Below are 56,505 nucleotides of genomic sequence, written 5' to 3'. Positions count from 1 at the left end.
GTCCCGAAGGCAAGGCGCGCGTTCCCTATGCCGACATCCTGGAGGTATGACATGGCATCAAACCGTCGTTTGGACGGCAGAGTCGCGATGGTGGTCGGCGGCGGGTCCGGCATGGGCCAGGCCGTCGCGCGCCGACTGTCGCAAGATGGGGCGGGTCGCCGTAGTCGATCGCGACCTCGACGCAGCGAAGGCTACCGTAGCAATATTGGACGACGAAGGGCTGGCTCTCGCCGCTGATGTTGTCAGCGAGGCCGCCGTCGCGAATGCGACAGATGCAATCGCGAAGTCGTTCGGGCGTCTGGATATCGGCATCAATGCTGCGGGAGTCGGGGTCAGCGTGGCGTTGACCGACCAGACGCTTGAGCAGTGGCAGCGCGTGCAAGACGTCAATCTCACTGGACTATTCCTGTGCTGCAAATATCAGGCGCTGCAAATGAAAGCGCGTGGTGGCGTCATCGTGAACTTCGTCTCCACCAATGCCGAGCAGCCCGGTGAAGGCCTGTCCGCCTACTGTGCTTCCAAAGCCGGCGCGGCCATGCTGACGCGAGTTGCAGCCATGGAATTGGCTGCGCACAAGATCCGCGTCGTCGGCGTCGGTCCCGGCCTCACCGAAACGCCCATGGTCAGCCGGTTGCTTTCGCTGCCGCAAGCCCGGGCCGAGTTCGTAGACAACATCTTGCTTGGCCGTCCCGGTCAGCCGGACGAGGTAGCGGCAGTCGCGGCGTTTCTGGCGTCCGATGAAGCAAGCTATATCACAGGCGACACCATCTACGTCGACGGCGGCGCGCTCAACCGTCGCTATCCTAGCCTAGCTTCCAGGTCGGCTCCTTCGAGGACCGCTTCATGAAGGCGCTATCCTACGCAGGCGAACACTCGGTCCGCTTCGCCGACGTTGCTGCGCCGCAACCGGCAGCAGGTGAGGAGATCGTCGACGTGCTGGTCGCCGGTATCTGCGGCACCGATCTCGGTGCGGTCAGAAGCGGTCGGCCACCGCTCCCGGTAGGCCTGACCATCGGACATGAATTCGTCGGCCGCAGGCAGCGGGACGGTGCGCTCGTCGTCGCCAATCCGATCTTCTCGTGCGGCGAATGTCGCGCCTGTCGCGAGCGGCGCCGCCATCTCTGCGAGAAACGCCAAGTACTGGGCGTTCATCGCAACGGGGCATTTGCCGAAAGCGTCTTGGTGCCGGCCAGCAACCTCGTCGAGGTCGGCACGCTCGACCCGACGCGTGCCGCGATGGTCGAACCGATCGCGACGGCGCTACACGCCTGGCGACTGTCGCCGATGCCGCAACGCGACGTCGCTGTCTTGGGAGCCGGACCCATCGGCATGTCGCTGCTTCACGTACTTAAGGAGAACCGGGTCACCAATATCACGGTCACTGACATCGCCCCTGAACGACGGGCAATGGCCTTGCGCTGCGGCGCAGATATCGCGACCGAGATGGCGGAGAGCGTTTACGAGGCGGTCATTGACACCGTCGGCGCCGTTACGACGCGTCGGAATGCCGTGGAAAACGTCCGTCCGGGAGGCACAGCGGTCCTGGTCGGCTTGCATGCTCCCGAGTTCGCCGTCGCCGGCGGCCCGGTCGTCGCCGGCGAGCGCACGATAAGAGGATCATTCGCCTATTCGCACGACGAATTCGTCGAGGCGGTAGATTTGGCAAAAAGCCTCGATACGCGCTGGATCGCTTCGGTGCCGTTCGACCGCAGTGCGGACGCGTTCGCCGCCCTTTTGACGGGGACCGCCGATCCGGCCTGCATCAAGGTGCATTTCAGTATCACTAATCCGACGGAAGAGCGGATCCAACCGGGGAGGGAAAAATGAAGGCAGTGTTGAAGAAAATCGTTGCGGCGATGGCCGTGATTGCTGCGTCCCAGGCGGCGAACGCGGCGGACGATCCCATCAAGATCGGCGTTCTGTTGTCCACGACGGGCGTCGTCGGCTTCATCGGTGATCCGGAACAGAAGGCCGTGGAGCTCTACGTCAAGAAGATCAATGACGGGGGTGGTCTTCTGGGACGCAGGGTCGAACTCGTTTCGTATGACGATGCATCCGAACCTGCGCGGGCGAGCTCGCTCACCAAGCGGCTGATCGAAGCGGATCACGTCGATCTCGTGATCGGCGGAACCATTACCCCTAACGCGATGGCAATGATCCCGTTGGTCGAACGTGCCGAAATTCCCTACATTTCGGTCGGTGGTGGCCTCCCGATCGTCGATCCCGTGAAGAAGTGGGTGTTCAAGACACCACATACCGATCGTCAGGTCGCGCTGCGCATCCTTCAGGACATGAAGGCAAAGGGCCACACGAAGATCGGTCTTCTATCGGAAACCGCCGGATTCGGCCAATCCGGCCGCAAGGAAATTCTGGAGAATGCCGCCGGTTACGGAATCACCATAATAGCCGATGAAAAGTACGGCCCGAAAGACACCGACGTTACACCGCAGCTCACGACCATCAAGAATGCGCCAGGCGTCGAGGCTCTCTTGATCTTCTGCGGCGCCGGCACCAGCCCGGCGATGGCGGTCAAGAACAAGGCAAGGTTGGATATCAAGCTGCCGCTGTACCTCCCGCACGCTGTCGTCAATCAGGAATTCCTGAACCTGACGGGCAGCTCCTCCGAGGGGGCGCGCATGCCCACGGCCGGTTTCATCATTCCGGAAGGCGTCGCGGCCAACGACCCGCAAAAGCCCGTGATCGACGGCTTCTATGCCGGCTACAAGGAGATGTACAAGGAAGCTCCGTCGCCGTTCGCGGGCAATGCCTACGATGCCATCATCATCGCGATCGATGCGATCCGCCGTGCAGGGTCGACCGATAAGGCAAAGGTACGCCAAGCGATCGAGGAAACGCGCAAACTTCCCGGCCTCAATGGCGTGTTCACTATGTCCGAGACGGACCATCTCGGTCTTGCACTGGAGTCCTTGCGGATGCACGTCGTCAAAGACGGGAAGTTCGTACCGGTAAGCTAATCCCGCGCGCGGGTCAGCTCGCCGATGTGCCTCAAGCCGGATGCCGGCGGGCCGACGTAGCGACCCGGTGCGTGCGCGCCGAAGAGCTCCCCTTCGGCCCCTATGGAGCAACCAATGCTATCGCAATTCCTTCAGTTCCTGCTTGCAGGCCTGACCGTGGGGGCGACCTACGCACTCGCGGCGCTCGGCTACACCCTTGTCTATAATGCGAGCGGAATGATCAATTTCGCCCAGGGCGAATTCATCATGCTCGGCGCGATGACGGCTTCGGCCTTGGTCGCCGCCGGATTTCCATTATTGAGTTCGCTTGCGATCGCCATCGCGTTCACCACGCTCGTCGGTTTTGCCATGGCCAAGTTCGCGGTTGAGCCGGCGCGTACGACTTCGATGACTTCGCTGATCATCATCACGCTCGGAGCGGGCCAGGTAATCCGCGGGGCCGTCGAGATCGGACTAGGCAAAGGAAACCATGCCTTGCCTGGGCTTTCCGACGACCGCCCTCTGAATGTCCTCGGTGCAGCCCTGGCTCCACAGGCGCTTTGGATCATGGGGATCTCACTCGTCATCGTGATCACCCTGTTCTGGTATTTCAACTCGACTATGCACGGGAAGGCTCTGGTGGCCACTTCGCACAATCGGCTGGCCGCTCAGCTCGTCGGTATCAACACGATGGGAGTCTTGACGTTTTCGTTCGCCTTATCGGCGGCGCTGGGTGCGATCGGAGGCGTGCTGCTCGCCCCTATCACCTTCACGAGCTATAGCGCCGGCACGATGCTGGGCCTCAAGGGCTTCGTCGCTGCCGCCTTTGGCGGCCTGGGTAGCTCGGTCGGCGCGGTCGTTGGCGGCTTGGCCCTCGGCGTCATCGAGTCGATGACGGCTGCGTACATTTCCGCCGCCTACAAGGACGCGGTCGCCTTCGTCCTGATTATCCTGCTGTTCCTGCTCGCACCGCACGGTCTCCTCGGTGCCAAGACATCGGACCGGGTATGACCATCTCATCACGCTTCGCCGGAATTGGACTCCTGGCCGCGGGACTGGCGATCTTCCCCTTGTTGGGACCGAACGCCTTCGTCTACGACCTGGCGATTAGAACGATCATCAACGCCGTCGTCGTGATCGGGTTGAACCTGCTGTTCGGCTACACCGGACAGATCAGCCTCGGCCATGCGGGCTTTCTGGGCCTCGGCACATACGCCTCCGCGGTCCTCGCGACGCATGCCGGTTGGGCGCCGCTCGTCGCGCTTGGGATCGGTGCTGCCGGTACCGGGCTTCTGGCGTTCCTGATCGCACGCCCGATATTGAGCCTGAAGGGCCACCACCTGGCGATGGCGACGCTCGGCTTGGGCATCATCATCTCGATCGTGCTCAACAACGAGACGCAATACACGGGCGGGTCGGACGGCATGTCCGTTCCGGCGTTCGCGATTGGCCAATGGCAACTGAGAGGTGACCGCAACTGGTATCTTCTCGTGTCCGCTCTTCTGCTGATCGCCGTGTGGGCAGCAACAAACCTCGTGCATTCGCCCGCCGGCCGGGCATTGCAGGCAATCCATGGATCGGAGGTGGCGGCCCGAGTTGCCGGCATCGACGTCACCAGCGTGAAAGTGAAGGTATTCGTACTCTCCGCGGTGGTTGCGAGCGTCATGGGCAGTCTTGAGGGCCACTACCTGGAGTTCGCGACGCCCGATAGTGCCGGCTTCGTTCGCTCAATACTCCTAATGGCGATGGTAATCGTAGGAGGCATGGCTTCCATTGTCGGATCGTTGATCGGCGCGGTCATGCTGACCGTGCTTCCGCAGGCGCTTTCGGCCTTCCAGGGCGGCGAGACGATCGTGTTCGGCATCATCCTGGTTGCTACGATGATCTTCATGCCCAACGGGCTCGTACCGACCGTACGCGATCGAATGGCGAGGCTACAGTCATGAACGCGCTAGAGGTCAGGAGCCTGTCAAAGCGATTCGGTGGCGTCACGGCGGTCGATGATCTTTCGTTCACCGTGGAACCCGAATCCATCTACTCTATCATCGGGCCAAACGGGGCAGGGAAGACGACCGTCGTCAACCTGCTGTCGGGCATCTATGTACCTACCGCCGGCACCATTACCATGATCGGCGAGCCTACATCCGGCCAATCGCCTGACAGGCTTGCAGAACTCGGGCTTAGCCGCACATTTCAGAATCTCCAGATTTGCATGAACATGGACGCCATTTCGAACGTGATGATTGGCGGTCATATTCGTCTGGATCCGGGCTTCGTGAGCGCGTTGCTGCACCTCCCGCATATACGCAGGCAAGATGCCGGGCTACGCGAAGAAGCGGATGCATTGATGGGGTTCGTCGGGCTGTCCCAATATCGCAAGGCGCAGGCATCGCAAATGCCCTATGGAGCGTTGAAGCGCCTGGAACTAGCGCGGGCTCTGGCCGCGAAGCCAAAGATACTGCTCCTCGATGAGCCGGCGGCCGGTCTCAATCACGTCGAGACCGAAGAAATCTCCGTCCTGATCGAACGCATCGCTGCGACGGGCGTGACTATCGTCTTGGTCGAACACGACATGAAGCTGGTGATGCGGGTATCGACACGGATTCTTGTGCTCGACTACGGCAGAAAGCTTGCCGAAGGACGACCGGAAGAAGTGCGGGCGGACCCGCAGGTCGTGGCGGCCTATCTCGGAGCCGCAGCATGAGCGCCATGCACGTACTGGAATCGAAAGCGGCTTCCATAGGCCACAAGCCGCTGCTCGAAGTCAGAGGTCTTAAAGCGAGATATGGGCCGATCGAAGCGCTGCATGGTCTCGATTTCTCGGTGGGAAGAGGGCAACTGGTCGCCCTCGTCGGTGCGAACGGCGCGGGCAAGACGACGCTCCTGCGCGTGCTCTCCGGAGTTCATCGTGCAGCCACCGGGACGATCCGCTTCGATGGCGTCGATATCTCGCGACTTGCGTCTCACAAGCGCGTGGCACTCGGCATCTGCCAGGCGCCGGAAGGGCGCCAGGTATTCGGCCCGATGTCCGTCGAGGACAACATCCTTCTCGGTGCCTATCGCCGACAAAACGCTCAACTCGACCAACGCATGGAGCAGGCGTATTCGCTTTTCCCTGTCCTGAAGGTGAAGCGCAAGCTACCAGCTGGAACGCTTTCCGGCGGTCAGCAACAGATGCTTGCGATCGCACGCGCGTTGATGGGTGAGCCGAAGCTATTGTTGCTCGACGAACCTTCGCTTGGACTTGCTCCGCTTCTCGCCGCGGAGATCTTGCGAGTGGTGGATCGGTTGCGGCAGGAAGGCATCACCATTCTCCTGGTCGAGCAGAATGCGCGCGCAGCCCTGGCGATTGCCGATGTCGGTTATGTCGTAGAGACCGGCCGGATCCTCAAGTCGGGGTCCGGATCTGACTTGCTGCAAAGCGATGACGTGAAGCGTGCATATCTCGGGATGTAGGATAGAGGCTCAGGTGATAAGCATCGATCATCGGACAATCAAAGCGAACGGAACGTGGCCGAGGCCGGCCGCGGCCCCGCGGTCATTCTCTGTCACGGGTTTCCCGAGACCTGGTACTCCTGGCGACATCAGATCCCTGCGCTTGTTGAAGCCGGCTACCGGGTCATCGCGATGGACATGCGCGGTTTCGGTGAAACGTCGGCCCCCGAGCGCATCGATGACTACACAATGTTGCATCTGGTCGGCGACGTGGTCGGCGTGTTGGACGGGCTAGAACTCCCGAACGCTGTCGTGATTGGTCACGATTGGGGGGCGCCGGTCGCTTGGAATACTGCCTTGATGCGGCCGGATCGCGTTCGCGGTGTCGCCGGATTGAGTGTCCCGTACACGCCGCGCTCTTCAACGAGCCTTCTTCAGGTCATGCGAGCCCGAGGCAATGACGGGTTCTATATGTTGTATTTCCAACAGCCGGACGTTCCCGCAGAACTGGCAAAAGACACCAAGCTGACGCTAAGGCGGATGTTCTACACGCTTTCCGGCGATCCGCCGGAGCCCGAGCGCTGGAATACGTTAGTGCCCCAAGGATGCACCTTCGTGGAAAGCCTTGCCGAACCGCACGAGCTTCCGGCCTGGCTGTCCGAGGAGGACCTGGAGATCTATTCGAAATCCTATCGTCGAAGCGGCTTTCGGGGCGGTCTGAGCTGGTATCGGAACGTCGACCGAAACGTGGAGCTTCTCGCTCCGTTCGACGCAGCCAAGATTTCGGTGCCGGCCCTGTTCATCGGCGGGAAGCGCGATGCGGTCGTGCAATGGAGCGATCAAAGCACCCAACGATTGCCGTCCAATCTCATTGATTGGCGGGGAACGGTACTCATAGAAAGTGCAGGTCATTGGGTGCAGCAGGAAGCTCCCGTGGAAGTAAACGAAGCTCTGCTGCGCTTTCTCGATTCGCTGTCATAGGAGAACAATCTTTATCTTTTCGATAGGCAAAGACGATCCAAACCGGGCGACCGAAGGTCCGATGACCTCTAATCGTCCTCCAGGCACCAATGATGACGACTAAGGAGGAAGCATAGCGTGACCAAATTGGACAAACAGACACTGGAGAATATCGGCCGGTCTTGGGTCGACGGATGGAACAAGTCGAATGCCGATGAGTTCGCGCACCTGTTCAGAGAAGATGGTGAATACCTGGACGCGGCCTTCGGCGCGTTGCGTCGCGGCCGCGATTTCATGAGACTTCATCATCAGCTTTGGCACCGGGCCATTTCCGGCTTTCGAGTGGCTCCAGAGAGATTCATCGCCGGCGATTCCGTCGTGGTGGTTCAAGCGATCGGAGAGGGGACCTTCGACGGGGAAAGCCTCGGCGGAGGCAAGGTGATTGCCACAGGCAAGGCCTATCGTGCTCGTCTGTGCGCGGTATTAGCCGTAGCAGAGGACGGCAAAATAACCCGGTGTTCGGAATATTACGACCGAAGCCTGATGCCAGAGGGAGAGCAGGCTCCATTCCGCGATCTCGACCACATTTAGGAACCGAAGGAGCGACAACATGCCGGTTTCAGAGCTAGGAAAAATCAATCGGAAGGCGCCCGACGTTTCGCGATTTCCTCTCCTCGATCCGCTGCAACTCGGCCATCTGCGCCATATCCAGAATCTTGCCGATCAGCCCGATGGCGAATGGTCGAAGATGGGTATACCGGATCCAGGACAGGAATGGCTCGATTCCTACCGCTATCAGCTTGCGCAGATGGCCTATGCGATCGGCTTGGCTCATTATCATCGACTGCCCGCGGCGCCGGCGGTATTTCGCGGCACTTTCGACAAACTGATCCGCAAGATGTTGCGCCGCGAGGTGTGGGGATATTGGAAGGATACGAGCCAGTCTGGGCCCTACGTTAATCCCGACATCAAAGAACTGCGAAAGGGCTGGGTCGATCCGGTGGTCCGCGAGAACATCATGTATAGCGGGCATCTATCGGCCATGGTGGGCATGTACAGCATGCTGTTCAACGACGATGGCTATGACCGGCCTGATGCGTTGACGTTTGTGCACAACCCGATCTTCTGGGGGATGGGGCCTGAAAAGTTCGAATACAGCCGCAGTACACTCAACGAGGTGATCTATTGGCAGATGGTCAAGAATGGTTGGCTCGGCGTCGCCTGCGAGCCGAATTGCGTCTTCATCGTCTGCAATCAGTTTCCGATGTTGGGCTTTCGCTTCGCGGATTTGCGCAAGGGGACCTCTATCGCCGACGAAACGACGCGCAGTTATCGTCTGGCTTGGGAGAAGAAGGGTATCTTCTCGGAGGAAGGCTGGTTTCACGGTTGGTGGCGCGTCGAGCAGGATGATTTCGTGCCGCCAAAAAGCGTCGGTTGGACCGCATGGGGTGGTGCGGTGATGAATACGTGGAACCGCGATTTCGTGCATGGGATCTATCGAGATCAATTGCGGGGAGTCCTGAAGTACGGCCGTGACGGCCTCGTATCGCTTTACCCGAGCTCCGTGGTGCCGCAGGTGCGCGAGACCCTTGCCAGCGGTCGTCCGGTCGACGGTATCGAGGATCGCGCCTATCCCTGGCCGATGCCGGATTTCGGTTATGTCGCGATGCTGCTCTCCGAGATGGGCGACGCAGACCTCAATGGCATGCTGGCGCATGCCGATCGACACATGTCGCCGACCTGGAGCGATGGCGGCCTTTACTATCCGCGCAGCGATCAAGCCTACGACGAGGACGGCAATCTCATCCGGATGGACAGGCTGACCGGCAACGCGATGTTGGCCTATGCTCGTCTCAACGTGCCAGACGGGCTTTGGGCTCTCTACAACAAGCCTTGGGCCGGCGAGCATTTTGCCCGTCCTGCCCTGCAACGGATCACGTCCAGTGTCGACGTAACGCGCGCTGCGTATGATCAAAACGAGAGATGCTTGGTCGCGACGCTCCAACCGCGAGACGCACACTTGCTACATGTTGAGCTCGACATCGGACCCGTGGCGCCGACCGCAAGTTGGACTCTTTTTGTCGATGACGTAGCGGTCTCCGCCAGTCGAGACGGAGCGCTCGCGAGTGCCGATGCCGTGCACGTCACAGCGCACGACCAAGTCCTCACCGTAGCTCTGCGGCTGGAGAAGCCGACCACGCTCATCCTTGGGTTTGGCGATGTCTGACTGTTGTGGGGGAAAGTCGCACAGCCAGCAGACCGTCCAGGTCGGAGGTATCTTCGATCTGATCGATCATCACGGCATTCCCGTAACCGATCGCAGCTATCGCGGCAAATTCATGTTGCTGTTCTTCGGTTTCACGCACTGCCGGGCCGTGTGCCCGGCAGCTCTCTCACGTCTCTCTCGGGTGATCGACCGGCTCGGGCCGTTGGCCGCGAAGCTCCGGCCGCTCTACGTCACAGTCGATCCGGAGCGCGATACTCCGGCGGTCATGAGGGCCTTCTTGGAAGACAAATTTCCGCACTTCACTGGGCTGACCGGCTCCCGCGACAACATCGAGCATGTCACGGGACTCTATAGGGTGTTCGCGAGGCGCGCGGCGGATCCGGATGATGTGGCCGGATATCAAATGCCCCACACCGCTTTCACCTATTTGGTCGGACCTGACGGCAAGTATATCGCGCATTTCACGGATGCGAACGACGAGGACGAACTCGTCGATCGGATCGGCAGGCACATCCGGGTGCATCCTCCATTGGCGAAATGAATTAGCGTTCGTTGCGGATCCACGTGGAAAGGAGGGCATCGAGGGCCTCTTCCGCCATCCTGATCGGGCTAGACCATTCGAGAGTGTGGGTGTGCAAGGTGAAAGCGATAATGCCGTGAGTCGCCGCGATTAGGGTATCGGTCGCTACCCGAGGTGGGCACGGCGGCGTGGCGTAAGGAGCGAACAGGTCGTCCACCAACTGCCGATAAAGCGAATAGGATCTGAGCACGACAGGCGACCGTCCGAACGGCTGGCGGCCGGCCTTGCTGGATTGTTCGGGACGAATTGAAAACAGGACTCTGAACTCCTCGGGGCGTTTCAACCAGTGCCGGATAGCTGCAAGAAAGACCGACCGCAACCGCTCTTTGGGGTCCGCAATGCGCTTCGCTATCTTTTCCAGATTATCCACGACGCGAGACATGTCCTGCTCGCGAATCGCGATAAACAGCTCGTGTTGATCTCTGAAATACTTATAAACCGTGCCTGGCGAGTACCCGGTCTTTGCTGCAATCTTTCGCAATGAAACGGTCGACGGATCTTCGACAGCGAATAAGTGCCGTCCTACCGCGATTAGATTATCTCTGACATCCGTCTTTTGTTCGTCAGTCCGCGCTCGTGCGCCAGGCGCAGGTCTTCTCGTGAAGACAGGCTTCTTTGGGTTGTTCGATCGTTCGTGTTTCATGCCGAATCTCTACCAGCGGGGCTTCATCTCGCAATCAGGACGTCCCTGACTTACCCACAGAAACCGTCTTGATGGTCCCGACCAGCGCTGCGTTTTTCGACTACCGGACCTGTGCATCGTCGTCATGGTCGGCGGGGCGAATGCGGACTGTGGCGATCCTCGACGGCTACGAACGGGCTTTCTTCCGGAATTTCCAGTGTCGCTTCGCTCTTCGCGCAGCAGACTGGACGTTCCCAACCTAACATGCGGCAGCTTGCGGAAAACCACGCTGGGTTGCCTTTCGGGTCAGCCACCTGCCGAACACCCACCGCAGAGGGCGTGCCCTCAGGGACGAGAGATTTGCGACCAATCACTGCGAGCGGGGTTGGCGCTCCGGCGGTAGCGTTCGAGTGCTCGCGGCAGACGAAGCCGATATCCCCTGTTTGGTAGATGACAGGCAGGGAGTTCCTGTCGATCCTCCGTCCCAGCAAGACGCCTCCCATATTGACCTGGACAGAGGATACGCTCATGTCAAAAACCGAGACAAAGGCTTCCACACTGCTTCCGCAGTACTTCCATCCCGCGACGCAGCTGCTCACTTCGCTCCGCGAGCGCCGCATCGGCGCGGTGGAATTGCTGAACCTGCACCTTGAGCAGGTCGATAGGCACAATCCCGCACTGAACTTAGTCGTTGCGCGTGACGTCGAGGGCGCATTGGCAGCCGCCCGTCGGGCGGACAACGCGGCGCCGTCGGAGCGGGGTGTGCTGCATGGGCTTCCGATGACCATCAAGGACACCTATGAAGTCACGGGTATGCCCGCGACCTGCGGTTTTCCGTTCCTCGCGGACCATTGGCCACAGCAGGATGCGGACGCAGTGGCGCGACTCAAGGCGGCAGGCGCCATCATCTTCGGCAAGACCAATCTGCCCGCGGGCGCCTTCGATTGGCAATCTTACAATCCGCTCTACGGAACCTCGAACAATCCCTGGGATGTAGGGCGAACGCCCGGCGGCTCGTCAGGCGGTTCGGCAGGGGCCATAGCTGCGGGTTTTGCGCCGCTGGAGCTGGGCAGCGACATTGGGGGATCGATCCGCACCCCGGCGCACTTCTGTGGCATCTACGGTCACAAGCCCAGCTACGGCGTGGTGCCTGGACGAGGGCACATTCCGCCGATGCCGGGCCAGTACACGACCTACGAGTTGGGCGTGTGCGGCCCATTGGCTCGGAGCGCTGAGGATCTGGAACTCGCAATGGATGTGCTCGCCGCACCTGCGGAACTGAGCCGACCGGCGTGGAGCGTGAAGATTCCGCCGAGCCGTCATGAGCGACTGAAGGACTTCCGCGTCGCGCTGTGGGCCGACGCCAGCACTTATGCCGTCGATTCGCGTTGCCTGGAAGTCATGCACGTCTACGCGGACGACCTGCGTCGTCTTGGCGTAACTGTGGACGAGAAGGCGCGCCCGAACATCGATTGGCAGGCAGCCTACGAAACCTACATCGCGACGCTGTTCTCGGTAATGGCCAGCGGCCTGCCTCCTGAGGTGGCGCAGCAGCTCGTCGAGTCGGCCGCAAAGCGACCGCCCACCAGTTATCCCGCTCGGGCGGCGCGCGCGGTGACAAGGCGCCATGTAGAATACTTCGAAGTAGTCGAGCAGCGCGAGCGGCTCTTTCGCATCTGGCGGGATTTCTTCACGCGCTATGACCTCTTGATCTGTCCAGTGATGCCGACAGTCGCATACGCACACGATCATCGCGGCGACGGCAGCGCGGCCGATCCAGTCACAATGTGCGAAGCTCGCAGCATGATCGTTGACGGTCAGCCGCGCCCGTATTTCGACGGTCTCCAGTGGCCGTCGCTTGCGGTCTGCGCCAACCTGCCGGCGACAGCGGTACCCACCGGGCGGTTCGTAGACAAGATGCCGATGGGCGTGCAGTTGATTGGGCCGTTCCTCGAGGACCGCACGCCGCTCCGATTTGCTCAGCTTGTCGAACGCGAGCTGGGTGGCTTCGTGCCACCACCAGCCTGCCTGTGAGTTATCGCGCCGCGAGCAAATAGTCGAGACCGTCAACGCCTGGCGCCGCGGGCAGCCACGACGGACGATGCTGCGCGTTTGAAGTGTGAGATCCAGACCTAGGAGACAATGGCATGACCATGCCAGCTTTGCGTACGCTTATACACGGCGGCCCTGTGCTGAGTCAGAATGAGCGGCGGGAAACTCACGAGGCGATCGTCCTTGAAGGAGACATGATACTTGCGACGGGTGCGCTAGACGACATGCGTTCCCTTGCAGGATCCTCGGCCCGGCAAATCGACATAGAAGGCGCCTGCGTGCTTCCGGGGCTGATCGACAATCATCCGCACTTCCTTCATTTCGGCAGTTTCGACGTGCCCTGCATCAAACTCTATGATGCGCGAAACCACGCCGACATCTTCGCCCGCATACGCGAGGGAGCGGCGGTGATACCGCGGGGCGAGTGGATCCTGACAACTCCGGTCGGCGAACCGCATTATTTCATTCGCAGGTCATGGCGCGATCTTCCCGAGGGGCGGCTGCCGAACCGCTGGGAGCTGGATGCGGTCGCCCCAGACCATCCGGTCTGGATACAGGCCTATGCACCGGTAACGCCAAACGTCTGTGCGATGAACTCCAGGGCGCTGCAACTACTCGGCATTGGGCGCGATCTGCCCGACCAAGTCGATAACGTGACGATCGAGAAGAATGCAGATGGTGAGCTTACCGGCATTTTCACCGGGGGCGTGACGAACTACTATAACAGCAGTCCTTTTTGGCTAGGGCACGTGGCGGCGCAGGTGTTTCGTCCAACCGACGACCTCTGGTACCGAGGCGCTCTTGCGGGGCAACTGACGGCCGCCGGCCGAGGCGTGACGGCGGCTTACGAGGGGCACGCGATGGATGCAGCCCACATCGCTGCGTATCAACGTGTTCGCGACGCGAACAACCTGCGCATGCGCGTACTGGCCACCTTGGAAGGTGCCCAACACGCCTTCGACTTCGGTATGGGAATCACCGAAGCGAGCGTTCGCGCGAATTGCGGGCTCGCGGCAAGCCTCATTCAAACCAGCGATCCGCTATATCGTGTCAACGGACTTTCATTGTGTCCATCCGGGCCTGGCTGGCCTGGTATCCTGCGAACCGACGGCGAGTACAAAGACCCTTGTGGTCGCCCCACGAAGGGGCACGCGTTCCTTACGCAAGCGATGATACGCGATACCATTGAATACTGCCTCAAGAACAATGTTCGCTTGAACATGCTGAATTGTAGCCGACCGGAGCATCGAGAGTTCCTCGCTCTTCTCGAGCCATTCCTTGATCAATGGGACGTGCGGACGCGGGAGTGGGTGATCCAGCACAGCATCTTCATTGAGGACGAGCCCATCAAACGATACGCCGAGCTGAAATTTCACCTCACCAGCACGGTCAGCTTTTGTTGGGGCAAGGGCGCCATGTATCAGGAACGTCTGGGTGAGGAAGCCCTCAAGTACCTCGTCCCAATCGGCAAAATGTTCGACTCGGGTGCCAACGTTGGACTTGGCTCGGATTGGGGGCCTGCCAGTTCGTTCGAGCATATGGCGCTTGCCGAGACACGCGAGTTTGCCGGTGCCGGACGCCGACATGACGGTCCCGGATACTCCATCAACCGGCAGCAGGCCCTGGATGGTTGGACGGTCAACAATGCCAAATTAATGCAATGGGAGGGGATCGGGGCGTTGAAGCCGGGCTACAAGGCGGATTTGGCTATCGTCGATCGCAATCCCCAGACTTGCAACGTCGGCGACCTTCCGAAGACCCTAGTCTTGCGGACGGTGCTCGGTGGCAAGGACATATTCGACACCAATACACTGTAAGCGCTCCTTTCTACGCACCTATGCAGTTGAGCGCGGGGATGGGATGAGGTGTCCACCATGAGCGAGGTGGACACGATCGATGATCACTCCAGAAGAACCTTTGAGACTTGAGACGGTCGGCGTGTTGCGCAATGGCCGGCGTCGCTATGATCCGGCCAGCAAACAGCGGCTGGTCGAGGCCTGTCTGCAGTCTGGCGTGTCGCTGGCGGGGCTTGCGCTGCAACACGGCGTGAACGCGAACCTGCTGCGCAAGTGGGTGGCCAAGCGACAACTTCAGAACGGGGATGGCCAGCCGGAGGCGCGGGCGCCGATTGCGCCAGCCTTTATTCCGGTTCGCGCGCCGTCGCCGTCGCCAACTCGATCTGCTGGCGCGATTGCGGTTTGCGCGACGGAGCGATCCTGTGCAGGGCGGCTGACGGCATCGATGCCCAACGGCGTGACGCTTTCGCTGGAAGGCGGCGACGCGCAGTTGCTGTCGGCGGTGATTGAAGCGCTGGGGCGTTGCGATGTTCCGACTGGCGTCTGATCTTCGGGTCTACCTTCACCGCGAACCGATTGACTTCCGGGCGGGCATCAACAGCCTGGCGATCGTGGTCGAGCAGTCGATGGGGCTGGATCCGTTCCAGCGCGCGGTGTTCGCGTTCTGCAATCGTCGCCGCGACCGGATCAAGCTGCTGATTTATGATCGGTCAGGATTTTGGATGCTGCTGAAGCGGCTGGAGGCCGACAGATTCCACTGGCCCCGAAGTCAGGAGGCGGTGCTGACGCTGACGACGGAGGAGCTGCACTGGCTGCTTGACGGCATCAACATCGCGGCGGTGCGTCGTCATCCGGTGCGGCAATATCAGAGCGTGGGCTGAGCGTGTTCGATGCGGGCGGCGTCATCGGGCTTCGGCATGGCCGTTCTCAGATGACGCGGCCGAAGACATGACGAAGACATGGGAGCCCGGTTGACGCGGCGGCATGACTTCGATTCAAGACTCCGATGAGTCGCAAGCCCACGACGCACGAACTGGAAGCCTTGATCGCGGCGCACGCGGCCGAGATCGCGGCGCTGAAGGCCGAAAACGAGAAACTCGCACAACGCGTGCTGCATCTAGAGGAGCAGTTGCGCCTGGAGCGCCTGCACCGGTATGCGCCGAAGAGCGAAAAGCTCAAGGAGCGCATCTTCAACGAAGCCGAGCAGGCCGCCGCTGAAAGCCGGGACGACGACGATGTCGAGGCGGTCGCCGTGCCGGACACGGGATTGCCGGAGGCTCCAAAGCCGGCGCCGAAGGCACGCGGCCGCAAGCCGCTGCCTGACGATCTGCCGCGCCAACGCGTCGAACACGATCTGGGTGAGGATCAAAAGGACTGTCCGTGCTGCCATAATCGGATGCATCGGATGGGCGAGACCGTCACCGAGCAGTTGCACGTCGAGGTCAAGGCGTCGGTGCTGCAACATGTGCGGTTCAAATATGCCTGCCGTCACTGCGAGCGCACCGCGCTGAACACCCCGATTGTGACCGCGCCGATGCCGGCGCAGCCGCTGCCGGGTAGCGTCGCCACGCCATCGACGCTGGCGCTGGTGCTCGCCAACAAATACGTCGACGGCACGCCGCTGTACCGTGTGGCGGACGCGCTGGGGCGCGCCGACGTCAGCATCAGCCGCGGGACGCTGGGCAACTGGGTGATCCGGGCGAGCGAGTTGCATCTGCATCGGGTCTATGACGCGCTACAGCAAAAGCTCATGTCGCAGCCCCTGGTCCACGGCGACGAAACCTGGGTCCAGGTTCTTAAAGAGGACGGCCGTGATGCGCAGGCCAAATCCTTCATGTGGGCCTATCGCAGCGGCCAGGACTGCGCGCAGCCGGTCGTGCTGTTCGATTACCAGCCCGGTCGCGGCCAGCAACATCCTCAGGCCTTCCTGGCCGGCTATCGCGGCTTGTTGATGAGCGACGGCTATGACGCCTGGCGCACGCTGACAGGCGCGACCCATCTCGGCTGTATGGCGCATGCGCGCAGGAAATTTACCGATGCGCTCAAGGCCAGGACAAAGCCTGGCGGTCCGCCATTGCAGGCGCTCAAGTTCTTCGAGGCGTTGTACGAGGTCGAGAGGGTGGCGCGCCAGACGCCGCCCGACGGCGAAACGCGCGCCGCATACACCTTGCGGCTGCGCCAGCAGCATAGCCTGCCGGTATTGGCCGCCTTCCGGACCTGGCTCGACGACCAGGCGCCGAAGGTGCTACCCGAAAGCTTGACCGGCAAGGCGATCGCCTATGCACGCAACCAATGGGATTATCTGACCCGTTACACCAGTGACGGTCTCGCCCCGATCGATAACAATGTTCTGGAGCGCGACATCAGGCCGTTTTGCACCGGACGAAAAAGTTGGCTGTTCAGCGACACCGTTGCCGGCGCCAAGGCAAGCGCCGTGATCTACAGTTTGGTGCTGACATGCCGGGCATGCGGCGTCGATCCCTATGCATGGCTACGTCACGCGCTCACCGAATTGCCCCAACGCGCGCCAGACGCCGATATCGAAGATCTGTTGCCGTTCAATTGCACCGCTCAAAAAAACCTGCCAGCTGACAACGACAGCGGCTGACCGTCAAACGCTCAGGATCAATCAAGCCGTTCCGATGATCCCGCTGGGCCCCGGCGCCACGCGACGCCGCGGCCAGCCGCGCGCGCAGCCTGTGCAGTAAAATGCGCGCTTACAATACACTTCCACGCCTGGACGAGGCGGATTTGCGGCCAGAACGGGTGCAACACGTGGAGAAAGGATCTCCTCACGGCGGCAGGGGACATGTCTGCGGTCCGCAATGTAGCCACGCGGCACATTGAGGCAGCGATGCTGCCCTGTGCAGCCAAGGAAAGAGGTTCGATACCCTCCGTTCAGATCGAACGGAGGCTGGTCTTTCGACCAGATCGCTTGAGGCAACCCGTTCCTCAATTGAAAAGGTACTAGCGACCTGCCTTCACCGAGAGCATCGCACGGACTGTCATCCGGAGCGCGGTCAGAAGCACCTCTTGCTGACTAGGATCTCGCGCTACCGCGATGGCCGCCTCACGCCCGGCCCCCACGATCAGTGTGGCGCAGGCGGTTGGCGAGACGCTGCCAGCGAGCTTCCGCTCCAAATCATCCACGATCATTCTGCGAAAGTGAGCGGATGTTTCTCCGACGACGGGTTCGAGAAGCGGGCTGAGCGCCGGCGTGAGCATCATGTAGAACCGCCCGACCTTGGGTTCCGCACAAATCTCGAGCAGGGCCGCCATCAGGGCGGTTATCCGGTCCTCAACCGTGGTGCTGGCATTGCGTGCCTGCTCGCCGCGTACACGGACGCGCTCGCCGATGATGCGGTATTGATCGCGGAGCATCTCGTCGATGCCGCCTGGAAAGTAGGTGTAGGCCGTTGTTTTGGATGTGCCGGCTTGTTTTGCAACCGCGTCAACGGAGCAGGCCGCAAGACCTCCGGCCTCGAACAGATCAAGTGCTGTGTCCAGGAGTTCCTGCCGGGTTCTCAGGCGATTGCGATCGCGGAGTCGGACAGGCGCTTTCTGCTTCATCCCTGCAGTATAGCCCACAAATTGGGCAGAGAAAAGACTAAATGTCCGGCTTGACATAAATCTGAACTAATTGTTCAATTTACGCAAAGGCGCCCGGTAACGTTCCGACGATGGAATGTCCCAAAGGATCGGCGAAATCGCCTAATTGAGGGAGGTAAAGGCCATGGGCTTAAATCGCTTGCGCGGGAAGACCGCTATTGTCACTGGTTCCGGCCAAGGGATTGGCGCTGCAATTGCTAGGGTCTTTGCGGACGAGGGTGCCAAGGTTGTTATTGCAACTCGAACAGAGAGCCATGGCCAGGCGACGCTGTCCGACATCATTGCCGCGAAAGGCGAGGCTGCCCTCCGCGTCGTAGACGTCGGAGTCGCGGCCGAGATCGAGCAGGCCGTTTCCTTCGCGGTCTCCAGGTACGGCAAGCTTGATATCGTCGTGCACAACGCCGCCTCCTTTGCCGCTGGTATGGTCGAGGAGTTGGATGATGCCCTGTTGGAAGAGTCGTTGAGCGTTAATCTCAAGGCAGCGTTCCGACTCTCAAAAGCCGCGATCCCGCATCTTCGCCGCCGAGGCGGCGGCCGATTGCTATTTACTTCCTCGGTCACAGGGCCTCGCGTGGCTATGCCGGGAGCCTCCTACTATGCAGCAAGCAAGAGTGGCCTGAACGGCTTCATCCGCACGGCGGCGATCGAGCTGGCAAGGGACCGGATTACAGTCAATGGCGTTGAGCCGGGTTTCATTAAGACGCCAGCCATGAACTTGCTTGCGGATGAAGAAGGGCAAAGGGTCATGGCGAAGTATGTACCGATCGGCGCCCTTGGCCGACCGGAAGATATCGCCTACGCAATGCTGTACCTTGCGAGCGACGAGGCCTCTTACGTGACCGGTCAAACCATCGTGGTCGACGGCGGTAGCACTCTGCCTGAGAGCCCGACCTTCGCGGACGAAGCTGCAGGGGTGAAGAGCCTTGATCAGATCTAGTCCGCGAGCGATCTCAACCGCCGCCTTCCGGAAGGACTCAAAATGGATTTCGCGTCCCGGAAGCGTCTACCGGGCAAAGCGCAGCTATGGAAAACAGTCTGATGTCCACTGAGATGGCTCTGCTAGCACGCCGTCATCGCGCTCTTGGGCAGCATTCGCCGTTGATGTACGACACGCCTCTGCACATTGTTCGGGGCGAGGGAGTGTGGGTCGAGGATGTCCACGGCCGCCGATACCTCGACGTCTACAATAACGTTCCCCATGTCGGCCACTGCCACCCTCATGTTGTGGAGGCGATCTGCCGCCAGGCAGGCACACTCAATGTCCACACCCGCTATCTGCATGAAAACGTCGTCAAGTACGCTGAGAGATTGACGGCCACCTTCGATCCTTCCCTGTCCGTGGCAATGTTCACCTGTACCGGTACGGAGGCCAACGAACTTGCGCTACGCATCGCGCGCTTCGTCAGCGGCGGTACAGGTGTGATTGTCAGCTCGTTCAGTTATCACGGCAATTCCGCCGCGCTTGCTGCCGTGACGACAGGCCTTTCCGCGCCCGAGGCGTTGGCGCCCCATGCGCGTGCGGTATCCATCCCCGATTTGAACCATTTTGAGGGCGATCCAGCACAACTCGCACAGGATTACGCAGACCGCGTCGGTGAAGCCGTTCAATCATTGAATGCCGTGGGCATCAAGCCCGCAGCAATCTTGTTCGACGCGCTTTTTTCGACCGAAGGATTGCCTCGCGTTCCGAAGGGCTTTCTGGAACAGGCGGTCGCGCATGTGCGCAAGGCAGGCGGCCTCTTTATTGCGGATGAGGTGCAAGGTGGTCTTGGCCGAACAGGCCAACACATGTGGTCGCACCAAGCTTACGGCGTCGTGCCCGATCTGGTCACTCTCGGAAAGCCGCTTGGCAATGGGCATCCTTTGGCTGGGGTCATTACACGGCCTGATTTGTTGGAGGCGTTCGCGTCATCCGCTCTGTACTTCAACACCTTCGCGGGAAATCCAGTGTCAGCCGCCGCGGGTTTGGCTGTTCTCGATGTGATGGAGCGCGAAAACCTGGTGGAAAATGCCAAGTCAATTGGAAGCTATCTCCAGCAAGACCTGTCCAGACTTGCCATGAAACATGATCTCATCGGGAGCGTGCGCGGGAATGGCCTGTTCTTCGGACTGGAACTTCTCCGCGGGCGCGGTATCCCGGCTACTCAGGAGACGAAGCGCCTGGTCAACGTGATGCGGGACAGGGGCGTCCTCATCAATCGAATCGGGCCCCACGATAACGTGCTTAAGATGCGACCGCCGATGCCGTTCTCGAAGGCCAACGCGGAGCGATTGTTGTCCACCCTTGACGATGCGCTGGCTTCGCTATGAGGCAAGAGATGAACGAGTTTCTGGCACTCGATCTGGAAGAGCAAGTCGCGGCAATGACTGAGGTGGCGCGAGCAGCCCTGCGCCGTTGGGCTGGAAACTTTGAGGAGATAACTCTTGTCAAGTACAGGGAGAACGCCGTCTTTCGACTACGCGACGGCAATGGTGACCGATTTGCACTACGGGTTCACAGGAGCGGCTATCACAACGATGTAGAGCTCAAATCGGAATTGCTATGGATGTCGGAGCTTGCTGCGGCATCGTTCGATGTGCCGGCCGTCATCCCGGCCAAAAGCGGCTCGCTGTTCGTGAAAGCGACTGGTCCCAAGATTTCCGGGTCACTTCAGGTGGACATGCTTGCCTGGCTCGAGGGGGACCCGCTCGGCTCGATCGAGACCGGCTTTTCCTGCGGGTTCGACGAACTCAGAGGTTTCTATCATCAGGTCGGCCAGCTTGCTGCGCGCTTGCACGATCAAGCAGCGGCGTGGCAGCTACCTCTAGGTTTTGCGCGCCACGCGTGGGACGCTCAAGGCCTTCTTGGGCCGAATCCCTTTTGGGGAGATTTTCGCAATCTGCCCGACTTGTCGGCACATCTTCCACTCATCGACGAGGCATGTGCAAAGGCTCAACACGATCTTCGCCTGATGGGACGGTCCCGCGAGAATTATGGGCTCATTCATGCCGACCTGGTCCCGGAAAATGTTCTGCGTAACGGTGGCCGGCTCATGCTTATCGACTTCGACGATGCCGGATTTGGGTGGCACATGTTCGAACTAGCTACCGCGCTTTTTTGGCACACCGATCGTCCGTACTATCGCACGATCCACGACGCGCTGGTGGCGGGATATCGTTCAGTGCGTCAACTTTCGCCGGCGCAGTGGCAGCAGCTTCCGTTGTTTTTGTATCTGCGGGGGCTCACGTACCTGGGTTGGGTGCAAACCCGGAGCGAGACCGAGACCGCGCGGGAGCTTACTCCCATGCTGATTGAAAAAGCCGTCTTATTGGCGAACGAATATTTGAAGCATCATGGGTCGCTCAGAGCTAGTCGAGGTTCCTTGATGTCAAGCTGAATTGTGCCGACGTCGCGCAGTCTACGAGAGCGGGGTGCTTGGCCTGAGTAGGGTAACTGCATTTGCTTGGTGAGGTCTGCAATGGAAGCTATCCCTGTCGACGTCCCTGTTCTCACAGCCGACGCGCTTCTGCTGAAACTGTACGACTGCTGCGCCGATCCAAGACGATGGCCCGGGGTAATGGATTTGTTGTGTGCCGAACTTGGCGCACATTCCGCCGTCGTACAGGGCCTCAGTCTGGAAGGACCTCGTGCGGCTACCTTCTGGGTGGCTCACGACTCGCGTACCAATCTTGCTCCCTATCAAGCGTCCATCTCGGACACCGGTAACCCGCGACTCGATGGAAAGCGTCTCCAGAACGCAGCGGGGCGCCTCGTGGAAGACAAGGACTTGTTCGACGACAGCGAACGCCCAATTCAGCAAAGGCTTCAGCAGCAGCTTTCCGCAATTGGATATGGACGTTTCCTTGGCGGGCTGATGCCAATTGGCGGCTGCAACTACATGGCGCTCGCGCTCCACCGCGAGGTCGGTGATCGCTGCAACTTCTCCGATCGCCAGATGGATCGGCTACTAAAGCTCCTGCCTCATTTTGCGCAGGCACTGCGGCTCAGCAAATCGATTGCCTGTAGCCGCTCTGCGGAAGCGCTGTTACGTGGTCATTTGGAGCGCTGGGAATGCGGTCTCATTGTATGCGACGCAGAGGGCCAGATGTTGTGGCGCAACCAGCGTGCCCACGACGCGCTGAATTGCAGCGGCGGATTGCGGCTGCGCAATGGTCAGTTGTACGCCTCGAACGCCGAAGCTCAGCAGCGCCTGGCCGCGGCCCTGCGTCGGCAGGTTGGCCGCAGCGCTCCCAGCTTTGTCGCCCTCGAAGCGGGCGGGCGCCGCTGGCAACTTGCGTTGCAAGAGCTCGAACCTGCGACCTCGGCGAGTGCAGATACACTGTTGCTGATCGCGTTTACCGGCGATCAGCCGGTCGGTGTGATTCCCGCAGAATCGCTTGTCACATTGTTCGAGTTGACCGACGCGGAATCGCGCCTCACCAGCGCTCTGGTCGCCGGCGTTAGGCTGGAGGAGTACGCGGCGCGCCGCGGTGTCGAACTGAGTACCGTCCGCTATCAGCTCAAGCAGGTGCTGGCCAAAACCGGGACTCGCCGGCAGGTTGACCTCGTTCGCCAAATTCTCTGCTCCGCTGCGGCCCGCGTCGTCGGTCCGCGCCAGGAAATCGCGCCAGTCGGTGCGCATTGAACATTATCTGCGCCGGCGCTTAACATCATTTTCCTCATTGGAGTGAGAGCGCGCGGCGGCCCGGTTCGCAATGCACCGTTTGAACTCGTATTCTGCATGCTACAACGCCACTCACGGTCGCGGAGCAAGCTCGATCTCCAGGTGGTGACGGCGCATGCTTCATCACTGGCGCATGTTGAGGTTGTCGCACCCTTTGGGCTTTCAGATCGCGGCGCGAAGCTGCGCCTACGTCGATCGGTGTGGCCGTTGCACCAAAATGCATCCCTAGCGATTAAAATACTTTGACGCGGACGATGTCCCCAGTTTGGTGGATGACGCGCTCCGGTCGCTTGCACATGCTCCGCATCCCGGCCATGGCCGCCTGCGGCTACGGGCTCGGCTGGGAAAGCTACGGAATCTGGTGCGGCCTCTGCCTCGGCTTCGCCGTGACGAGCCTTCTGCTCGGCTGGCGCTTCCTCGCCGACCTGCAAAAAGTTCTGAGGCCGGTGCAGACAAAAGACGAGCCCGCAGAAGCGCAGCGGGAATCGAGTTGAATACCCGGGGCAAGATCGATTCCCAGGTCCGCCGCTGCGGAGAAGAGATGAGGCCGCAGGCCAGCCGAAGGGAGATCGAGCGCGATAAGGCCGAGCGGGAGCGTCTGGCTTGGGACGCTAGAGCGACTCAACGTGTTCTCTCAGGAGGTCGACGGCTTCGATCAGACCTGCGGCCTCCATGTCCAACAATAAGGCTTCCGCCGTCTTCTCGGGGCGCTTGAAACGGAGCCTCATCTTTCGAATGGCAGCTACGGCGCGCCCGGGATCAAGCGCGATCGTGTCGGCAATGAATGAATCTGCCGATTTGGCTTCGATGTTGAGATCAGAAAGGATGTCCGACGGAAAATGCCTGAGATTTTCAGTCACGATCATTGAAGCTTGAGTTTTTACTGCAGCTGCTAAGACGTGCTTGTCGCCTCGATCCGGCAACGCATCTCCAAGCGGCAGCAAATGATCGTAGTTCTCAACCTTCGCGTCTTCGAAGGCGGCTTCCATGTTCTTGCGGGCGCGTTGCGCTCGGTCGGCGGCGTCCGGGTGCCCCCGTTTGGCGTAAATTTGCTCTACCGCCTTTTGAGTTTCGTCCAATATCTTCTCAGACCAGCGGAGGCGGAAAAAATCCGCCTCCGCGAGAGACAGCAACAGGTTTCGTTTGAGGACGCTGGCGAGAGAGCAAGCGTCTACGAGCGCTGTAAATCGATTGGCAAACAAGGTTACAGCAACTCCCCATCCTCTTCAGCAAGGGCTGAAAGGGCCTCGCTTCGCTTCTTGTCTCGAGCTCGTTTGTACGCGAACAGGTCTTCTGCCTTGATGCGACGATGGCGTCCCACGGTTTCGTATGGGATCTGGGCCTTGTCGAGCAAGGAAATGAAGAACGGGCGCGAAACATTCAGAACGTCGGCAGCTTGCTGAGTGGTCAGCATCTCATGCACCGGCACAAGGGTAACTGCATCGCCTTTCCCGATATGCCGGAGCAACTCGATCAGGAGTGCTGACAAAGCTGGACCTAAGGCGATCTCTCTCGTCTGCTTCTGGTCATCGACGAGACGCAGCTTTGTATCGCCCGCCGCATAGGCAGCGAATATTGTGCGCAATTGATTGGCTGATGCCCTCTCGGTCTCGGATGGCAACCTGCCGCCGAGTTCCTCGGCGTATGCTGGCAAGGTCATGTGGCTCTCCCTTTTTGAGAGATTAGATAGCCCATATTCGAAATATTCGCAATATACGAAGCAATCGAAACGTAAAAGTTCCGTTAAGATGGGCAAAAGCACTGCCGGTCTTTAATCTTTAAACTATTGTTTTCATTTATGTTTTTGAAATTGTTTCAAGCGATGCGCAGGGCAGGGACAGCTGGTCGGAAGCCGCAGACTGAAAATTGAGCCAGGGCTGCGCGAGCGGCTCGGGCGCACTGCAAAAATTTCAGGTGCGCGCCGGTCAGGCGCGCAGCCGTTTTCAATAGATGCAAAGCTGCGACTGGTCCGAGACGCTTGGCCCCTGGATGAGGGCCACGAACCCTCCAACCTGCCTTTCTGTCGCGACCAAGAGGGTAGGGTCGCGCCGGCTCTATCCACCACGATGTGGCTGAGGCCGGACGCTTTGATCGCGCGATAACGGCGGTGTTGAGATTGCGTCGGGCGGTGACTCCGACCGTGCCTTCGATCATGCAATGCGATTGCGGTCGCTACCGTTCGCCAGGGTGCGCCTCCCTTGCCGTTGATGCGCTGATGTCAGCATGTGTCCGATCGATCCGGCGGTGTCCTTGTAGAGCATGGGTACCCGCCGCCATGGTTGTCTCCGTCAGTTCGTTCAGGGCTCGCGTCCAATGCAACCTCGAATGGGCTGATCAGGCCCGAGGGCCGGCAAGAGCCTCGATCGCCTTCCCGCAACAGCTCACGCCTGCTTTTTTCCCCTGCCGTGTGGCCCAGCGTTTCTTTCGTTACGCGATCGAAGGCGACAGCCCGCCCTGGCGGCCGCTTGCCGCGTATGATGATGGCCGCAAAGTCTATGTCGAATTCCCGCAAGGTATTGTCCAAGGCGAGATGCCGCCGCTCTTCGTCATCGCCGCTGACGGCAGGACCCAACTTGTCAACTATCGCGCGTACGGCAACGTGTTGATTGTGGATCGGCTGTTTGCGTCCGCAGAACTGCGCCTTGGGGGTGAGCACCAGCAGAAAGTCAGAATTGTCAGGACTGATGGGAGGCCGTCGTCGTGAATACACAGAATGGAGACGGTCACGAGCAGGCGATTCCGCCGCAAACACTGGACGACCCGTCCGTGAACTTTCGGCTGAGAGCGGAGCATCCGAGCGTGACGCGGTTGTCGCGGAAGGTTCTCGCAGGAGGGAGCGCGGTTGCCTTGCTTGCCATTGGTGGTGCCGTGTTGTGGTCGTTGCAGAGCAATCGCCCTCGAGACCCGGCGGCCGATGAGCTCTACAGCACCGAGCATCACAATGTTGCCGACGGCATCGCGACGCTGCCAAAGGACTATGCAGGCGCTCCACGCGAGGCCATCCCGCAGCTTGGTCCGCCGCTCCCGGGCGACCTTGGACGGCCGATCCTAGCGGCTCAGGGCCAGTCGCCCACCATCGGTGTTGATCCGGAGCAGCAGCGCCGGGACCAAGAAACCGAAGCGGCCCGCGTCAGCCATTTGTTCGCTTCGACCAACGGGAGAGAGGCGCGTCCGCCTGCCGTCACGGCTGAGGGGAGCGACCGCAATGCTTCCTCGATATCGAGTACCAACAGCGACGCAGGGCTTGCGCAGGACGGCCAGGATAGGAAGCTTGCCTTCGCCAATGCATCCGTGGATCGCCGCACGGTAAGCCCTGACCGTGTCACCAAGCCGGCTTCACCGTATGTTGTGCAGGCTGGAACTGTCATTCCGGGAGCTCTGATCACCGGGATTCGATCGGACCTTCCAGGACAGATCACCGCGCAGGTGACGGAGAGCGTTTTCGATTCGCCCACCGGGCGCCTTCTGCTTATCCCGCAAGGGGCGCGCTTGATTGGGGTCTACGACAGCAAGGTCGCGTTCGGCCAATCTCGCGTCCTACTGGTTTGGACTCGCCTGATCATGCCGAATGGTCGTTCGATCGTTCTGGAGCGACAGCCAGGCGCGGATGCGGCAGGGTATTCAGGGCTGGAAGATGAAATCGACAACCATTGGAGCGAGCTGTTCAAGGCTGCTGCCCTATCGACGCTTCTGGCTGTCGGTACCGAGCTTGGTGCGGGATCCAACACCAACAGCAATGACAGTGCCATTATCCAGGCCCTACGGCACGGAGCCGGGGATGCGCTGAATCAATCCGGCCAGGAAGTTGTTCGTCGCAGTTTCAATATTCAACCGACGCTGACCATTCGTCCGGGCTTCCCGGTGCGCGTCATCGTCAATCGCGATCTTGTACTCGAGCCATACAGGGGATAACGACCATGACTGCCAAGCTCAAAATTGGCGCGCTGCCGGACGACAAGCCCATCAAGATCAGCATCGAACTGCCGGCTTCTGTGCATCGAAACTTGGTAGCTTATGCAAAAGCACTAGGAAGCGAGTCCGGTCAACACATCAACGATCCGACCAAGCTGATCGCGCCGATGTTGGCACGCTTCATGGCCACCGATCGGGGATTTGCTAAGCTTAAGCGCGCAGTTCATTTGCCAGAGGCCGGCACAGGGTAACGTTCACCCAGGAGCTTTAGAAATCGATCCAAGGCGGGATTTTCGTTGTCCATCCGCCAATGGGCCGAGAAGTCTATTCGGCTCGCTCCTGTTCCGTCACGTAGCTCTCGATAAACCAGGCCAGCGAAGCTTGCGCCCAGGTCAGATTCCATGCCTAGACTGATTCCAAGTCCCATGCTGATCAGGCTTTTAATAATACCGTGGTTCGCATCGTGCCGGTCGATCCTGGGTCGATCATCCGAACTGAGGAGCTTGGACAAGATGAGGCTCTCAAGCTCTCGGCCAGGGTCGTGATGGCTCAATAGAAGAGTTTCATCACGCAGATCAGTCCAGTAGATCACGTCGCGGGCCGCCAAAGGGTGATGCTCTGGCAAAGATACAAGAATCCGCTCGCTCCAGAGCTTGACGCTTGTGTTGCCTGATGATCGCGCTTCGCCAGTGACAACCAGGACATCGAGTGCCCCGCTCCTGAGCTCGTTCATCAGATGGGTCCGCTGCCCCTGAACTGCTGTGAGCTCGATCTGTGGAAACCGTCTCTTGAATTCAAGTAACGTCGCCCGCAAATTTCCTGCGGAAATCGATGTGCAGAAGCCGACTGAGATACGGCCGGCCTCCCCCCGACCGTTCGCCGCACCGGTTGCGACAAGCGTGTCGACTTGATCGAGGATTGTTCTGGCAATTCGCAGGACTCTCTTTCCTGCGAGCGTTGCTTTCACACCTGCAGTTGAGCGCTCGAATAGCGACGCCCCTATATGACGCTCTAGTTGGCTGATGGATCGGCTCAGCACGGAGTGCCTAATACAAAGTAGGTCGGCCGCACGTCGGAGGCTTCCGCTATCGGCGGCGGTCACCGCGAATCTAAGGTGTTGCAGATCGATAGCAGCTGCACGTGTGATATCGGGCTTTCGTTCGCGTTTGGCTTGATCGGACATATTGGATGCCTTTCGTGTACGTCCGCGCAGGACGCCGAATTGCAGCCGCTCCGGGTGGGAGTTGCCCAAGCAGTGGCGGCCGAAATGATCGGCGTCAAAAGAACCGGTCTAGCCGGGCTACTCGACTCGCGTTCCCTCACTAGCGCTCCACTTGAGATTTCAAGGTATTCGCCGCGCCGAATTGCAAGCACCAGGACGCGGTACCGGTTGAATCTCGACCTCGCTCATTTTATACTTTGGAACCTAATTATTAATGAAGGAAGTCATCGTGACGAAACTCAATCTGCCGGTGGAACCCGGAGACTGCGATCGGACGCCCGACCGTCGATGGCAAAGTTCTGATCGGCCGCATTGCCCCGAGTTTCACAGAGCGCTGTCATAGAGGAGATATTCTCTGCGCGCTCCGTGACGTTGCATCCGATGCTTGCGAGCTATCGCTGTCGAATCTCATCTTGAACATCACGAGGCGCTATGGCCCTCGCGTCCACACACCTTGGCCATTGCTGCCCGCATTCGGATCTGCCGCGGCTCATGCGAGGCGCGGCCTGGTTCGAAGCCCCGCCGGCGTTTTGTCATGAAGTTCTTTTGGGGCGTACTGATGGTCTTCCGACTAAGCCTTGTGCTTTGGGCGTTGATACTGCTGCTCGTTTGCTTCTGTCTGAGTTGAGAGTCTGCCGTTCTCGATGGTTCCAACAGTCCGGAAGGATGTTGAACGATGTGCCAGGCCCGAACCAGCATTTGACAAGGCCGACGCTTGTATCTAAGACTTAGGAACCAAAGCATCTGGTTGCGGCGGAGATGCCTGCGATGAAGATCGAAACTGTATACGTACCCACTGACCACTACATCGATGGCAAGCGGGTGAGTGGATCGGCCAGCTTCGAAGTGCGGACACCGATCGACAATTCGGTGCTTGGGACATGCGCGGGAGGTAATAAGGATCTGATTGATCGCGCCGTGGAGGCGGCCCGCGCCGCATTCCATACCTGGGGCAAAGCGAGCGCGGTAGCGCGAGGAGTGGTGCTGCGCCGGTTCGCGCAACGTATCCGCGCTAACAAAGCCGCGCTGTCGATCGTTGAATCCACCGACAACGGTGGACTGCGCCACGCCATTGCTGCCCATATGATCGAACGCAGCGCGCAGAACATTGAGTTCTTCGCGGCCCGAGCCGAGCACATCGGTGGTGAAGTGGTACCGGGTAGCACGAATACCGACATAGTCACCTATGAACCGGCAGGCGTTGCTGCTCTGATCACGCCTTGGAACGGTCCATTGATGCTGAGCACGTGGAAACTTGGTCCCGCGCTTGCGGCTGGCAATACAGTTGTGCTGAAGCCGCCGGAGCTTGCGCCATTGTCGTGCGGTCTGCTAGCGAGTCTGGCAGAGGAGGCGGGAGTGCCTCCAGGCGTACTCAACGTGGTCCATGGCGATGGTACTGTCACTGGCCAGGCGCTTGCCGACCACCCGGGCATTTCGCGTATCAGCTTCACGGGGTCGCCGCAGACGGGGCGCAAAGTCGCCACCGCCGCCGCTGCTAATCTGGTGCCGGTCAGCCTTGAATTGGGCGGCAAGTCGCCCTTTGTCGTATTTTCTTCCGCTGATCTCGACGCTGCAGCAGCGACGGCGGCGCGGCAATATTTCAACGCCGGGCAGGTGTGTCTTGCCGGGACGCGGATTCTGGCCAAGCGCTCGATCGCGCAATCGCTGCTCGAGAAGATTCGCGAGAAGGTCGGCGCAATGCGAATCGGCGACCCTCGTGACGAGAGCACGTCAATCGGTCCGCTGATCTCTGCGCGGCAGTTTGAACGCGTCAAGGGGTTCGTCGATCGTGCGCGCGCGCAGGGGGCAGAGGTCCTGTTCGGCGGCCGGCAGCATTCCGCCGGCGAGCTCTATTTCGAACCCACGTTGCTTGCGCCGGTCAGCCAGAAATCCGAGATCGTGCAGAACGAAGTGTTCGGCCCGGTGCTGACCTGGCAGACCTTCGACGAGGAAGCCGAGGCGATCACGCTCGCTAACGACACCACCTTCGGGCTCGCGGCCGTGATCTTCACCGGAGATCCAGCGCAGGCGGAGAGGGTCGGAAAAGCGATCGTCGCGGGAACTGTGTGGGTCAACTCCTTCTTCGTTCGAAACCTGGCCGCGCCGTTCAGTGGCTTCCGGCTCTCAGGCGTCGGTGTCGAAGGCGGCAATCGCAGCGTCGACTTCTATTGCAACGTCAAGAACCTCTCGATCGACAACGCTTCCTTCCAGCGAGGGGCGTCGAGCGGGCCGGGACGGCCGCACTGACGATCGAAAAAGCTCGGAGTCGTGGGTTGGGAAATACGCGAGGGTAAGATGGGTAAGATTGTTGCCGCTGCTTTGGTTTCGCATGTGCCGCCGCTGGCATTGCCGACGAACCGGCGAATTTCGCCTGATGGAGAGGATACCGATCTCGTGAAGGGATTCGAGCGTATCAGGACCAGACTTGATGAGGTCAAGCCCGATGTGTTCGTCATCGTCGACAGTCACTGGTTCACCACCAGCGAGCACGTGGTGGCCGGCGCCGCTCGCCATCGCGGCACTCTGACCGCGGAAGAATTACCGAGTCTCATCAACGGGATGGCGTACGACTACCCGGGTGCCGTCGCACTTGGTGCCGCGTGTGAGCAGGCCGGCGCGAGGAGAGGCAATTTTCACTCCATTAGCGATCGGCCGCAAATCGTGAACGTGACCGACGTGCATCTGCCGCACCATTATTCCACCATCAATGTCGTCGCGCATCTGCGGCACGACAATGAAAAGATTCTGGCAGCGAGCGTGTGCCAGACCGCGAAGCCGGACAATTTCATGGAGTTCGGCGCAACCATTCGCGAGGCGATCGATCAGGTCGACTGCCGAGTCGCGATCTTCGGGTCGGGCGCCATGAGCCATCGCTTTCATCCATTCGACAAGATTGTGTCGGCGATCAGCCTGTCCTACCAGCCACACGGGATCTCGTCGACGGATGCTTATGAATACGACATGCGGGTGTTGGAGTTGTGGAAAGAGGGGCGTCACGCCGACGTGCTCGAGCGCTACCCCGACTATATGAGGTTCTTTCCCGAAGCGTGGTTTGGCCACTATCTGATCATGCTTGGCGCGCTGGGCGGCGCGAAGTTCAAAGGCGCAGGCCACCCGATGTCCCGGTACGAGAATCATGTCGGTACCGGCAATATTCACGTCTGGTTCGATGTCGCGGGGGTACAATGATGTCGGTTCTTCATGGTCCGCGCCGTGAAGTGCGCAAAGTGCTGCATGACGGTCTCACGCAGTGGGTGCGCCCGGAAGGTGACGAACTGGTACTCCCCGACGGCCGGCGGATTTGCGAGAATGAAGCGCATTATTTGCCCCCATGCAATCCGAGCAAAATCATCTGCGTGCACGTCAACTCAAGATCGCGGTTTGCCGAGTTCAAGGATGTGGCGACCAATCCCAGCTACTTCCAGAAGCCGACGACCTCGCTGAACAGCCATCGTGGGAAAATCCATCGCCCGGATGATTGCCGATATCTGAACTATGAAGGCGAAATCGCGGTTCAATTCGGCAAGGTCGTCAAGGGTCTCGAACCGGGCGAAATCTGGGACGTCATCGACGGGTTCGCGCCCGTCAACGATGTCGGGTTGCAAGACTTCCGGGATATCGACCGCGGATCGATGCTGCGGGTCAAGGGCCAGGATGGATTTTGTCCGATCGGCCCGGGGATGGTGTCGGGCGTTGATATCCGCCAACAGGTGCTGCGCACGTGGATCAACGGCAAGATGGTCCAGGAAGGTGCGGTGGACGAGTTCGTGTTCTCCATGGGATTCATGGTAGCCGACCTCAGCCGTTACATGACCTTCGTGCCCGGCGATATCCTGCTCACCGGCACGCCGGCTAACTCCCGGCCGATGAGCATCGGCGATCGCGTGGAGGTCGAAGTGTCCGAAGTCGGGCGACTGACGAATACCGTGGCCGAAATCCCCGCGGCTCGGCACAAGATCGGTCATCAACCGACCGATAGCGACACCGTGCGGGTGATCGCGCTTGGTGGCGACTTTGTTCCGCCTGATGCAGCAGGGCGCGCAGGCCGATCATGAAAAAGCCTCCCCGTCTCCGATCACTTCGTTGGCGCTGGACCCGCCTAAGCCGCCCGCTTTTGGGGGCATGGTGCATGCTTCCGGACAGGTTTGCGGCTGAAGCGACTGCCTCGCTGGACTTTGATTTCGTGTGTATCGACGCCCAACATGGGTTGATCGATTATCGTGACGTGGCGCAAATTCTCCAAACGCTCGAACTCGGCGAGGCGGCACCCGTCGTCCGAGTGCCCTGGAATGAACCTGGTGTTATCGGCAAAGTGCTCGACGCCGGCGCGATGAGCGTGATCGTACCGATGGTCAATTCCGCTGATGAAGCCCGCGCGGTCGTGGCTGCAGCACGCTATGCGCCCAACGGCAGCCGCAGCTTCGGCCCCGTCGGCGTCGGTCTGCGCGATGGAACGGACTACCTGAAGCGGGCAGAGGAGGAGGTTGCGGTCATCATCATGATCGAAACCGTTGCGGCGCTTCGTGACGTCGATCAGATCGCCGCCGTTCCCGGAATCGATGCGCTGTTCCTCGGTCCGTTCGACCTGTCGCTGAGCCTCGGCTTGGCGCCCGGCGACAACGATGGGGTTGCGGTGTTCGACGACGCCATCGCCTCCGTTCTGCTCAGTTGCCGCAAGCACAATCTGAAGGCCGGCATCCTTTCCAACCGCATGGTGGCGCCGCGCCGCGTCGCGCAGGGCTTCAACATGATTTCCGTCACCATGGACGTTCAGGCCCTGAGCGGCACCATGGCCGACGATCTCAACATCGTTAAATCGCGACTGGGAGCGGCCGTCGCATCGAGGAGTTAGGTACCATGCTCAGCGAACAAACGCGCCAATCAATCTTTGAGGAGATCGCCAATGTCTACGAAACGAGGCGGCAGATCCCGCCACTCACCACGACGTATCCTCTTATCCGCATTGAAGACGCCTACGCGATCCAGCAGCGCTTCATCGATCAGAAGTTGAGCACCGGTGCCAGAGTGACCGGCTACAAGGTTGGTCTAACGTCGAAGGCGATGCAGCAACTGGCCGGAGCGACAGAGCCCGATTTCAGCGCAATGCTGGACTACATGCATATCGCGGAAGCCTCGGAAATTCGTACCTCCGATTGCTTCGATCCGATGGTCGAAATCGAGATCGCATTCGTGATGAAGAAAGCTCTTAGGGGACCGAACGTGACTGCGGTCGACGTCATTCGCGCTACCGACTTTGTCCTGCCAGCGATCGAGATGGTTGAGTTCCGTATCAATCGCAGCCAGGGGCTGAGCTTCATCGATACGGTTGCAGATCTCGCAGCCATCGGCGGCGTTATTGTCGGCAGCAATCCGCGCCGGCTGGACCAGATCGATGTCCGCGATATCAGCGGAGAGCTCGTTCGCAACGGCGATGTCATCGAGAAAGGGTTGTCGTCGGCCGTTTTGGGAAGTCCGGTTACATCCGTTGCCTGGCTGGCCAACAAGCTTAGCGCGTTTGGTGTCGGTTTTGAACCGGGCGAGCTGGTCTTGTCTGGCTCGTTCGTGCGTGCGGCGCCTGTCAAGCCGGGCGACAAGATCGTGGCGCGCTTTAGCGGTGGTCTGGGCGACGTGGCCGTGGATTTCGTGTAGCTCCGCGCGCAGCAACAAGGCGTCTTGGACGCCTAAGCAACGCTTAATAAGCATCGGTTCTGCCGGCTGAAGAAGCAGTGCGGCAGGGAAGGCGCGTGCGCGGCTCTCCCGTGCCGCGCACGCGCCGACTGAGGGCCGACAAGAGTCTAGGACGAGGGTCTGGCAACTCCACAGGATGTTGAAGTCCGGTGGACATGATGCCGATCGTCACCTCGGACGTAACAGGAGGGAGACGTGAAGAAAGATAGCTCGGTCAACAATGTTGCTACGCTTGGCGTCTTATCCTGGCTGATGCTGTGCAGCCTCGGCACTTTGCAGCTGCAGCCCCAGATCGGCGGCGTCCTGGTCGCTGATCTTGGTATCTCTTGGCCGGATGTCGGAATCTTGTTCGGCACCGAGTTCGTTGCTGCTGGTATCGGTAGCTGCGTTGCGGCGCTTTCGATGAACCGATTGGACCGGCGTCTTCTCTGCCTCTGTACCGTTCTGCTACTGCTTGCCGCAAGCATCGCAAGTGCTTTGGTCACCGCGTTCATCTGGCTTGCCGTCGCGCGCTTTACCGCCGGCTTGGCCGGGGGCGTGATCCAGGCTGTGGTGTATGCGACCGCTGCGCTTCGTAGCAACAAGGACCGCACTTTTGCAACGATCAACATCGTGTTGATGTTGGGAGGCGCCCTCACGATGGGGCTTGAGCCCATGATGACCGATGCCGGCGGGGTAGCGGCAGTGTTCGGGTTGTTCGCCGTGATGGCGCTGGTGGTGTTGCCGCTGCTTCGGGTCATTCCGCGCGGTCCGGCGGACATCCGAGATTTGCCGCTAGCTGCGGCCACCGCCAACCCCGCCGGGCTTGGTAAGCACGCTATCTTGCTCCTGCTCTTGTTTGCGCTGGTATTCGGAGGCCATACATCGTTGTGGAGTTACCAAGAGCGCATTGGCAACGACCTCGGCTTGTCAGATCATAATATCGGGATGATTCTGGGCGTCAGTACCTTGCTTGGCGCGTTGGGGGCCGCGATCGCAGGCTTCGTCGGCAGCCGGCTCAATCAATGGATGGCGCAACTGATAGCGTTTACTGGGGCGATCACTGCCTCTCTCCTGACGGTCTATGGGCAAAGTGGGCTAGCGTATGCCAGCGGCATCGCGTTGCTGATGACGGTCCGGTTCTTCGGCCTGACTTATATGTTCGTGCTGAGCACGGATCTTGACCCGTCGGGTCGCCTGACCGGATTGGCCAATACCGCGATATTCGTCGGCGCGGGTCTCGGTCCCTTTGCCGCCGCGGCTGTCGTAGGCGATGGCAATTTCCAGGCGGTCGGGTTGTTGTCCGCAGGAATCTACGTCGCATGCATCGCCGTGGCTCGGTACATTACCGCCCGGTCACGCGCCCTTAGGGTCGTGCCTTCGCAATAGGCCGGGTCTAAGGAGTGCGCGACATTGACGACAACTGCGCTGCGGCGGCAAGAATCGAGAGCGGCCTTCAGATGATCGTCCTTGCGTTCTTTTTGCGATTTGTGTCACGTGCCGCGCACGCCCCGCTTTTTGATGTTAGGGACGGCGGTCTCAAGTTTCTGAGTCTTGATCAGCGCCAGAGCCTTGGCCGACTGTTGGCCCGCTACTAGCGCATCCACGTCGTCGGCCAGTGTTTGACGGATGATCTGGAGTACCTGCCGCAGCTTGGCTTCGTCTGCCCGAGAGACGTGCCGAGTCATCATTGCGCCGTTGGCCTCCGCAATTTTCATCAGCTTCGTCTCGAGCTTTTTGGCGGTGTCGGTGAGATAAACCCCAGTCTTGCGTCGGTCGACCATATCCCGCTCACGCCGAACCAGACCCTCGCGTTCCATCGCCCGAAGCATCTCCAGGACGGACGGCTCCGTCAACCCGAGCCGGTTGCTGAGCTCGCGCTGGGTGACGCCGTCTTCTTGCCAGAGCGAATGCAGGACCTGCCAGTAAGCGCCTCGGACACCGTGTTGGCCGATCCTGATATACAATGAACGCTTCACGAAACGCGCGGTATCGGCAATCAAATAGCCGATGCTCTTATCGAAATCATCCGAGCCCGACGTCGGCTTCGGACCAGGAGGCGAGTGTTTCTTGCTCATGAGTTCCCTTCACCAAAATTAGATTTGCTATAACCGAAATCCTTAGGAACCTAAATACCCCGTAGGGATTTGAATAGCCCGAGAAACGTAGGTGCGATCCCGACCTGAGACCCCCAACTTAGTGCGCTGGGATACACGCCGTGAACGGACTGACGAAGACTGGAAGCCTCGAATGGTTCAAAGCCGACATTTCGCGTCAATGCGCTATGTCCTGGCCTCATCGACACGCCACTCCAAAAACCGCATTTGGCCATCGGAGGCCGCAAAGAAGGAATTCAGTGCTGCCTCTGTCCCAGGCCGGATGGACACATCAGAGGAAATAATCGTCCGTTCCCGCATGAAACAGGTCGCAGCGTCAACCGCTTGGAAAACGAGTCCTTCCTTCGCGCGGGTCATCTGGCTGATCCTTCACCGCGAACTGAGCGAGACCTCCCACCGTGCGCGCGGTTGCGGCCTTGAAGAGCAACTTGAGATGGTTGCATATCCCGCAACCAACGCTCCCCTAGACGCTTGGTAGATTAGTCTAGGTAGACGTCGAACATGCGCAAGCTCCGGAAGCAGCCCCGCGCGCAAGCGCCCCTTGGGCTTTCAGATCAAAGAAAGCGCGGAGCTAGGCTTTTTTCACGAACTCCGACTTCAAATTCATCGCGCCGATCCCGTCTATCTTGCAGGCGATATTATGTCCGTCAGTCGCCTCAGTTAGGCGGATCTTCTTGACTTTGGTCCCCCCTTTGACGACCGATGACGCCCCCTTGACCTTCAGGTCTTTGATCACGATGACGCTGTCTCCGTCCGAAAGCACACTGCCGTGAGCATCGCGCACGTTCGGTTCTCGCGAGATCTCGGCCATGCCGCTATTCTCTGCACTCCACTCATGCGCGCATTCCGGGCAAATCCATAGGCCGCGATCTTGATAAGCATGCTCAGAACTACATTTCGGGCATTTCATTCCATCGTCCATCATCGACCTCGCTATTAAATCGCTGAAGTTTTGAAGACAAGATCAAGAGCCTCCTAATTCGGGAGGTCACAAGCCTGATGCCTGATATCCACGTCTCGCGTCAGTCTGCCGGAAGCTCCGACACTAGCGCGATTCACGGGCGAGATCGCTGCTTCGCAATCTTCCGCGACGGATCGCCCAGCGTTCATGGCTATGGCGCATCACGCGATCGAGCGCTGCCCGTGAACCCAACGTCTTCTCGGGGATGCAGGCGATGACAGCATTGCGGTCCTCGATGAATTGCTCGTCGACGATCCATGTCCGCAGTTGTTCACCGGCAAGTCTGGCTGCGATCCGGTCGGGTGTCGGATCAATGTCGTGCGCGACCATTATGTTCATCACGATCCGGCCGCCCGGTGCCAGACGGGCGCGGATAGCGTCGCAGATCTCCACATCGAACTCCTCCGCGAAACGGAATCCCGGTCCGCCGACGTCGATCGCAATGCCGTCGTAATAAGCGCGGTCATCGAAAACGAATTTTCGAAAGTCGGAGACGATGCAGGGCAATTCGTCCGGTAGATCGAAATATCTGTGCGCGAGCACGAAACTGATCGGGTTAATGTCGACGATGGTCAATCTCTTGCCGCAACGCCAGAGCCGCGTCGCAAGATTTCCGCCGCCGCAGCCCAGGACGAGGATTTGTTCGGAGCGGGATAGCAGTTGGTCCATGAGTTTGACATAGGTGAAGACGCTTTCGCCGTTAGGCGTTGCCTGACTCTGCCTTACGCCATCTTCGAAGTACACGCGCGTACCGTCCCAAGAGCATTCGACGATATCGATCTGCCCGTTCTTTCCTTGGTATCGCCCCAGCAGTTTCACGGCAGGCAACCCATCCCAACGATTGGAATATCAGAATACATGCATTAAACGTCGCTTATCATGCAATTTGCAGGGCGCCAACTATTTCGGGTGCCGACGGCAATGTTTCCGCACTCCTCGATGAAAATTCGATACAAGGGCCCAGGGCTCGATCCGCTTCAAAGAGCGGGTGCTTGGCAGTGATATATTTTGTATCTAGATTGATGCTTGAAGCAGTAATTCGGATGGTGTAGGTATATTCAATGCGAATCTCATCGGAGCCCGCCATTTCATGATCACGGCCAACCAACTCAGGGCCGCCCGCGCGCTTCTGAATATCGACCAGCGGCAGATGGCCGAGCTGGCCGATCTTTCGGTCCCCACCATTCAGCGCATGGAAGCAAGTGACGGGGTTATCCGCGGGAACGTCGATTCTCTGATGAAATTGGTTTCCGCACTCGATAATGCCGGGATCGAATTGATCAATCCGGGAGTTGCGAGTTCGGCCGGTGGTCGGGGCGTTCGTCTCAGGGAGCACGTCACGAAGCCAAAAATGAAGAACACGAAGCAGCCCAAGCCCTCTTCGTCACGGACTTTGGAACGAGCGCGATGATCTCCTGAGCTATCCGAAGATGGATTTCCCGATGGGGGATGATGAAAACGCTGAAGACCAGTGTACTCGCAAGCGGATTCTCGCGCCTTAAGGCGCCTCGATGGCATCTGGGTGCCTTATGGGTATCCGACGTGCGCGCGGGAAAGATTTTCCGCATCGATCTGGACGGCAAGGTTACAATCGTTGCCGACGTACCTAGTCGACCGTTCGGTCTTGGCTTTTTGCCTGATGGGGATCTACTGGTCGCCTCGATGACCCAGAGGCTGATCCTGAAACTCGGTGCCGACAAGCCGACGATCCATGCCGACTTGACCGATCTTGCATCAGGATATCTACGGGACCTGGCCGTCACTCGCGATGGGAACGCATATGTGACGTGTTTCGACGCCGATGCTGCTGGACCCGACGGCTTCGCGTCGGCCCGGGTTCTTCTGGCAACGCCGGACGGCAACGTCCGATCGGTCGCCGACAACGTCGCGCATCCGAGCGGATTGGCAATCACAGGTTCGCATGACCTGCTGGTTGCGGAGACGCTCGGAAATCGGCTTCTCGGGTTCGAGATCGGCAGCGACGGAGCGTTGCTGCATCGAAAGGTCTTCGCCAACTTCGTGGGGATGAGCCCGCTCGGCATCTGCGTGGACGCTGAAAGCGCCGTCTGGGCGGCCGCCGCCCGACAGTCGCTTTTTTGTCCGCGTGCAACAGGGCGGGCGGATCACACACCGCGTTCACGTACCGAGCCGGCATGCGGTCGCGTGTCAGTTGGGCGGACAAGACGGCCGGACGCTTGTCTGCCTGACCGTGGGTGCCAATCTTGATGATTATCCCAACCGTCAGCAGACAGCCCGCGTCGAGGTGACGGCGGTCGACGTGCCCGGAGCAGTGAGTTCCATACGTTTGGCGGAATCTCACACTTATTAGCGTTCCGGGTTGGCTTGGCCAGTTGTCGCCCAATCGAGGCGCAGAAAGCTAAAGATGGAAGTCTCGGACAAGCAGATCTCGGAAAAAACGCCGTCGCCATATGTCGCCGGCCTTCTGTGCCGATGTCCGCGCTGCGGCAAGGGAAAGCTGTTCGAGGGGTTCTTGACCCTGAAATCAAAGTGCGACGTGTGCGGTCTCGATTTCAGCTTTGCCGACTCCGGCGATGGGCCTGCCATATTCGTCATCATGATCGCTGGCGCTATTGTCGTAGGGGCGGCTCTGTTGACGGAGGTCAAATATCGACCGCCGTATTGGGTCCACGCGGTGCTGTGGATCCCGTTGATCCTGACAGTCACGCTATGGCCTCTGCGAGGTCTGAAAAGTCTTTTGATCGCGCTGCAGTATCATCACAAGGCATCGCAGGGAAAGCTCGTTTCGCGAGCCGAAAATAACCCGCCTTAACGAGTCATGCCTCGATCGACGGCAACTCCCGCGCAGCAAGCCATATATGCTCGGCGGCACAAGCGTTCGCGCACAGAATTCCAAGCGCGACAAGCACATCCGGCCACATCGTTCCTGATGCCCAGGTCAAAAAGGCGGCCAGAATGATGAGGGCGTTGATGATCGCATGTTGGCGAATGTCGGAGAGCGATCCGGCCAGATGCGCGAGCATGCCGTGTTTGGACAGGACGAGACAGACGGTACGCATACGACGAGGACCGCGTGATGGACGCATGCGCGCGGGTACGGCGAGCTCTATGATGGCGTTTGCGTGAAGGTCAGGCGGCCTGCTGATCGGCGGGCTTGTCGGCTTGGCGCAGGAGCTTCCATTCCCAGGGCAGCAATTCGTGCAGACGCGATGCGGGAAGATCGGCGATACGGGCGAGGACGTCGGCGAGCCAGGCTTTCGGATCGACGTCGTTGAGACGACAGGTCGTGATCATCGTCAGCATGATGGCGGCACGGTCGGCACCACGCTGGCTGCCGGCGAAGGTCCAGTTGCGCCTTCCCAAGGCGATGCCTCTCAATGCGCGCTCAGCACAATTGTTGGTCAAGCAGATCCTGCCATCGTCGAGGAAGCGGGCGAAGTCGTCCCAGCGCCTGAGCATGTAATTCATAGGCTTCAGGACCTCGGAGGAGCGAGAGAGGGTTTCGCGCTCACGCAGCAACCAGGCGTGCATGTCCCCGAGGAGCGGCTTGCTCTTTTCCTGGCGCACGGCGCGCCGCTCTTCGGCGCCGCAGCCGTTAATGGCGCGCTCGATCTCGAACAACACATCCAGGCGCCTGACCGCCTCCAGCGCGATCGGAGAGACCGGTTTACCTCTCTTGCCTTCCCGGGCATTCTTCTCGATGTCAGCCAGCTCGAAGAAGCCCCGCCGCGCATGGGCGAAGCAAAACGCCGGCGTAATCGGCAGCACCTTCTTCTGCGGGTCGAACAGCGGCTCGAAGCCGTTGTAGCAATCGGCTTGCAGGATGCCGGCGAAGGCGGCCAGATGCTTCTGCGGATGCTCGCCTCGTCGGTCGCTCGAGGCGTAATAGACCGCCGCCGGCGGCGCAGGCCCGGCAAAGGGCCGGTCATCCCGCACATAAGTCCAGATCCGCCCGGTCGTGCACTTGCCCTTCGCCAGGATACGGATGGTGGTGTCATCGCCATGAAGGCGCTCAGCAGCGAGCACATGGCGTTCGATCAAGTGGAAGAGTGGCATGACGGCGAAGGTCCCGTGGCCGACCTGGTCGGCCAGCGTCGACAGCGGCAAATCGATCCTCTCGGCCTTAAAGCGCGCACTCTGGCGGTTGAGCGGGATATGCATGCCGAACTTGTCGAACAGGATCGTCGCCAGCAATTGTGGGCCGATGAAGCCGCGCGGCGTGGCATGGAACGGCGCAGGCGGCTGGCTGATCTTCTCGCAATCGCGGCAGGTGAACTTCTCGCGCACTGTCTCGATGACCTTGAAGCGACGCGGGATCTCCTCCAGCGTCTTGGTCACATCCTCGCCGACCTTCGCCAGCCGCGATCCGCCGCAGCAGGCGCAGCTCGTCGGAGCGTCAATGACGACGCGCTCGTGTTCGATGTCGTCCGGCCAAGGCTTGCGCACCGGCCGCTTGCGCGTGAAGGGGCGGACGTTCTGCGTCTTCGCCGCTGCGGCCTGCGCCGCAAGCTCATCCTCGCTCGCCGTGGCGACGAGGTCTTCGAGCTCCAGTTCCAACTGCTCGAGCAGCCGCGCCGTGCGCTCGGAGCGCTGCCCGTACAGTTCGCGTTTGAGCTTCTCGATCCGCAGCTCGAGATGCGCGACCAGCGCCTCGTTGTTCGACAGCTCCGCCTGCGCGCTGGCAGCCATCGCCTCAGCTCGCAGCCGCGCCTCACGCTCGGCCTGCAGCGCCGCCAGGGCACTGACAAGGTCCGATGGAAGATCGTCCGGCTTTGATATCACGAAGCCATTGAATCAGATCAAGCAGCAGATTCAAACCTGCAAAACGACTAACCGACCCGCGTCGGACGCTGGGTTTCTTGAGGGTTGCGCCAATCGATCCCGGACAACAGATAGCTCAATTGCGCCGGAGAGATCGTTACCGATTCACCGGCAACCGATGGCCAGATGAACCTTCCTCTCTCGAGTCTTTTGGTAAACAAGCATGCTCCCTGGCCATCGTGCCAGATCATCTTCACAAGATCGCTGCGGCGACCGCGGAAGACGAACAGATGACCGCTGAGCGGGTCTTTGCGCAACACCTCCTGCACTTGGAGTGCCAACGACGGAAAGCCTCTGCGCATATCCGTGTAGCCTGTCGCGAGCCACACTCGCGCGCCTGTCGGAACCGGGATCATCGGCGCACCAGGGCATCGAGAACTCGCCGCAGCGCGTCTCCATCAACGTCACCGTCGACCCGGATGCGGTGTCCGCTACCGAGATCAATCTCGATGATGCCCTGGCTCCTCCGTCGACGCGCCGGCGCCGTCGTCAATGGCGCTTCGGCCACATCCCGCGGCGGCACAGACGGCCCAATCTCGACCAGCACCAACGGCGCTACACTCGTTTCACCGTGCTTGCAAAGCTCTTTGCGCCACCTGAACAGCTGGCTCACATGAAGGCCGGCCATGCGAGCCACCTCGGAAACAGTGGCTCCGGGCTCGAACGATGCTGCAACTAGCCGTTCCTTCTCATCCTGTGACCACCGACGCCGCCGCTCGACCGATGTGATCACCTCTGCCCGCGAAATCGTCATAGCGCTTCTCCTAGGATTACCCCTAGGACCTGCAGCGCTCGCGTCCGTCAAACAAGGCGGCCCTCAATGGAGGGATACGACAGACGATGTTGGTCAGCAGGAGCACCGCGCCGGTTGCGGCGAGCGGCACCGCGGACGGGATCGCGGTCCCGTAGTAGTTTGCCGCGGTCATCCAAAACAGAAAGCAGGTCGGGATGAGAACGATCGTTCTGGCGAATCCGGCAAATGCCTCCCGGCCAGGCATGCTCCAGCCGCGGCCAGACGTCATGAGAACGCTCACAAAGGTTCCTTCTAAGAAGGCGATGCTGTCAGCAAACAGGGACGCGGATCGAGCTTCGATGGCCAGTATGAATTCGAGGCAGAAAAATAGAAGGCTGACTGTAGCCTGAAGCGGAAAAGACTTCATGACGTCTCCTCGCCTCATGTCATTGCCTTTGGTCATGTCGGGCAGACCTCACGTTTGCCCGCTTAAACCGCGACGCAACGGGACGATACTACCTAGTCAAGACTTGAGCGCGATGTGACGAGCAATGCAGAAGAGTGAATACGCTTCTCGATACCTCGCTCCCCGAACGAAGACGCGACAAATTCTATCTTCCGGTCGGTTCATTGGAAACCCCAGAGCTTTCATCGCCCAGATTGCCGCGATGAAGACGGCCTTCGCACGCGGCAGGATCGTCAACGTCAGCGCCGCCGCAGCCAGCGGCCAGACTGTTATGCTCACCCAAAGAGGCCAGCGAAAGGTGGTCTCGGCATATAACGCCGACGGCACAACCAAATGACCGACGACGAGGATTGTCAGCCATGCCGGCCCGTCGTCAGCGTGAGTTTTGCCGTAGTGCTCGCCGCAGGAGGTGCAGTTTTCCACCTGATGCAGATAACCCCGGAAGAGCTTCCCCCGACCGCACGCGGGACACTTTCCGGTCATGGCCCGAGCGATTGCCGGCCAGATGCGCGTAGGCAAATGTGAACCGCTTGCGGACATACCAGTTATCCCGGCTTGAGGGCGATCGGGGCAGCGACCCGAGCGCTGATAGGCTGAGGTGCATTTTCCTTCCGTTAGAACCTACGCCGACATCGCGACCGCCATGACGTCCGCTTGAACGACGTTTTTGAACTTCGCAAAATTGTCTTGGAACATCTGCACAAGCTTAGTCGCGGCGGAGTCGTACGCCTCCTTGTCGTCCCATGTCTCCCGGGGCTCCAAGATACGGCTGTCGATGCCCTTGACCGATGCTGGTACCTGAAAACCAAAATTCTTGTCGGTGTAGAATTCGCCGTCGTTGAGCGTGCCGTCGAGTGCAGCCGTCAGCAAAGTGCGGGTCACTTTAATGGGCATCCGTTGTCCGACTCCGTATCCTCCCCCAGTCCAACCAGTGTTCACCAGCCAGCAGTTTACGTTGTGCTCCGCAATAAGCGAACGCAGCAGATCGCCATAGACCGAGGGTTGTCGAGGCATGAACGGGGCACCAAAGCACGTCGAAAAGGTCGCCTCCGGCTGAACCACACCCTTTTCCGTTCCTGCGACTTTCGCGGTGTACCCCGACAGGAAATGAAACATGGCTTCCGCAGCTGTCAGCTTGGCAATGGGAGGCATTACGCCGAACGCATCCGCGGTAAGCATGACGAGGTTCTTCGGGTGCCCGGCGCGTCCCGTCTTCGAAGCGTTGGGGATGAAGTGCATCGGATACGCAGCACGTGTATTTTCCGTCTTCGAGCCATCGTCGAAATCGCAGACGCGCGTGATCGGATCAAAGGCAACGTTCTCAAGGACCGTTCCGAAGCGCTGAGTGGTCGCATATATGGCCGGCTCGGCTTCAGCACTCAGTTTGATGGCTTTTGCATAACAGCCGCCCTCGAAGTTGAAGATGCCCTTGGAGCCCCAACCGTGCTCGTCGTCACCAATCAGCGTACGTCCCGGATCTGCGGACAGGGTTGTTTTGCCGGTTCCAGACAAACCGAAGAAGATGGCCGCATCGTCCTGCGGGCCGACATTTGCGGAACAATGCATCGGCATGACGCTCTGAGCGGGAAGAAGATAATTCAACGTCGTAAATACTGCCTTCTTGATCTCGCCGGCGTACGAACTTCCCCCTATCAAGACGATCTTTCGCGACAAATCGATCGCGATTACCGTATCGCTGCGCACGCCATGGCGCTTGGGATTCGCCTTGAAGCTTGGGCAGGAATAGATCGTGAGCTCCGGAATGAACGTCGTGAGTTCGCTCCGATTGGGCCTGATCAACAGAGTGCGGATGAAAAGCGAGTGCCAGGCAAGCTCCGTGAAAACGCGCGTACGCATTCCGAATGCCGGATCGGCACCGGCGCGTAGATCCTGGGCATACAAGGTCTTGCCTGCGGAGTGCGCAATGAAGTCCTGGTACAGTCGCGCAAATTGCGCAGGGGTCATCTTGCCGTTGTTTTCCCACCAGATGGTCTGCTCCGTCTGGTCGTCGCAAACAATATACTTGTCTTTTGGGCTGCGGCCGGTGTGTGCGCCGGTTTCGGCGCACAGCGCGCCGCCGGACGTTACCTGCGCTTCACCGTCCTTGAGGGCGCATTCGTAGAGTTCGGGCTCGAGGAAGTTCCAGTTCAGCCCTTTGAGATCTTTGAACCCGAATTTGTCTGCCCCGAATTCCGGGTTGCGTGTGCCTTGTTCCAGCATCTCGTTTCTCCCTGGCGCGGATTAGGACGTGCATGCTATGCCAACAACGACAGGTCTACTGTCGCACGAAGGTCGACGTGGGCGCCGCAACGCCAAACTACCGCCGACGGTACGGGACAACGTCGCCATGTAGCGCCGATTAGCGGCCTGACGCCGCCTAGGCGGGCAGGCGATGAGGACATTTCGGTTGAGACACCCGGGTTGATCGAAAATCCATGAAGTCATGTGACCTTCGGACAGATCGCCGCCGATCAAGTCGGGCGCCACATCGAAATCGGTCGCGACAAGCATGTTCAGGATCGCACGTCCGCTAGGTTTGAGCAGCGCCGTGATCGAATGACAGGTTGCTGGATTGAATTGTTCTTCGAAACAAAATCCGGGCCCGCCGACGTCAACCGCAATGCCGTCGAAACTACGCGTCTCGGCCAAGAGATATTCTTTAAAATCTGCGCAGACGCAGGGAATATACCCTGGCAAGCCGAAAAAGCGCCTAGCGAGGTCAAAGCTGACTGGGTCGTGGTCGACGATGGTCACGCTCTTGCCCTGACGTGCCAGCATCGTCGCGAGATTGCCTCCGCCACATCCTAGAAGGAGGACACCTTTCGCATTGCTTAGAAACGCTTCCATCATCTTCACGTATGGAAGGCGGCTTTCACCGGACGCCGAGCTTTCACTCTGGAAAAGCTCGCCTTCGCGATACAGGCGGTCGCCGGTCCGTTCGCTTTCCAAGATTTCGATCTCGCCCAGCTTGCCCATGTATCTGCCGAGGATCTTCAAAGCAGGTGCTCGTCAATTATGATGTTCTACACATCAGTAAAGAACTTCCACATCTGTATAGCTAATGATTAGAGTTGAGTCGAGTCGCGCCTCCGGGATCACCAACTATGCAGGTCAGAGTTCAGCGATGGGAGCGGCGTTCTTATTGACGTTTAGAGCGCATCCCGTTGTTTCGAGAGCGAAAAGGAACGCGGGCGTTGAAAGAGAGATCCGAAGATAGCGTGTAGCCAAACCGAAGACTTCGTCACCGCCAATTAACTGTCAAAGGGATACGCATCGACCGCGGCATGCGCGTTTGCTCCGAAACCGGCTACACAGACACTTATCAATCCCGACCACAACAAGGGCGCTGCCGCGTGGGGCCCGAGATGCCAGTCCAGAGCTACTAGGATGTCGGGAGGCGGCTGCAGAGCAAACGACGCGCATCCGATGGACGCAAAAGAGAAACAGATGGCGAGCGTTCCACTCACGCTATCAGGCTCGGAAGGTGACATCAGACGCGATACATGGCGGATTCGCGCGCTCGTCAATGTGACATAGCGGTGCTTTGTCAGCGCTATTCCTGTGGCCAATACAACGTAGATCAATGGCAGTAACGAGATCACTGAGAGCGCAGGCTCGCGGCCAGACGCGATAGTACTGTCATCCCGATATTGAGCAAAGAGGCTCACCGACGGGGTCGTCACAAGGATTAGTGCGATTTGAGCGCATCCTGCCACCAGGCCAGCTTGGAAAAGCCGGAGACGTCCTCGGAGCCTCAAGTGGAAGCAGCGCTCTTGGCCGTTCGATCGAGCAGGGCGAGAAGCCCCTGCAAGATCGTAACGGGCGATGGCGGACAACCTGGAATATGAAGGTCGACCGGAACGACCTGCGAGACCCCTCCAACCACCGCATAGCTGCCAGCAAAACATCCGCCGTCCCGGGCGCAATCGCCTACAGCGACAACCCATTTCGGGTTGGGAACTGCATCATAGGTGCGCTCCAGCGCTTCGCGCATGTTCTTGGTCACGGGCCCGGTCACCATTATTACGTCAGCGTGGCGGGGCGAAGCCACGAACCGGAGCCCGAATCGCTCGACGTCATAGTAGGCGTTGTTAAGTGCGTGGATTTCGAGTTCGCACCCGTTGCAAGATCCAGCGTCGACCTCGCGTATCGAAAGACTTCGGCCGAGACGCCGCCGCGCAGCATGACCAACGGCTGCTGCCAGTTCTGTTACTGCGGTGTCGTTTAAAGACGGCGCCTGCTCCGTGAATGGCAGGCGAAACAGACTCTCAAAAAGCAGCTTGCGCATCTTGTGCTTTCCTTAGATGTCTTGGCCCGAATAGGAGCAGTTGAACGACTTGTTGCAGAGCGGAAAATCCGCAACGATGTTGCCCTCGATTGCAGCTTCAAGGAGCGGCCATTGAAACCACGACGGATCGCGCATGTGACATCGCTCGACGCGGCCGTCCCGTAAGCGGAGCCAAACCAGGACGTCGCCGCGGAATCCCTCGACGATTGCCATGCCTTCCCGCGTCTCCCGCCGATGCCCGGCATGCGTTCCCAACGGGCCTTCGGGAAGTCGGTCCAATATCTGGTCGATCAGCAGAAGACTCTGTTCAACCTCGCGCACGCGGATCCAGACGCGCGCGTTGACATCCCCGTCATTCAGGACAGGCACGTCAAAGCGCAGGCTGTCGTAAGGTGGATAAGCCAAGGTCCGGCGCGCATCGAAGGAGCGGCCGGAGGCGCGGCCGACATAGCCTCCCGCGGCATACTGCTTGGCCAATGCGGGCTTAAGCACGCCGGTATCGACGGTACGGTCCTGCAGCGATGCCGTATTGTCGTAGAGCTCGACCAAAGCAGGAAACCGGCGGCGGATGTTATCCAGCGTCGCCTGGATAGCTTTTTTTCCTTCATCGTCAAGGTCACGGGTCACGCCACCGGGCACTACAATATCCCGCATCAATCGATGGCCGAATGCAGTGTGGGATGCGCGCAGAACGCTCTCTCGCAAAACGCTGCAAAGAGCATGCATCAGTGCGAAGGAGGCGTCGTTGCAGATCGCACCGATGTCGCCGAGATGATTGGCAAGCCGCTCAAGTTCGGCAACCAAGGCCCGCAGCCAAACCGCGCGATCGGGCACGACAAGCTCCAAGGCCGCTTCGGCGGCTCGCGAAAATGCAAAGGCATAGGCGACTGTGCTGTCGCCTGACACGCGTCCGGCGAGCTGCGCGGCCCGTTCAAGATTGGCTCCGGTCATGAGACCCTCAATACCCTTGTGGGTATATCCAAGCCGCTGTTCCAGCCGGACGACGGTCTCACCGCTTGCCGTAAACCGAAAATGTCCTGGTTCGATAATCCCAGCGTGAACCGGACCAACAGCGATCTGATGCAGGCTGTCACCCTCTACCGGCAGGAAGGCATAAGGCGACGCCTTCGGCAGCGCGATGGTGCGATTTCCCAATGGGAAACGTACGCCCCAACGGTTGTGATCGAGCCACGGGCGAGTATCGGGCAAGCCTTCCGCTGACAATCCAAACAAATCGCGGACTGTACGCTCCAATCGAAGCGCCGGCGGGTGGTACTTGCTGACTGAAGGATAGCTGTGATCAGGACAATCCAGGCTGATCGTGGCGATCTCTGCGGTATGTTCATCCATGATCGACATGTGCACCATTGAGGGTTCTCCCCAAAGGCCGAGTAGGCTCCAGCGTCCGTGCGCCAATTCGCTTGCCGCAAATGTCCAAACCGAAGCATCGACTATAGCTCGCGGCCACGGGCCGTGTTGCTGAACCTTGCGGCCCTCTAGCATGAGATCGATCAGCGATGGCATATCCGGCTAATCCCTAGACTATCCTAAAATGCGAGCCACATGCTGGAACCAGACGACAAGCGGCGCGGGAAGATAGAGTCCCGCCATCAGGACCAATGAAAGGTGCGCAAACATCGGTACATATGAAGCTTCGGCAGACTTGGTGCTACCGCGAGGCTCGCCGAACGCGACGCTCGTCAGGCGCAACATCAATGCGCCGAACGCCAGCAGCAGCCCAAATACCAGTACGATCGCGAGCAAAGGCTGACGTGCAAAAGTCGAGCTTACGATCAAGAATTCGCTCATGAAGAGTCCGAGCGGCGGCATGCCGGCGATCGCGACGACGCCCATCACCAGACCCCAACCGAGTGCCGGATGGGTCGCGGTCAAGCCCCGGATCCTGCTAATCCGCTGCGTTCCCTTGATCTGAGAGATGTGGCCGACAGCGAAGAATATCGCCGACTTGGTGAGGCTGTGCATCACCATATGCAGAAGCCCGGCGAAGTTAGCCAGCGGTCCGCCCATTCCGAATGCAAAGACGATGATGCCCATGTGTTCGATCGAGGAATAGGCGAACAGTCGCTTGATGTCGCGCCGGCGGTACAGCATGAACGCAGCGAACACGAGCGAAAGCAGGCCCATCGTCACCATCAGAGGCCCCGGAGCAATTGCCGCCGGATTTGCCGCAAGCAGTATCTTGAAGCGCAACAGGGCATAGAGCGCGACATTCAACAGCAGACCCGACAGCACGGCCGAAATCGGCGTCGGACCCTCGGCGTGCGCGTCGGGCAGCCAGGCATGCAGCGGCGCAAGGCCAACTTTGGTCCCGTAGCCAAGAATCAGGAATACGAAAGCGACGTTGAGAAGAGCAGGATCGAAATTCGCGGCGTGTTCGATTAGCATGCTCCAGATCATGCCGTCTTGGCCCTCGCCCACGATCGGACGCGCCGCCATGTAAACGAGGATCGTGCCGAACAGGGCAAACGCTATTCCGACACTGCCCAGAATGAAATATTTCCATGCCGCTTCCAGAGCGGCGTGAGTACGATAGATGCCGACCATCAGCACCGTGGTGAGCGTCGCAATTTCCACCGCGACCCACATCAGGCCGATATTGTTCGATACGAACGCAAGGTTCATGCCGAACATCATGGTTTGATACATCGCGTGATAAAAACGCAAATAGACCGGTGTCAACCGACCAGTTTCCAGTTCATGCGCGATATAGCTGGCGCTGAAGATGCTGGTCGTAAATCCCACGAATGTATTGAGCACGATGAAGACGATGTTGAGATCGTCGACAAGCACGTACGGCCCCGGCGGCGGACGTTCGATGACGAACAACGAGAGGGCCGAAAGAAATGTCGCCAAGCTCGCGACGACGTTCAACTGCGCCGTCAGCCGGTAGCCCGGCAATATGGCCAGCAACGCCGCCGAGCCGATCGGGATCAGAAGGACGGCCGCCACCGGGTCGAAGGAATGCACATTCATCGCCGTTCGCCCCGGTAATCGTCGAGTGCCGAGACATCAACAGAATCGAAGCGTTCACGGATCCGGAACAGGAAGATGCCGATGACGATGAAGGCGATCAGGATCGAGAAGGCGACGCTGATCTCGACGACGAGCGGCATGCCTTTGGCGCCGGTAGCCGCCAAGACCAATCCGTTCTCAAGTGACATGAACCCGACGACCTGACTGACGGCGTTGCGGCGCGTCACCATGACCAGAAGTCCAAGCAACACCACCGATAGCGCGAACGCCAGATCCTCGCGCGCCAACGGGTCAGCCTCCGGGGTCACCCGCAGCATCAGGACCATGGAGAGGGCGACCAGCCCCATCCCGGCCAGCATGGTCGGGCCGATTCCGACGGCCGACTCGATGTCGCGGTGAATTCCAAGCTGCTTAACGATGCGGTGAAGCGCGACGGGAATGACGATTGCCTTGAAGACAAGCGCAATTGCAGCGGTCACGTAAAGATGGGGGGCGTCCTGGACAAAGGCCTGCCAAGCGACCGAAAGAGCGAGTACCAGGGCGTGCAGTGCAAACACGTTGAGCAGTGAGTAAAGCCGGTCCTGGTAGAGCATCATGAAGCTGATCAGGACGAGTCCCCCTGCGAGCATGTGCGAGATGTCGAAGTCGAGGCTGTGCATCTGCATCAGAAGCTCTTTGACACGAACAGGAGGAGGGTGCCGAGCAGGCCCAGCATGAGGGCCGCACCGAGAAATTGCGGGATCCGAAACACCCGCATCTTTGCGGTTGCCGTCTCGAACAGCGCGAGGAAGAAACCGGCAGCAGCGAGCTTGACGAGGTAGGCGACTGCACCGATAGCGTACGACGAGGGGCCGGTACCGAAGACCGCGATCTTCCAGGGTAGGAATACGCATGCGATCAGCGAGATATAGAGCAATAGCTTAAGGAAGGCGCCGAACTCAATCATCGCGAGGTGACGGCCCGAATATTCGAGAACCATCGCTTCATGCACCATCGTGAGCTCCAGGTGCGTGGCGGGATTGTCAACCGGAATTCGCGCGTTCTCCGCGAGCGCCACCATGATGAGCGCGATCATCGCCATCCCCAGCGATACCCGTAGGCCGACATAGGACGAGGCCATGAAATTTGCGACTGTCGAAAGCTGAGTCGAACCGGCAACCAGCGCGATGCAAAATACAAACAGCAGCATCGCCGGCTCCGCAAGTGCCGCAATCATGACCTCGCGGCTGGATCCGATGCCGCCAAAACTGGTGCCGACGTCCATCCCGGCGAGCGCAAGAAAGAAGCGCGCACTTCCGAGCAGCGCCACGATGGCAATCAGGTCCGCCGTCCAGTTGAAGAGGAGACCGGTGGCGAAGGTCGGCACCAGGGCGGCGGCAACCCAGATCGCAGCAAAGGTCACATAGGGCGTCACGCGGAACAGCCAGGAGGCGTTGTCCGCCAGTACCACTTCCTTGCGGAGCAATCGCAGGAGATCCCGGTACGGTTGAAAGATCGACGCTCCCTGGCGACGCACCAGGCGGGCTTTCATCTTGCGCACAAAGCCGGTCAGCAGCGGCGCCAGCAGCAGCACCAGAAGCATCTGCACGCCTTGCACAAGAATGTCTGACATCACGACCATATCGCGAGGACCAGAAGGAGTGTGACAAGAGTGGCAAAAACCAGGCTGAGATACCGCCGTATGGTCAGGAACTGCAGGCGATTGAGCTTATCGGCAGAGAAACCAACCACGCCCGCTATCGGCTCATACATTCGCTCCCAGATCAGATCGTGCAATTCGATTCGCAGGCGCGCCGGCCTGATATCTCCGGGGGCCGGCATCTCGACGTGATCGCGGGCACGGAACACGAGCGTACCGAAAACGCGGCGAATAGGCTGGGCGAAGCTTCCGCCCGAATATTGAGCCGCGGGATTCGGATCAGAAAAGCCGCAGCCCCAGGCCGGACCCCGCCGTAACGCACGGGACGCAAAACGATGAATAAAGACGACGGCCGACGAGGCGGATATCGTGATGAACACCATCACAAGCAATCCATTGTATGAACTGCGGCCCTCAGCAATCGGCGCGATCGAAAGCCAGGGTTCGTTGATCTGGATTGGCATACGGCCACCGAGGATCTGTCGTGTGATTGGCGAAAGCGCGTCGATCACCACCCCCGGCAGAATTCCGGCCAGCAAGCAAAGTGCGGCGAGGACGAACATTGCCGAAAGCGCGTAGCGGTCGACTTCCTCGGCGGTTTCCGCCGCCAGGCTACGTGGTCGTCCGAGAAAGGTCACGCCGTAGGCCTTGACGAAGCACGCCGCTGCCAGCGCAGCAGCCAAGGCCAATAGCGCGCCGACCGCAGGCACCGTGATCTTCAACGCCCATTGCGGCAACTCCGGACTCTGCAGCACGGCCTGGAACATGAGCCATTCCGAGACGAAGCCGTTGAAGGGCGGAAGCGCCGAGGTCGCGACACAGCCGACGAGAACGGCGAAGCTCGTAAAAGGCATGCGGTGAATGAGGCCGCCCAGTTTGTCCATATCCCGCTCGCCGGTCGCGGTCAGCACCGCGCCGGCGCCGAAGAAAAGCAGGCTCTTGAAGAAGGAGTGATTGAGAACGTGAAACAACGCCGCGGTGAAGGCGAGCGCTGCCAGGAGCTTCAGCCCATTGGCCTGGAAGGCCAATGCAAGGCCAAGGCCTGCGAAGATGACGCCGACATTTTCGATCGTGCTGTAAGCGAGTAGGCGTTTCAGGTCCCTTTCCATCATGGCGTACAGAATCCCCATGACAGCGGTGATGCCGCCAAGGATGAGGATGACCACACTTGCCGGCCACGACGGCGGCCCCAGCAGATCGAACACGACGCGAATGAAGCCGTAAATCGCGACCTTGGTCATGACGCCGCTCATAAGCGCTGAAACGTGGCTCGGAGCTGCCGGATGAGCGAGCGGCAGCCAGACATGCAGTGGTACCAGGCCGGACTTGGAACCGGCTCCGAGCAACATCAGGATCAACACCAGTGTGGCCACGTAGGGCCTATGTTGAGCCGCGCGAATGGCTGCAAATCCGTAATCGCCCGCCGGTCCCGCCAACAGGCCGAAGGCCAGTAGAAGTGCGAGCGTGCCGAAGCTCGCCATCACCAGGTAGACGTAGCCGTCCTTTGTGTTGCCCGCTTCTCGGTGGTGCGCCATGACCAGCGCCCAAGAGACCAGCGACATGAATTCCCAGCACAGCAAATAGGAGAACGCATCATCCGCCAGCACCACGAGATTCATGCCAGCCAGAAAGGCGGGGAAAAAAGGAAGCACGCGGTGCGGCGCGGGCTCATGGTGGCCGTAGCCGAGACCATAAAGACTTGCCGCGGCTCCTCCTAGATTGACAACGATAAGGAAGAACGAGGCCAGCGGGTCGAGGCGGAAATGGGAGCCAAGCCATGGCAATCCGATCGGGAGGGTCAAATCGGAGGCGCTCGCCGTATCGCCAAGCAACCAGTGGACGGCCCCAGTCAACGCGATCGCAGACGCGGCCAACGTCGCGCCATAGATGATGGCCGTGGCCATCCTTGAGCGATTCAGAACAATCGCCAGAACTACCGATCCGAGCAATCCGGCAACACACAGCATTTGGACAACGACAGCTGACATTACGTACGCGCCTTCGTTCCGCTTGACGTTTTGTTTTCTATCCGATTGTTCAAATGGATTTTTGCCGAACCGGAGTTGAGTTTCAGCCGCACCCCGCGTCCCTCGGCGCTACTGACAGCCCCCTCGTCGATCAACTCAATGCCGGCGGCGTCGAGAGCTGTAATCAGCTTCACCAGCGAATCGACATTGCCCCGAACCATCGCCTCACTAGCCTCCATACGTTGGATGGTCGGCACCGAAAGCCCGGACATTTCTGCGAGCCGACGCTGATCGATACCGAGGAGCACCCTGGCCGCCCGCAGTTGAGCCGCTGTGATCATCGGGTCGCCCTATCACCCCATCTTCGAACGAAGACTAAACGTCATCCTTGCATCCTAACTAATCATGTTATATTGTCAATTAGTGATATTTAAAACATCTAATCTAAGCGTTCCGCGAATTGTCGGCATCCAATCCTGGTGCGTCGGGGGACAGCATGAGTTCGACACGCGCTTACGAATTTATCGACCATACATTTGATGTGGTCGTCGTCGGTGCCGGGGGAGCCGGTTTGCGGGCCACTCAGGGCGCCGTCGAGGCTGGCTTAACGACCGCCTGCATCAAGAAGGTGTTTCCGACGCGCAGCCATACGGTCGCGGCTCAGGGCGGCATTGCAGCCAGTCTCGGCAACCTCGGCGAAGACTGTTGGCAATGGCATATGTACGACACGGTCAAAGGGTCCGATTGGCTTGGCGACCAGGACGCCATCGAATATATGTGCCGTCAGGCCGTCCCCACCGTCATCGAATTGGAGCATGCGGGGATGCCCTTCTCCCGCACCAACGATGGAAAGGTCTATCAGAGGCCATTCGGCGGCCACATGAGCGAGTTCGGCAAAAACCCGGTCCCCCGCGCCTGCGCAGCGGCGGATCGTACGGGACATGCTTTGATTCACATGCTCTATGGGTAAGCCCAGCGCGTTGGAGCCGAATTTTTCATCGAATACTTCGTGCTCGACCTCATCATGGTGGAAAACGAGTGCCGCGGCGTCATCGCGTGGTCACTGATGGATGGATCGCTGCATCGGTTCCGCGCGCAGACGGTCATTCTGGCGACTGGCGGTTACGGGAGGATCTACTTTTCCTGCACGTCTGCACATACCTGCACAGGCGACGGAGGCGGTTTGGTCCTGCGCGCTGGCCTGCCGTTGCAAGACATGGAGTTCATGCAGTTTCATCCGACCGGCATCTACGGAGCGGGCTGCCTCATCACAGAAGGCGCGCGCGGCGAAGGCGGTTACCTGGTGAATTCCGAGGGCGAACGCTTCATGGAACGGTACGCGCCTTCCGCCGGGGATCTCGCGTCACGCGACGTCGTCTCACGTGCCATGACAGTAGAAGTTCGTGAAGGGCGTGGTGTTGGTCCAAAAAAGGATCACATTTACCTGCATCTTGATCACCTGGACCCAGCGATGCTGCATGAACGGCTGCCGGGTATATCTGAATCGGCACGCGTATTCTCGGGCGTGGACGTCACGCGACAACCGGTCCCTGTACTGCCGACCGCTCACTACTGCATGGGCGGCATCCCCGCAAACTATCACGGCGAGGCGATCCGACCGACTGACGGCAATCCGGACGCGACTGTGCCGGGCCTAATGGCAGTGGGTGAGGCAGCCTGCGTTTCAGTACACGGAGCCAACAGGCTTGGATGCAACTCGCTTCTGGATATCGTGGTATTCGGTCGCGCCGCGGCGCTCCGCTGCGCCGAAAAGCTGACCGCGAAAGCGGCGCAGCCTGAGCTACCGAGCGATGCCGGGGACACGACGCTGGGCCGGTTCGACAGCCTGCGTAACGCCAAAGGCGGGACGCCAACGGCCGTACTTAGGCTCGAGATGCAACGCGCGATGCAGACCTACGCGACGGTGTTTCGGACGGAGAGCATTTTGCAAGAAGGCAAGCAATCCTTGCGCAAGGTCTGGAGCGGAGTGTCCGAGATCGCGCTGTCAGACCGATCGATGATCTGGAACTCCGATCTGCTAGAGACCCTAGAGTTCGAAAATCTCGTTCTCCAAGCAACGGCGCTGGTGGATTCTGCGATCGCCCGCACCGAGAGCCGCGGTGCTCACGCACGGGAGGATTTCCCAAAGCGGGATGACCACAATTGGATGAAACACTCGCTTGCATGGGTGGATCCAAATGGGACCGCCCGCTTAGACTATCGGCCCGTCCATACATGCACCCTGAGCAAGGACATTCAGTATATTGAGCCGACGGCCCGCGTGTACTGAACCGCATCTTTTGGCCATATGACGGCTGACGAAGGAAGGCATCGATTTCTGGCGGACACCGCATCTGGGTGTTGGAACGGACCAGGACGGGCGATTTCACCTCGCGGGGGCTGGCGCCGAACTCGCGCCAAACCAACACCAGACTTGCCGCTACTTCCCTCGCGGAATTCTGGGCCACTCGGCAACGCTATATTCCGCTAGCTCATACTTTTCGGAGAGAGCAGGTCCTTTAGCCCGATCTATTCACGAGAGCACGGTCGTTCTTGACGTCTGACGGGGGCTGGCGGCTGGCGTGGGTGACCGTCCGGCCTTTTGTCACCGGGTTCTACATCAAGCTGTTTTGTACGCGTTGGAGGAGTGGGGCGGGTGAGCGGGCGCAGGCCCGGTCGGTTACGGGCCGAGCGGGAGCAGCGCGCCGGGCAAGCTGCGGAAGAGGTCGGCTTCGGGGCATGCCGCGGCGAACGCAAGGCGAATGCGGCTCGCGGTTTCGACGACCCGGGCTGCGATTTTCAAGAGACGAAGACGCAGCGTCGCGAACTCGGCAGTGGCC

At 59.7% G+C, this 56,505-nt stretch carries 58 protein-coding genes and 2 pseudogenes (2 of these 60 only partly in view); 35 read left to right on the top strand and 25 right to left on the bottom strand.

The annotated features are described in order from the left end of the window. From HAP48_RS48835 to HAP48_RS48780, 12 genes are all read left to right on the top strand, one after another. Positions 1-50 carry the end of a thiamine pyrophosphate-binding protein gene (locus HAP48_RS48835; protein ID WP_166208256.1) on the top strand. The gene continues 1,672 nt to the left of window position 1, outside the view, so the window shows 50 of its 1,722 coding nt (coding positions 1,673-1,722); the start codon falls outside the window, past its left edge; the stop codon is at positions 48-50. A 95-nt stretch (positions 51-145) separates the two neighbouring features. Then, entirely contained in the window at positions 146-847 is a 702-nt protein-coding gene (locus tag HAP48_RS48830) for an SDR family NAD(P)-dependent oxidoreductase (RefSeq protein ID WP_166208253.1), read from the top strand. Next, on the top strand, positions 844-1,827 hold the full coding sequence (locus tag HAP48_RS48825; protein WP_166208250.1) for a zinc-dependent alcohol dehydrogenase: 984 nt from the start codon (positions 844-846) through the stop codon (positions 1,825-1,827). The genes HAP48_RS48830 and HAP48_RS48825 overlap by 4 nt, the downstream gene beginning before the upstream one ends. Then, on the top strand, positions 1,824-2,975 hold the full coding sequence (locus HAP48_RS48820; protein ID WP_166208247.1) for an ABC transporter substrate-binding protein: 1,152 nt from the start codon (positions 1,824-1,826) through the stop codon (positions 2,973-2,975). Before HAP48_RS48825 ends, HAP48_RS48820 begins: the two co-directional genes overlap by 4 nt. Positions 2,976-3,089: 114 nt before the next feature. Continuing rightward, a complete protein-coding gene (locus tag HAP48_RS48815) occupies positions 3,090-3,965 on the top strand; it encodes a branched-chain amino acid ABC transporter permease (RefSeq protein WP_166208244.1) in 876 nt (291 codons plus the stop codon). Continuing rightward, a complete protein-coding gene (locus tag HAP48_RS48810; RefSeq protein ID WP_166208241.1) occupies positions 3,962-4,900 on the top strand; it encodes a branched-chain amino acid ABC transporter permease in 939 nt (312 codons plus the stop codon). The genes HAP48_RS48815 and HAP48_RS48810 overlap by 4 nt, the downstream gene beginning before the upstream one ends. Next, positions 4,897-5,658, top strand: a complete 762-nt coding sequence (locus HAP48_RS48805; protein ID WP_166208238.1) for an ABC transporter ATP-binding protein — start codon at positions 4,897-4,899, stop codon at positions 5,656-5,658. Before HAP48_RS48810 ends, HAP48_RS48805 begins: the two co-directional genes overlap by 4 nt. A 50-nt stretch (positions 5,659-5,708) precedes the next feature. Beyond that, the gene (locus HAP48_RS48800; protein WP_210293149.1) at positions 5,709-6,410 is read left to right on the top strand and encodes an ABC transporter ATP-binding protein; all 702 of its coding nucleotides are present in this window, start codon (positions 5,709-5,711) and stop codon (positions 6,408-6,410) included. A gap of 54 nt (positions 6,411-6,464) precedes the next feature. After that, complete coding sequence (locus HAP48_RS48795) at positions 6,465-7,370, top strand: alpha/beta fold hydrolase (RefSeq protein WP_166208235.1); 906 nt, start codon at positions 6,465-6,467, stop codon at positions 7,368-7,370. 117 nt (positions 7,371-7,487) lie between these two features. Then, positions 7,488-7,940 carry a nuclear transport factor 2 family protein gene (locus HAP48_RS48790; RefSeq protein ID WP_166208232.1) on the top strand — a complete coding sequence of 151 codons (453 nt, stop codon included), beginning with the start codon at positions 7,488-7,490 and terminating at the stop codon, positions 7,938-7,940. 19 nt (positions 7,941-7,959) lie between these two features. Beyond that, positions 7,960-9,576, top strand: a complete 1,617-nt coding sequence (locus HAP48_RS48785; RefSeq protein ID WP_166208229.1) for a linalool dehydratase/isomerase domain-containing protein — start codon at positions 7,960-7,962, stop codon at positions 9,574-9,576. Beyond that, entirely contained in the window at positions 9,557-10,117 is a 561-nt protein-coding gene (locus HAP48_RS48780) for an SCO family protein (RefSeq protein ID WP_224496876.1), read from the top strand. Before HAP48_RS48785 ends, HAP48_RS48780 begins: the two co-directional genes overlap by 20 nt. Position 10,118: 1 nt before the next feature. Here HAP48_RS48780 and HAP48_RS48775 read toward each other — a convergent pair whose 3' ends face one another. Next, positions 10,119-10,799, bottom strand: a complete 681-nt coding sequence (locus tag HAP48_RS48775) for a TetR/AcrR family transcriptional regulator (protein WP_166208226.1) — start codon at positions 10,797-10,799, stop codon at positions 10,119-10,121. Between the two features lie 507 nt (positions 10,800-11,306). Between HAP48_RS48775 and HAP48_RS48770 the strand changes: the two genes are divergently transcribed. The 5 genes from HAP48_RS48770 to tnpC (HAP48_RS48750) all read left to right on the top strand — a co-directional run bounded on the left by HAP48_RS48770 (position 11,307) and on the right by tnpC (HAP48_RS48750) (position 17,234). Beyond that, positions 11,307-12,812 carry an amidase gene (locus HAP48_RS48770; protein WP_166208223.1) on the top strand — a complete coding sequence of 502 codons (1,506 nt, stop codon included), beginning with the start codon at positions 11,307-11,309 and terminating at the stop codon, positions 12,810-12,812. Between the two features lie 113 nt (positions 12,813-12,925). After that, positions 12,926-14,647, top strand: coding sequence for an amidohydrolase (locus tag HAP48_RS48765; protein WP_166208220.1), 1,722 nt, complete (start codon positions 12,926-12,928; stop codon positions 14,645-14,647). A 79-nt stretch (positions 14,648-14,726) separates the two neighbouring features. Next, entirely contained in the window at positions 14,727-15,173 is a 447-nt protein-coding gene (gene tnpA, locus HAP48_RS48760) for an IS66-like element accessory protein TnpA (RefSeq protein ID WP_166205731.1), read from the top strand. Then, positions 15,154-15,507, top strand: a complete 354-nt coding sequence (gene tnpB, locus HAP48_RS48755) for an IS66 family insertion sequence element accessory protein TnpB (protein WP_166205730.1) — start codon at positions 15,154-15,156, stop codon at positions 15,505-15,507. The genes tnpA (HAP48_RS48760) and tnpB (HAP48_RS48755) overlap by 20 nt, the downstream gene beginning before the upstream one ends. A 125-nt stretch (positions 15,508-15,632) precedes the next feature. Continuing rightward, positions 15,633-17,234, top strand: coding sequence for an IS66 family transposase (tnpC, locus tag HAP48_RS48750; protein ID WP_166205729.1), 1,602 nt, complete (start codon positions 15,633-15,635; stop codon positions 17,232-17,234). Positions 17,235-17,593: 359 nt separating this feature from the next. On the opposite strand, the gene HAP48_RS48745 is transcribed toward tnpC (HAP48_RS48750), so the two are convergent. After that, a complete protein-coding gene (locus HAP48_RS48745; RefSeq protein ID WP_166208217.1) occupies positions 17,594-18,196 on the bottom strand; it encodes a TetR/AcrR family transcriptional regulator in 603 nt (200 codons plus the stop codon). Positions 18,197-18,359: 163 nt separating this feature from the next. Between HAP48_RS48745 and HAP48_RS48740 the strand changes: the two genes are divergently transcribed. The 5 genes from HAP48_RS48740 to HAP48_RS48720 all read left to right on the top strand — a co-directional run bounded on the left by HAP48_RS48740 (position 18,360) and on the right by HAP48_RS48720 (position 23,393). After that, positions 18,360-19,172, top strand: a complete 813-nt coding sequence (locus HAP48_RS48740; RefSeq protein ID WP_166208214.1) for an SDR family oxidoreductase — start codon at positions 18,360-18,362, stop codon at positions 19,170-19,172. A 101-nt stretch (positions 19,173-19,273) separates the two neighbouring features. Beyond that, positions 19,274-20,545, top strand: coding sequence for an aspartate aminotransferase family protein (locus HAP48_RS48735; RefSeq protein ID WP_166208211.1), 1,272 nt, complete (start codon positions 19,274-19,276; stop codon positions 20,543-20,545). A gap of 8 nt (positions 20,546-20,553) precedes the next feature. Further along, positions 20,554-21,612 carry a phosphotransferase enzyme family protein gene (locus tag HAP48_RS48730; RefSeq protein WP_166208208.1) on the top strand — a complete coding sequence of 353 codons (1,059 nt, stop codon included), beginning with the start codon at positions 20,554-20,556 and terminating at the stop codon, positions 21,610-21,612. A 375-nt stretch (positions 21,613-21,987) separates the two neighbouring features. Beyond that, positions 21,988-22,860, top strand: a complete 873-nt coding sequence (locus HAP48_RS48725) for a helix-turn-helix transcriptional regulator (RefSeq protein WP_166208205.1) — start codon at positions 21,988-21,990, stop codon at positions 22,858-22,860. 335 nt (positions 22,861-23,195) lie between these two features. Beyond that, positions 23,196-23,393, top strand: a complete 198-nt coding sequence (locus HAP48_RS48720) for a hypothetical protein (RefSeq protein ID WP_166208202.1) — start codon at positions 23,196-23,198, stop codon at positions 23,391-23,393. Positions 23,394-23,510: 117 nt separating this feature from the next. Here HAP48_RS48720 and HAP48_RS48715 read toward each other — a convergent pair whose 3' ends face one another. Further along, positions 23,511-24,101, bottom strand: a complete 591-nt coding sequence (locus HAP48_RS48715) for a PIN domain-containing protein (protein ID WP_166208198.1) — start codon at positions 24,099-24,101, stop codon at positions 23,511-23,513. Positions 24,102-24,103: 2 nt separating this feature from the next. After that, positions 24,104-24,559 (bottom strand): excisionase family DNA-binding protein, encoded by a 456-nt coding sequence (locus HAP48_RS48710; protein WP_166208195.1) that lies wholly within the window; start codon positions 24,557-24,559, stop codon positions 24,104-24,106. Positions 24,560-25,309: 750 nt separating this feature from the next. Here HAP48_RS48710 and HAP48_RS48705 point away from each other — a divergent pair. The 3 genes and pseudogenes from HAP48_RS48705 to HAP48_RS48695 form a co-directional block, all read left to right on the top strand. Then, positions 25,310-25,603: pseudogene (locus HAP48_RS48705) on the top strand (TrbG/VirB9 family P-type conjugative transfer protein); the annotation flags it as partial. Continuing rightward, positions 25,600-26,811: a TraB/TrbI/VirB10 family type IV secretion system protein gene (locus tag HAP48_RS48700; protein ID WP_166208192.1), complete on the top strand. Its 1,212-nt coding sequence runs from the start codon at positions 25,600-25,602 to the stop codon at positions 26,809-26,811. The pseudogene HAP48_RS48705 and the gene HAP48_RS48700, both read left to right, overlap by 4 nt. A 5-nt stretch (positions 26,812-26,816) precedes the next feature. Next, positions 26,817-27,062 carry a DUF2274 domain-containing protein gene (locus tag HAP48_RS48695; protein WP_166208189.1) on the top strand — a complete coding sequence of 82 codons (246 nt, stop codon included), beginning with the start codon at positions 26,817-26,819 and terminating at the stop codon, positions 27,060-27,062. Here HAP48_RS48695 and HAP48_RS48690 read toward each other — a convergent pair. Beyond that, on the bottom strand, positions 27,035-27,994 hold the full coding sequence (locus HAP48_RS48690) for a LysR family transcriptional regulator (RefSeq protein ID WP_166208186.1): 960 nt from the start codon (positions 27,992-27,994) through the stop codon (positions 27,035-27,037). The genes HAP48_RS48695 and HAP48_RS48690 overlap by 28 nt on opposite strands. Before the next feature lie 807 nt (positions 27,995-28,801). On the opposite strand from HAP48_RS48690, the gene HAP48_RS48685 reads away from it, so the two are divergent. The 6 genes from HAP48_RS48685 (at position 28,802) to HAP48_RS48660 (ending at position 35,089) form a co-directional block, all read left to right on the top strand. Then, positions 28,802-30,280: an aldehyde dehydrogenase family protein gene (locus HAP48_RS48685; protein ID WP_224496875.1), complete on the top strand. Its 1,479-nt coding sequence runs from the start codon at positions 28,802-28,804 to the stop codon at positions 30,278-30,280. Between the two features lie 48 nt (positions 30,281-30,328). Further along, positions 30,329-31,222 carry a DODA-type extradiol aromatic ring-opening family dioxygenase gene (locus HAP48_RS48680; RefSeq protein WP_166208180.1) on the top strand — a complete coding sequence of 298 codons (894 nt, stop codon included), beginning with the start codon at positions 30,329-30,331 and terminating at the stop codon, positions 31,220-31,222. Beyond that, positions 31,219-32,088 (top strand): fumarylacetoacetate hydrolase family protein, encoded by an 870-nt coding sequence (locus HAP48_RS48675; protein ID WP_224496874.1) that lies wholly within the window; start codon positions 31,219-31,221, stop codon positions 32,086-32,088. Before HAP48_RS48680 ends, HAP48_RS48675 begins: the two co-directional genes overlap by 4 nt. A gap of 74 nt (positions 32,089-32,162) precedes the next feature. Next, a complete protein-coding gene (locus HAP48_RS48670; protein WP_166208177.1) occupies positions 32,163-32,885 on the top strand; it encodes an HpcH/HpaI aldolase family protein in 723 nt (240 codons plus the stop codon). 5 nt (positions 32,886-32,890) lie between these two features. Continuing rightward, the gene (locus tag HAP48_RS48665) at positions 32,891-33,682 is read left to right on the top strand and encodes a 2-keto-4-pentenoate hydratase (RefSeq protein WP_166208174.1); all 792 of its coding nucleotides are present in this window, start codon (positions 32,891-32,893) and stop codon (positions 33,680-33,682) included. A gap of 234 nt (positions 33,683-33,916) precedes the next feature. Then, positions 33,917-35,089: an MFS transporter gene (locus HAP48_RS48660; protein WP_166208171.1), complete on the top strand. Its 1,173-nt coding sequence runs from the start codon at positions 33,917-33,919 to the stop codon at positions 35,087-35,089. 104 nt (positions 35,090-35,193) lie between these two features. Here the strand turns inward: HAP48_RS48660 and HAP48_RS48655 are convergent, their stop codons facing one another. The 4 genes from HAP48_RS48655 to HAP48_RS48640 all read right to left on the bottom strand — a co-directional run bounded on the left by HAP48_RS48655 (position 35,194) and on the right by HAP48_RS48640 (position 37,865). After that, positions 35,194-35,778, bottom strand: a complete 585-nt coding sequence (locus tag HAP48_RS48655; protein ID WP_166208168.1) for a MarR family winged helix-turn-helix transcriptional regulator — start codon at positions 35,776-35,778, stop codon at positions 35,194-35,196. 610 nt (positions 35,779-36,388) lie between these two features. Continuing rightward, positions 36,389-36,739: a zinc ribbon domain-containing protein YjdM gene (locus HAP48_RS48650; RefSeq protein WP_166208165.1), complete on the bottom strand. Its 351-nt coding sequence runs from the start codon at positions 36,737-36,739 to the stop codon at positions 36,389-36,391. Positions 36,740-36,862: 123 nt separating this feature from the next. Beyond that, complete coding sequence (locus HAP48_RS48645; RefSeq protein WP_224496872.1) at positions 36,863-37,597, bottom strand: spermidine synthase; 735 nt, start codon at positions 37,595-37,597, stop codon at positions 36,863-36,865. Positions 37,598-37,655: 58 nt separating this feature from the next. Continuing rightward, the gene (locus HAP48_RS48640) at positions 37,656-37,865 is read right to left on the bottom strand and encodes a hypothetical protein (RefSeq protein ID WP_166208159.1); all 210 of its coding nucleotides are present in this window, start codon (positions 37,863-37,865) and stop codon (positions 37,656-37,658) included. A 3-nt stretch (positions 37,866-37,868) separates the two neighbouring features. Here HAP48_RS48640 and HAP48_RS48635 point away from each other — a divergent pair, with 3 nt between their 5' ends. The 3 genes from HAP48_RS48635 (at position 37,869) to HAP48_RS48625 (ending at position 39,569) form a co-directional block, all read left to right on the top strand. Continuing rightward, entirely contained in the window at positions 37,869-38,189 is a 321-nt protein-coding gene (locus tag HAP48_RS48635) for a helix-turn-helix domain-containing protein (RefSeq protein WP_166208156.1), read from the top strand. 38 nt (positions 38,190-38,227) lie between these two features. Further along, positions 38,228-39,004 carry an SMP-30/gluconolactonase/LRE family protein gene (locus tag HAP48_RS48630; RefSeq protein ID WP_210295620.1) on the top strand — a complete coding sequence of 259 codons (777 nt, stop codon included), beginning with the start codon at positions 38,228-38,230 and terminating at the stop codon, positions 39,002-39,004. A gap of 157 nt (positions 39,005-39,161) precedes the next feature. Further along, complete coding sequence (locus HAP48_RS48625; RefSeq protein ID WP_166208150.1) at positions 39,162-39,569, top strand: DUF983 domain-containing protein; 408 nt, start codon at positions 39,162-39,164, stop codon at positions 39,567-39,569. Positions 39,570-39,573: 4 nt separating this feature from the next. Here HAP48_RS48625 and HAP48_RS48620 read toward each other — a convergent pair whose 3' ends face one another. From HAP48_RS48620 to HAP48_RS48550, 15 genes are all read right to left on the bottom strand, one after another. Continuing rightward, positions 39,574-39,780, bottom strand: coding sequence for a hypothetical protein (locus tag HAP48_RS48620; protein WP_166208147.1), 207 nt, complete (start codon positions 39,778-39,780; stop codon positions 39,574-39,576). 106 nt (positions 39,781-39,886) lie between these two features. Then, the gene (gene tnpC / locus HAP48_RS48615) at positions 39,887-41,539 is read right to left on the bottom strand and encodes an IS66 family transposase (RefSeq protein WP_166207527.1); all 1,653 of its coding nucleotides are present in this window, start codon (positions 41,537-41,539) and stop codon (positions 39,887-39,889) included. Positions 41,540-41,586: 47 nt separating this feature from the next. Next, positions 41,587-41,934, bottom strand: a complete 348-nt coding sequence (tnpB, locus tag HAP48_RS48610) for an IS66 family insertion sequence element accessory protein TnpB (RefSeq protein ID WP_165124204.1) — start codon at positions 41,932-41,934, stop codon at positions 41,587-41,589. After that, positions 41,931-42,332, bottom strand: a complete 402-nt coding sequence (gene tnpA, locus HAP48_RS50350; RefSeq protein ID WP_166208144.1) for an IS66-like element accessory protein TnpA — start codon at positions 42,330-42,332, stop codon at positions 41,931-41,933. The genes tnpB (HAP48_RS48610) and tnpA (HAP48_RS50350) overlap by 4 nt, the downstream gene beginning before the upstream one ends. A 22-nt stretch (positions 42,333-42,354) precedes the next feature. After that, a complete protein-coding gene (locus tag HAP48_RS48600; RefSeq protein WP_166208141.1) occupies positions 42,355-42,738 on the bottom strand; it encodes a hypothetical protein in 384 nt (127 codons plus the stop codon). Between the two features lie 96 nt (positions 42,739-42,834). Further along, complete coding sequence (locus tag HAP48_RS48595) at positions 42,835-43,317, bottom strand: DUF983 domain-containing protein (RefSeq protein WP_166208138.1); 483 nt, start codon at positions 43,315-43,317, stop codon at positions 42,835-42,837. Positions 43,318-43,398: 81 nt separating this feature from the next. Next, positions 43,399-44,997: a phosphoenolpyruvate carboxykinase gene (locus HAP48_RS48590; RefSeq protein ID WP_166208135.1), complete on the bottom strand. Its 1,599-nt coding sequence runs from the start codon at positions 44,995-44,997 to the stop codon at positions 43,399-43,401. Between the two features lie 21 nt (positions 44,998-45,018). Beyond that, positions 45,019-45,774: a methyltransferase domain-containing protein gene (locus tag HAP48_RS48585; RefSeq protein ID WP_166208132.1), complete on the bottom strand. Its 756-nt coding sequence runs from the start codon at positions 45,772-45,774 to the stop codon at positions 45,019-45,021. A 757-nt stretch (positions 45,775-46,531) separates the two neighbouring features. Beyond that, positions 46,532-47,065: an NADH-quinone oxidoreductase subunit B family protein gene (locus HAP48_RS48580; RefSeq protein ID WP_166208129.1), complete on the bottom strand. Its 534-nt coding sequence runs from the start codon at positions 47,063-47,065 to the stop codon at positions 46,532-46,534. A gap of 12 nt (positions 47,066-47,077) precedes the next feature. Then, complete coding sequence (locus HAP48_RS48575) at positions 47,078-48,589, bottom strand: hydrogenase large subunit (RefSeq protein WP_166208126.1); 1,512 nt, start codon at positions 48,587-48,589, stop codon at positions 47,078-47,080. An 18-nt stretch (positions 48,590-48,607) separates the two neighbouring features. Further along, a complete protein-coding gene (locus HAP48_RS48570; RefSeq protein ID WP_166208123.1) occupies positions 48,608-50,059 on the bottom strand; it encodes a hydrogenase 4 subunit F in 1,452 nt (483 codons plus the stop codon). Next, complete coding sequence (locus HAP48_RS48565; protein ID WP_166215886.1) at positions 50,056-50,718, bottom strand: hydrogenase-4 component E; 663 nt, start codon at positions 50,716-50,718, stop codon at positions 50,056-50,058. Before HAP48_RS48565 ends, HAP48_RS48570 begins: the two co-directional genes overlap by 4 nt. Before the next feature lie 5 nt (positions 50,719-50,723). Then, positions 50,724-51,680 carry a respiratory chain complex I subunit 1 family protein gene (locus HAP48_RS48560; protein ID WP_166208120.1) on the bottom strand — a complete coding sequence of 319 codons (957 nt, stop codon included), beginning with the start codon at positions 51,678-51,680 and terminating at the stop codon, positions 50,724-50,726. Then, the gene (hyfB, locus tag HAP48_RS48555) at positions 51,671-53,686 is read right to left on the bottom strand and encodes a hydrogenase 4 subunit B (protein WP_166208117.1); all 2,016 of its coding nucleotides are present in this window, start codon (positions 53,684-53,686) and stop codon (positions 51,671-51,673) included. The genes HAP48_RS48560 and hyfB overlap by 10 nt, the downstream gene beginning before the upstream one ends. Next, positions 53,686-54,006, bottom strand: coding sequence for a helix-turn-helix domain-containing protein (locus HAP48_RS48550; RefSeq protein ID WP_166208114.1), 321 nt, complete (start codon positions 54,004-54,006; stop codon positions 53,686-53,688). Before HAP48_RS48550 ends, hyfB begins: the two co-directional genes overlap by 1 nt. A gap of 155 nt (positions 54,007-54,161) precedes the next feature. On the opposite strand from HAP48_RS48550, the pseudogene sdhA reads away from it, so the two are divergent. Beyond that, positions 54,162-55,955 (top strand): annotated as a pseudogene (gene sdhA, locus HAP48_RS48545) (succinate dehydrogenase flavoprotein subunit). A gap of 390 nt (positions 55,956-56,345) precedes the next feature. On the opposite strand, the gene HAP48_RS48540 reads toward sdhA, so the two are convergent. Next, a protein-coding gene (locus HAP48_RS48540; RefSeq protein WP_166208111.1) for an IS1380 family transposase crosses the window boundary here: on the bottom strand, positions 56,346-56,505 show its final stretch. Its footprint extends 1,184 nt past the window's final position; only the last 160 of its 1,344 coding nucleotides appear in the window; its start codon lies beyond the right edge, outside the window; its stop codon occupies positions 56,346-56,348.

Origin of the sequence: Bradyrhizobium septentrionale, assembly GCF_011516645.4 — a bacterium.
Lineage (GTDB): Bacteria > Pseudomonadota > Alphaproteobacteria > Rhizobiales > Xanthobacteraceae > Bradyrhizobium > Bradyrhizobium septentrionale.
The sequence above is the reverse complement of the archived record's forward strand: the minus strand, read 5'-3'. Positions and strand labels throughout refer to the sequence as shown.

Bases quoted from the DNA above. Each gene is read 5' to 3' on its own strand.
- HAP48_RS48630 (WP_210295620.1), top strand. From the start codon at position 38,228: ATGATGAAAACGCTGAAGACCAGTGTACTCGCAAGCGGATTCTCGCGC.
- HAP48_RS48685 (WP_224496875.1), top strand. From the start codon at position 28,802: ATGAAGATCGAAACTGTATACGTACCCACTGACCACTACATCGATGGC.
- HAP48_RS48570 (WP_166208123.1), bottom strand. From the start codon at position 50,059: ATGAATGTGCATTCCTTCGACCCGGTGGCGGCCGTCCTTCTGATCCCG.
- HAP48_RS48600 (WP_166208141.1), bottom strand. From the start codon at position 42,738: ATGAAGTCTTTTCCGCTTCAGGCTACAGTCAGCCTTCTATTTTTCTGC.
- HAP48_RS48730 (WP_166208208.1), top strand. From the start codon at position 20,554: ATGAACGAGTTTCTGGCACTCGATCTGGAAGAGCAAGTCGCGGCAATG.
- HAP48_RS48735 (WP_166208211.1), top strand. From the start codon at position 19,274: ATGTCCACTGAGATGGCTCTGCTAGCACGCCGTCATCGCGCTCTTGGG.
- HAP48_RS48575 (WP_166208126.1), bottom strand. From the start codon at position 48,589: ATGCCATCGCTGATCGATCTCATGCTAGAGGGCCGCAAGGTTCAGCAA.
- HAP48_RS48805 (WP_166208238.1), top strand. From the start codon at position 4,897: ATGAACGCGCTAGAGGTCAGGAGCCTGTCAAAGCGATTCGGTGGCGTC.
- tnpB (WP_166205730.1), top strand. From the start codon at position 15,154: ATGTTCCGACTGGCGTCTGATCTTCGGGTCTACCTTCACCGCGAACCG.
- HAP48_RS48785 (WP_166208229.1), top strand. From the start codon at position 7,960: ATGCCGGTTTCAGAGCTAGGAAAAATCAATCGGAAGGCGCCCGACGTT.
- HAP48_RS48640 (WP_166208159.1), bottom strand. From the start codon at position 37,865: ATGGCGGGCTCCGATGAGATTCGCATTGAATATACCTACACCATCCGA.
- HAP48_RS48815 (WP_166208244.1), top strand. From the start codon at position 3,090: ATGCTATCGCAATTCCTTCAGTTCCTGCTTGCAGGCCTGACCGTGGGG.
- tnpA (WP_166205731.1), top strand. From the start codon at position 14,727: ATGATCACTCCAGAAGAACCTTTGAGACTTGAGACGGTCGGCGTGTTG.
- HAP48_RS48830 (WP_166208253.1), top strand. From the start codon at position 146: ATGGGGCGGGTCGCCGTAGTCGATCGCGACCTCGACGCAGCGAAGGCT.
- HAP48_RS48695 (WP_166208189.1), top strand. From the start codon at position 26,817: ATGACTGCCAAGCTCAAAATTGGCGCGCTGCCGGACGACAAGCCCATC.
- HAP48_RS48550 (WP_166208114.1), bottom strand. From the start codon at position 54,006: ATGATCACAGCGGCTCAACTGCGGGCGGCCAGGGTGCTCCTCGGTATC.
- HAP48_RS48720 (WP_166208202.1), top strand. From the start codon at position 23,196: ATGCTCCGCATCCCGGCCATGGCCGCCTGCGGCTACGGGCTCGGCTGG.
- HAP48_RS48620 (WP_166208147.1), bottom strand. From the start codon at position 39,780: ATGCTCGCGCATCTGGCCGGATCGCTCTCCGACATTCGCCAACATGCG.
- HAP48_RS48650 (WP_166208165.1), bottom strand. From the start codon at position 36,739: ATGGACGATGGAATGAAATGCCCGAAATGTAGTTCTGAGCATGCTTAT.
- HAP48_RS48625 (WP_166208150.1), top strand. From the start codon at position 39,162: ATGGAAGTCTCGGACAAGCAGATCTCGGAAAAAACGCCGTCGCCATAT.
- HAP48_RS48745 (WP_166208217.1), bottom strand. From the start codon at position 18,196: ATGAAGCAGAAAGCGCCTGTCCGACTCCGCGATCGCAATCGCCTGAGA.
- HAP48_RS48690 (WP_166208186.1), bottom strand. From the start codon at position 27,994: ATGTCCGATCAAGCCAAACGCGAACGAAAGCCCGATATCACACGTGCA.
- HAP48_RS48810 (WP_166208241.1), top strand. From the start codon at position 3,962: ATGACCATCTCATCACGCTTCGCCGGAATTGGACTCCTGGCCGCGGGA.
- HAP48_RS48680 (WP_166208180.1), top strand. From the start codon at position 30,329: ATGGGTAAGATTGTTGCCGCTGCTTTGGTTTCGCATGTGCCGCCGCTG.
- HAP48_RS48765 (WP_166208220.1), top strand. From the start codon at position 12,926: ATGACCATGCCAGCTTTGCGTACGCTTATACACGGCGGCCCTGTGCTG.
- HAP48_RS48740 (WP_166208214.1), top strand. From the start codon at position 18,360: ATGGGCTTAAATCGCTTGCGCGGGAAGACCGCTATTGTCACTGGTTCC.
- HAP48_RS48710 (WP_166208195.1), bottom strand. From the start codon at position 24,559: ATGACCTTGCCAGCATACGCCGAGGAACTCGGCGGCAGGTTGCCATCC.
- HAP48_RS48670 (WP_166208177.1), top strand. From the start codon at position 32,163: ATGCTTCCGGACAGGTTTGCGGCTGAAGCGACTGCCTCGCTGGACTTT.
- HAP48_RS48655 (WP_166208168.1), bottom strand. From the start codon at position 35,778: ATGAGCAAGAAACACTCGCCTCCTGGTCCGAAGCCGACGTCGGGCTCG.
- HAP48_RS48590 (WP_166208135.1), bottom strand. From the start codon at position 44,997: ATGCTGGAACAAGGCACACGCAACCCGGAATTCGGGGCAGACAAATTC.
- tnpB (WP_165124204.1), bottom strand. From the start codon at position 41,934: ATGATCCCGGTTCCGACAGGCGCGCGAGTGTGGCTCGCGACAGGCTAC.
- HAP48_RS48560 (WP_166208120.1), bottom strand. From the start codon at position 51,680: ATGGTCGTGATGTCAGACATTCTTGTGCAAGGCGTGCAGATGCTTCTG.
- HAP48_RS48770 (WP_166208223.1), top strand. From the start codon at position 11,307: ATGTCAAAAACCGAGACAAAGGCTTCCACACTGCTTCCGCAGTACTTC.
- HAP48_RS48775 (WP_166208226.1), bottom strand. From the start codon at position 10,799: ATGAAACACGAACGATCGAACAACCCAAAGAAGCCTGTCTTCACGAGA.
- tnpC (WP_166205729.1), top strand. From the start codon at position 15,633: ATGAGTCGCAAGCCCACGACGCACGAACTGGAAGCCTTGATCGCGGCG.
- hyfB (WP_166208117.1), bottom strand. From the start codon at position 53,686: ATGTCAGCTGTCGTTGTCCAAATGCTGTGTGTTGCCGGATTGCTCGGA.
- HAP48_RS48635 (WP_166208156.1), top strand. From the start codon at position 37,869: ATGATCACGGCCAACCAACTCAGGGCCGCCCGCGCGCTTCTGAATATC.
- tnpA (WP_166208144.1), bottom strand. From the start codon at position 42,332: ATGACGATTTCGCGGGCAGAGGTGATCACATCGGTCGAGCGGCGGCGT.
- HAP48_RS48675 (WP_224496874.1), top strand. From the start codon at position 31,219: ATGATGTCGGTTCTTCATGGTCCGCGCCGTGAAGTGCGCAAAGTGCTG.
- HAP48_RS48665 (WP_166208174.1), top strand. From the start codon at position 32,891: ATGCTCAGCGAACAAACGCGCCAATCAATCTTTGAGGAGATCGCCAAT.
- HAP48_RS48565 (WP_166215886.1), bottom strand. From the start codon at position 50,718: ATGCACAGCCTCGACTTCGACATCTCGCACATGCTCGCAGGGGGACTC.
- HAP48_RS48580 (WP_166208129.1), bottom strand. From the start codon at position 47,065: ATGCGCAAGCTGCTTTTTGAGAGTCTGTTTCGCCTGCCATTCACGGAG.
- HAP48_RS48825 (WP_166208250.1), top strand. From the start codon at position 844: ATGAAGGCGCTATCCTACGCAGGCGAACACTCGGTCCGCTTCGCCGAC.
- HAP48_RS48820 (WP_166208247.1), top strand. From the start codon at position 1,824: ATGAAGGCAGTGTTGAAGAAAATCGTTGCGGCGATGGCCGTGATTGCT.
- HAP48_RS48595 (WP_166208138.1), bottom strand. From the start codon at position 43,317: ATGTCCGCAAGCGGTTCACATTTGCCTACGCGCATCTGGCCGGCAATC.